Annotated in this window: 53 protein-coding genes and 1 tRNA gene; 37 read left to right on the top strand and 17 right to left on the bottom strand. The window is 37.2% G+C overall.

All coding sequences use genetic code 11. The annotated features are described in order from the left end of the window. Positions 1–89 precede the first annotated feature (89 nt). Positions 90–617, top strand: a complete 528-nt coding sequence (locus RV04_RS11320) for a histidine phosphatase family protein (protein WP_071858580.1) — start codon at positions 90–92, stop codon at positions 615–617. A gap of 54 nt (positions 618–671) precedes the next feature. Here the strand turns inward: RV04_RS11320 and RV04_RS11315 are convergent, their stop codons facing one another. The 3 genes from RV04_RS11315 to RV04_RS11305 all read right to left on the bottom strand — a co-directional run bounded on the left by RV04_RS11315 (position 672) and on the right by RV04_RS11305 (position 3,355). Beyond that, positions 672–1,577 (bottom strand): lactate/malate family dehydrogenase, encoded by a 906-nt coding sequence (locus tag RV04_RS11315; RefSeq protein ID WP_071858579.1) that lies wholly within the window; start codon positions 1,575–1,577, stop codon positions 672–674. Between the two features lie 90 nt (positions 1,578–1,667). Continuing rightward, positions 1,668–2,111 carry a class Ib ribonucleoside-diphosphate reductase assembly flavoprotein NrdI gene (gene nrdI / locus RV04_RS11310; RefSeq protein ID WP_071858578.1) on the bottom strand — a complete coding sequence of 148 codons (444 nt, stop codon included), beginning with the start codon at positions 2,109–2,111 and terminating at the stop codon, positions 1,668–1,670. 92 nt (positions 2,112–2,203) lie between these two features. Further along, positions 2,204–3,355 carry a hydroxymethylglutaryl-CoA synthase gene (locus RV04_RS11305; RefSeq protein WP_071858577.1) on the bottom strand — a complete coding sequence of 384 codons (1,152 nt, stop codon included), beginning with the start codon at positions 3,353–3,355 and terminating at the stop codon, positions 2,204–2,206. A gap of 225 nt (positions 3,356–3,580) precedes the next feature. Between RV04_RS11305 and RV04_RS11300 the strand changes: the two genes are divergently transcribed. The 3 genes from RV04_RS11300 to RV04_RS11290 all read left to right on the top strand — a co-directional run bounded on the left by RV04_RS11300 (position 3,581) and on the right by RV04_RS11290 (position 9,123). Next, positions 3,581–5,998, top strand: coding sequence for a hydroxymethylglutaryl-CoA reductase, degradative (locus RV04_RS11300; RefSeq protein WP_071858576.1), 2,418 nt, complete (start codon positions 3,581–3,583; stop codon positions 5,996–5,998). A gap of 479 nt (positions 5,999–6,477) precedes the next feature. Continuing rightward, the gene (locus tag RV04_RS11295; RefSeq protein ID WP_071858575.1) at positions 6,478–8,637 is read left to right on the top strand and encodes an LPXTG cell wall anchor domain-containing protein; all 2,160 of its coding nucleotides are present in this window, start codon (positions 6,478–6,480) and stop codon (positions 8,635–8,637) included. A 114-nt stretch (positions 8,638–8,751) separates the two neighbouring features. Further along, entirely contained in the window at positions 8,752–9,123 is a 372-nt protein-coding gene (locus RV04_RS11290) for a hypothetical protein (protein ID WP_071858574.1), read from the top strand. Positions 9,124–9,164: 41 nt separating this feature from the next. Here RV04_RS11290 and RV04_RS11285 read toward each other — a convergent pair whose 3' ends face one another. Further along, a complete protein-coding gene (locus RV04_RS11285) occupies positions 9,165–10,235 on the bottom strand; it encodes an endonuclease/exonuclease/phosphatase family protein (RefSeq protein ID WP_071858573.1) in 1,071 nt (356 codons plus the stop codon). Positions 10,236–10,363: 128 nt separating this feature from the next. Here RV04_RS11285 and RV04_RS11280 point away from each other — a divergent pair, with 128 nt between their 5' ends. After that, positions 10,364–10,945: a GNAT family N-acetyltransferase gene (locus RV04_RS11280; RefSeq protein ID WP_071858572.1), complete on the top strand. Its 582-nt coding sequence runs from the start codon at positions 10,364–10,366 to the stop codon at positions 10,943–10,945. 33 nt (positions 10,946–10,978) lie between these two features. Here RV04_RS11280 and RV04_RS11275 read toward each other — a convergent pair whose 3' ends face one another. Together RV04_RS11275 and RV04_RS11270 are read right to left on the bottom strand one after the other, a co-directional pair. Further along, positions 10,979–11,500: an LURP-one-related/scramblase family protein gene (locus RV04_RS11275; protein WP_071858571.1), complete on the bottom strand. Its 522-nt coding sequence runs from the start codon at positions 11,498–11,500 to the stop codon at positions 10,979–10,981. Between the two features lie 20 nt (positions 11,501–11,520). Next, positions 11,521–12,390, bottom strand: a complete 870-nt coding sequence (locus RV04_RS11270) for a Cof-type HAD-IIB family hydrolase (RefSeq protein WP_071858570.1) — start codon at positions 12,388–12,390, stop codon at positions 11,521–11,523. Between the two features lie 178 nt (positions 12,391–12,568). On the opposite strand from RV04_RS11270, the gene RV04_RS11265 reads away from it, so the two are divergent. From RV04_RS11265 to RV04_RS11250, 4 genes are all read left to right on the top strand, one after another. Further along, positions 12,569–13,249, top strand: coding sequence for a uracil-DNA glycosylase (locus RV04_RS11265; RefSeq protein WP_071858569.1), 681 nt, complete (start codon positions 12,569–12,571; stop codon positions 13,247–13,249). Between the two features lie 159 nt (positions 13,250–13,408). Continuing rightward, positions 13,409–14,389, top strand: coding sequence for a phosphate acetyltransferase (gene pta, locus RV04_RS11260; protein WP_071858568.1), 981 nt, complete (start codon positions 13,409–13,411; stop codon positions 14,387–14,389). Between the two features lie 148 nt (positions 14,390–14,537). Then, a complete protein-coding gene (gene tsaE / locus RV04_RS11255; RefSeq protein WP_071858567.1) occupies positions 14,538–15,002 on the top strand; it encodes a tRNA (adenosine(37)-N6)-threonylcarbamoyltransferase complex ATPase subunit type 1 TsaE in 465 nt (154 codons plus the stop codon). Next, the gene (locus RV04_RS11250; RefSeq protein ID WP_071858566.1) at positions 15,002–15,523 is read left to right on the top strand and encodes a GNAT family N-acetyltransferase; all 522 of its coding nucleotides are present in this window, start codon (positions 15,002–15,004) and stop codon (positions 15,521–15,523) included. Before tsaE ends, RV04_RS11250 begins: the two co-directional genes overlap by 1 nt. A gap of 38 nt (positions 15,524–15,561) precedes the next feature. Here RV04_RS11250 and RV04_RS11245 read toward each other — a convergent pair whose 3' ends face one another. Together RV04_RS11245 and RV04_RS11240 are read right to left on the bottom strand one after the other, a co-directional pair. Beyond that, positions 15,562–16,095 (bottom strand): 3'-5' exonuclease, encoded by a 534-nt coding sequence (locus RV04_RS11245; RefSeq protein WP_071858565.1) that lies wholly within the window; start codon positions 16,093–16,095, stop codon positions 15,562–15,564. Positions 16,096–16,171: 76 nt separating this feature from the next. Then, positions 16,172–16,927 carry an exodeoxyribonuclease III gene (locus RV04_RS11240; RefSeq protein WP_071858564.1) on the bottom strand — a complete coding sequence of 252 codons (756 nt, stop codon included), beginning with the start codon at positions 16,925–16,927 and terminating at the stop codon, positions 16,172–16,174. A gap of 151 nt (positions 16,928–17,078) precedes the next feature. On the opposite strand from RV04_RS11240, the gene RV04_RS11235 reads away from it, so the two are divergent. Both RV04_RS11235 and murB read left to right on the top strand, forming a co-directional pair. Then, the gene (locus RV04_RS11235; protein WP_071858563.1) at positions 17,079–17,990 is read left to right on the top strand and encodes a Gfo/Idh/MocA family protein; all 912 of its coding nucleotides are present in this window, start codon (positions 17,079–17,081) and stop codon (positions 17,988–17,990) included. Positions 17,991–18,074: 84 nt separating this feature from the next. Beyond that, complete coding sequence (gene murB, locus RV04_RS11230; RefSeq protein ID WP_071858562.1) at positions 18,075–18,980, top strand: UDP-N-acetylmuramate dehydrogenase; 906 nt, start codon at positions 18,075–18,077, stop codon at positions 18,978–18,980. Positions 18,981–19,023: 43 nt separating this feature from the next. Here murB and RV04_RS11225 read toward each other — a convergent pair whose 3' ends face one another. The 4 genes from RV04_RS11225 to RV04_RS11210 are packed head-to-tail and all read right to left on the bottom strand — an operon-like array spanning position 19,024 to position 21,904. Beyond that, a complete protein-coding gene (locus RV04_RS11225) occupies positions 19,024–19,647 on the bottom strand; it encodes an ECF transporter S component (protein ID WP_071858561.1) in 624 nt (207 codons plus the stop codon). A gap of 3 nt (positions 19,648–19,650) precedes the next feature. Continuing rightward, positions 19,651–20,193, bottom strand: a complete 543-nt coding sequence (coaC, locus tag RV04_RS11220) for a phosphopantothenoylcysteine decarboxylase (protein ID WP_071858560.1) — start codon at positions 20,191–20,193, stop codon at positions 19,651–19,653. After that, a complete protein-coding gene (locus tag RV04_RS11215) occupies positions 20,190–20,915 on the bottom strand; it encodes a phosphopantothenate--cysteine ligase (RefSeq protein ID WP_071858559.1) in 726 nt (241 codons plus the stop codon). The genes coaC and RV04_RS11215 overlap by 4 nt, the downstream gene beginning before the upstream one ends. Further along, a complete protein-coding gene (locus tag RV04_RS11210; RefSeq protein WP_071858558.1) occupies positions 20,915–21,904 on the bottom strand; it encodes a YhdH/YhfP family quinone oxidoreductase in 990 nt (329 codons plus the stop codon). The genes RV04_RS11215 and RV04_RS11210 overlap by 1 nt, the downstream gene beginning before the upstream one ends. A 248-nt stretch (positions 21,905–22,152) precedes the next feature. Between RV04_RS11210 and RV04_RS11205 the strand changes: the two genes are divergently transcribed. The 5 genes from RV04_RS11205 to RV04_RS11185 are packed head-to-tail and all read left to right on the top strand — an operon-like array spanning position 22,153 to position 26,543. Then, a complete protein-coding gene (locus RV04_RS11205) occupies positions 22,153–22,695 on the top strand; it encodes a helix-turn-helix domain-containing protein (protein WP_071858557.1) in 543 nt (180 codons plus the stop codon). A 22-nt stretch (positions 22,696–22,717) separates the two neighbouring features. Next, a complete protein-coding gene (locus tag RV04_RS11200; RefSeq protein WP_071858556.1) occupies positions 22,718–23,806 on the top strand; it encodes an ABC transporter ATP-binding protein in 1,089 nt (362 codons plus the stop codon). 18 nt (positions 23,807–23,824) lie between these two features. Further along, positions 23,825–24,634, top strand: a complete 810-nt coding sequence (locus tag RV04_RS11195) for an ABC transporter permease (protein ID WP_071858555.1) — start codon at positions 23,825–23,827, stop codon at positions 24,632–24,634. Continuing rightward, positions 24,631–25,476: an ABC transporter permease gene (locus RV04_RS11190; RefSeq protein WP_071858554.1), complete on the top strand. Its 846-nt coding sequence runs from the start codon at positions 24,631–24,633 to the stop codon at positions 25,474–25,476. The genes RV04_RS11195 and RV04_RS11190 overlap by 4 nt, the downstream gene beginning before the upstream one ends. Continuing rightward, on the top strand, positions 25,473–26,543 hold the full coding sequence (locus RV04_RS11185) for an ABC transporter substrate-binding protein (protein WP_071858553.1): 1,071 nt from the start codon (positions 25,473–25,475) through the stop codon (positions 26,541–26,543). The genes RV04_RS11190 and RV04_RS11185 overlap by 4 nt, the downstream gene beginning before the upstream one ends. Positions 26,544–26,780: 237 nt before the next feature. Here the strand turns inward: RV04_RS11185 and RV04_RS11180 are convergent, their stop codons facing one another. Both RV04_RS11180 and RV04_RS11175 read right to left on the bottom strand, forming a co-directional pair. After that, positions 26,781–27,437, bottom strand: coding sequence for a C39 family peptidase (locus RV04_RS11180; protein ID WP_071858552.1), 657 nt, complete (start codon positions 27,435–27,437; stop codon positions 26,781–26,783). A 65-nt stretch (positions 27,438–27,502) separates the two neighbouring features. Next, positions 27,503–29,422 carry an ABC-F family ATP-binding cassette domain-containing protein gene (locus RV04_RS11175; RefSeq protein ID WP_071858551.1) on the bottom strand — a complete coding sequence of 640 codons (1,920 nt, stop codon included), beginning with the start codon at positions 29,420–29,422 and terminating at the stop codon, positions 27,503–27,505. Positions 29,423–29,624: 202 nt separating this feature from the next. Here RV04_RS11175 and RV04_RS11170 point away from each other — a divergent pair, with 202 nt between their 5' ends. Continuing rightward, positions 29,625–30,269, top strand: a complete 645-nt coding sequence (locus tag RV04_RS11170) for a redox-sensing transcriptional repressor Rex (protein ID WP_071858550.1) — start codon at positions 29,625–29,627, stop codon at positions 30,267–30,269. 27 nt (positions 30,270–30,296) lie between these two features. Here the strand turns inward: RV04_RS11170 and RV04_RS11165 are convergent, their stop codons facing one another. Further along, entirely contained in the window at positions 30,297–30,635 is a 339-nt protein-coding gene (locus tag RV04_RS11165; RefSeq protein ID WP_071858549.1) for a thioredoxin family protein, read from the bottom strand. Positions 30,636–30,768: 133 nt separating this feature from the next. Between RV04_RS11165 and RV04_RS11160 the strand changes: the two genes are divergently transcribed. The 6 genes from RV04_RS11160 to RV04_RS11135 all read left to right on the top strand — a co-directional run bounded on the left by RV04_RS11160 (position 30,769) and on the right by RV04_RS11135 (position 34,288). Then, positions 30,769–30,839: transfer RNA gene (locus RV04_RS11160), tRNA-Gly, on the top strand. Between the two features lie 278 nt (positions 30,840–31,117). Then, a complete protein-coding gene (locus RV04_RS11155; RefSeq protein ID WP_071858548.1) occupies positions 31,118–31,318 on the top strand; it encodes a cold-shock protein in 201 nt (66 codons plus the stop codon). Positions 31,319–31,592: 274 nt separating this feature from the next. After that, positions 31,593–31,808, top strand: coding sequence for a hypothetical protein (locus tag RV04_RS11150; RefSeq protein ID WP_071858582.1), 216 nt, complete (start codon positions 31,593–31,595; stop codon positions 31,806–31,808). 1 nt (position 31,809) lies between these two features. Further along, the gene (locus RV04_RS11145) at positions 31,810–32,742 is read left to right on the top strand and encodes an SPFH domain-containing protein (RefSeq protein WP_379952934.1); all 933 of its coding nucleotides are present in this window, start codon (positions 31,810–31,812) and stop codon (positions 32,740–32,742) included. Positions 32,743–32,813: 71 nt separating this feature from the next. Next, positions 32,814–33,467, top strand: a complete 654-nt coding sequence (locus RV04_RS11140; protein ID WP_084405628.1) for a DNA/RNA non-specific endonuclease — start codon at positions 32,814–32,816, stop codon at positions 33,465–33,467. 179 nt (positions 33,468–33,646) lie between these two features. After that, positions 33,647–34,288, top strand: coding sequence for a lactate utilization protein (locus RV04_RS11135; protein ID WP_071858545.1), 642 nt, complete (start codon positions 33,647–33,649; stop codon positions 34,286–34,288). Positions 34,289–34,323: 35 nt separating this feature from the next. Here RV04_RS11135 and clpP read toward each other — a convergent pair whose 3' ends face one another. Next, positions 34,324–34,950, bottom strand: a complete 627-nt coding sequence (gene clpP, locus RV04_RS11130; protein WP_281246553.1) for an ATP-dependent Clp endopeptidase proteolytic subunit ClpP — start codon at positions 34,948–34,950, stop codon at positions 34,324–34,326. Positions 34,951–35,314: 364 nt separating this feature from the next. On the opposite strand from clpP, the gene RV04_RS11125 reads away from it, so the two are divergent. From RV04_RS11125 to glnA, 7 genes are all read left to right on the top strand, one after another. Further along, the gene (locus RV04_RS11125; protein ID WP_071858543.1) at positions 35,315–35,830 is read left to right on the top strand and encodes a hypothetical protein; all 516 of its coding nucleotides are present in this window, start codon (positions 35,315–35,317) and stop codon (positions 35,828–35,830) included. Between the two features lie 40 nt (positions 35,831–35,870). After that, positions 35,871–36,605: a glycerophosphodiester phosphodiesterase gene (locus tag RV04_RS11120; RefSeq protein WP_071858542.1), complete on the top strand. Its 735-nt coding sequence runs from the start codon at positions 35,871–35,873 to the stop codon at positions 36,603–36,605. Next, complete coding sequence (gene miaA / locus RV04_RS11115) at positions 36,602–37,525, top strand: tRNA (adenosine(37)-N6)-dimethylallyltransferase MiaA (protein ID WP_071858541.1); 924 nt, start codon at positions 36,602–36,604, stop codon at positions 37,523–37,525. The genes RV04_RS11120 and miaA overlap by 4 nt, the downstream gene beginning before the upstream one ends. Beyond that, positions 37,522–38,766, top strand: a complete 1,245-nt coding sequence (hflX, locus tag RV04_RS11110) for a GTPase HflX (protein ID WP_084405626.1) — start codon at positions 37,522–37,524, stop codon at positions 38,764–38,766. Before miaA ends, hflX begins: the two co-directional genes overlap by 4 nt. Beyond that, complete coding sequence (locus tag RV04_RS11105) at positions 38,750–40,003, top strand: methionine gamma-lyase family protein (protein WP_071858539.1); 1,254 nt, start codon at positions 38,750–38,752, stop codon at positions 40,001–40,003. Before hflX ends, RV04_RS11105 begins: the two co-directional genes overlap by 17 nt. 325 nt (positions 40,004–40,328) lie before the next feature. Further along, entirely contained in the window at positions 40,329–40,709 is a 381-nt protein-coding gene (locus RV04_RS11100) for a MerR family transcriptional regulator (protein ID WP_071858538.1), read from the top strand. Positions 40,710–40,757: 48 nt separating this feature from the next. Further along, positions 40,758–42,098, top strand: a complete 1,341-nt coding sequence (gene glnA, locus RV04_RS11095) for a type I glutamate--ammonia ligase (RefSeq protein WP_071858537.1) — start codon at positions 40,758–40,760, stop codon at positions 42,096–42,098. Positions 42,099–42,180: 82 nt separating this feature from the next. Here glnA and RV04_RS11090 read toward each other — a convergent pair whose 3' ends face one another. Then, positions 42,181–42,648 (bottom strand): TspO/MBR family protein, encoded by a 468-nt coding sequence (locus RV04_RS11090; protein WP_071858536.1) that lies wholly within the window; start codon positions 42,646–42,648, stop codon positions 42,181–42,183. A gap of 211 nt (positions 42,649–42,859) precedes the next feature. Here RV04_RS11090 and RV04_RS11085 point away from each other — a divergent pair, with 211 nt between their 5' ends. The 7 genes from RV04_RS11085 to RV04_RS11055 all read left to right on the top strand — a co-directional run bounded on the left by RV04_RS11085 (position 42,860) and on the right by RV04_RS11055 (position 47,255). Continuing rightward, positions 42,860–43,126, top strand: a complete 267-nt coding sequence (locus RV04_RS11085) for an IreB family regulatory phosphoprotein (RefSeq protein WP_071858535.1) — start codon at positions 42,860–42,862, stop codon at positions 43,124–43,126. After that, the gene (gene ruvX / locus RV04_RS11080) at positions 43,126–43,554 is read left to right on the top strand and encodes a Holliday junction resolvase RuvX (protein ID WP_071858581.1); all 429 of its coding nucleotides are present in this window, start codon (positions 43,126–43,128) and stop codon (positions 43,552–43,554) included. Before RV04_RS11085 ends, ruvX begins: the two co-directional genes overlap by 1 nt. A gap of 17 nt (positions 43,555–43,571) precedes the next feature. Continuing rightward, a complete protein-coding gene (locus RV04_RS11075; RefSeq protein ID WP_071858534.1) occupies positions 43,572–43,883 on the top strand; it encodes a DUF1292 domain-containing protein in 312 nt (103 codons plus the stop codon). Positions 43,884–44,065: 182 nt separating this feature from the next. After that, the gene (locus RV04_RS11070) at positions 44,066–45,169 is read left to right on the top strand and encodes an alpha-hydroxy-acid oxidizing protein (protein ID WP_071858533.1); all 1,104 of its coding nucleotides are present in this window, start codon (positions 44,066–44,068) and stop codon (positions 45,167–45,169) included. A 194-nt stretch (positions 45,170–45,363) separates the two neighbouring features. Then, positions 45,364–46,200, top strand: coding sequence for a transporter substrate-binding domain-containing protein (locus RV04_RS11065; RefSeq protein WP_071858532.1), 837 nt, complete (start codon positions 45,364–45,366; stop codon positions 46,198–46,200). Next, entirely contained in the window at positions 46,200–46,859 is a 660-nt protein-coding gene (locus RV04_RS11060; protein ID WP_071858531.1) for an amino acid ABC transporter permease, read from the top strand. Before RV04_RS11065 ends, RV04_RS11060 begins: the two co-directional genes overlap by 1 nt. A 189-nt stretch (positions 46,860–47,048) precedes the next feature. Continuing rightward, complete coding sequence (locus tag RV04_RS11055) at positions 47,049–47,255, top strand: hypothetical protein (protein ID WP_071858530.1); 207 nt, start codon at positions 47,049–47,051, stop codon at positions 47,253–47,255. Positions 47,256–47,306: the final 51 nt, after the last annotated feature.

Genomic DNA, 47,306 nt, shown 5'->3' with positions numbered 1-47,306 from the left:
GTGAGATTAGGACGTCGCCACGCAATTGTAACTATTCACTCTGTGGATAGTTTTTTTTTATTATATGATAAGAAATGGAGAGAGCCGATTTGCTTTATGTAGCTAGACACGGAGAAACTGAATGGAATGAAAAAGGAATTATTTCTGGTCGCAGCGATATTGATTTGTCCGCTATTGGATACCTACAAGCGAAATCATTAGCTGAGGAAGTAAAAAAAGTAGAAGTTCCAATTACTAAAATTATTCATTCTCCTTTGAAGCGTGCTAAAGAAACGGCTCGCTTAGTTGCTCAAAAAAATAGTTTGTCCATGGTAGTTGATGAACGTCTAATTGAATTAGATTATGGTAAATATGATGGTACTAGTGATAAACAAGAGGAATATCTTCAAAATAGAACACAGTTTGCTTTACGTTATCCTGAAGGAGAATCTTTGATGGATGTTTATGCTCGGGTTGTTCCTTTACTAAAGGAAATTGAAGAGGATCCGGAAAACATATATTTACTGGTATGTCATAATTCAGTTATTCGAGCTATTAAAAATTATTTTGAACCTCTGAAAAATGAAGAAGTTTTTGAATACCGTACTCCAAATGCTACACTGATAGAATTCAAATAAAAAGCCATCTGCAAAAATCAAATTTTTGCAGATGGCTTTTTATTTTTTTTGGGGTCAGATAGCAGAATACATTGAATGAATAGTTTTTATTGTATGGATCCATTTCTCTTTCTCTGATTTGGAAAGTTTAAGGGGATAGCTTTCATCAAGACCATATTTAGTTACTTTAGCTGGATCGCCAACATAGCACTTCTCATCTGGATGATAGTGAGTAATAGGGACGATCAAATGGTTATCATTCAAGATAGCTTGAGTAATTTTTGCGGCTTGGATCGCTATACCATAAGAGGTATAACCCTTGCCTTGGAAAGTGACCCAGCCACCGTTACGTGCAGCTATATCTAATTGGTTTAATGCCTGAGCAGTTAATAGATCAGTAATTGGACATCCAGCTACTCGAACAGTAGACCAAGCGACGAATTGACTTTCTCCATGTTCTCCGATGACGTAACCAGAAATTGCAGAAGGATGAACACCTAAATGTACGCTAACTGCATGTTTCATTCGGCTAGTATCTAAAGAGGTCCCCGTACCGATCACTCGCTCTTTGGGGAGTCCAGTTAATTCCTGTAAATACTGAGTGACAACATCACAAGGATTAGTAATATTTAAAATAATCCCCGAGAAATTGGTAGCTATGATTTTAGGTGCCCATTCTTCAACAATTTTTTTCGTTAAATTTAATTCTGCAAAACGATCAGGATTGCCTTTAACAAGAGAAATATCACCAGCAGAAAAGATAATAATGTCAGTATCAGCTAGTTCGGATAAATTAGAATCAATAATTTTGACTTGATGATTTTGTTCCATCTGCCCATCAAGCAAATCATTTATTTCAGCGTGAATTAAATCGACATTTGGGTCGAAAAGCACTAATTCATCAATAATATTTTTTGAAATCAAGGTATAAGCAGTTGTACTGCCAACATGACCTACACCAATAATTGCCACTTTCTTCATCTCAACACACCTTTCATTAGATGGAATAGTTTTTTAAAGGATGCACCTTAAATGATAGAAAGTCAATAAAATAATGAGAATAAATCTAATTTAACTTAATTTTTTCAGTTCTTGATATACTCTTTGACAATCAGCTTTGGTTCCTCGGAGTTCGTAATCGGCAATAAAAGGAAAGCCAAACGCCTCACTGTATTGTTTTGCTGTCAAGCAGTATTGATAATTAAAATTTTTATTACCGCTACCGACGACACCCAAACAATTTTTATAATTATCTTCATACTCCAAGTATTCTCGCATAACTTCAGTCAAAATTTCAGTGTCTCCGTTATCAATCCCGTTGCCGCCTTCAAGATAGGTAGGGACGAAAGTAAAGAAAAAATCCTTTTCAATTTCCAACGGACTATTATCAGAGATTTCTTTTAATGTTATCAAAGGATTGGTTGAATCCATGTTGTGCTGTTCTACAGCATAGCTAGCTAAATTTTTTGCAAAAGCGCGAGTATTACCTGAAATTGATATATATAAAATATTCATGAATAAATTGCCTCCTTTAATAAATGAATTATAGCATGAAAAATATTTGTGAAAACGTAAATAAAAAAAGACAGCCTTGAAGCTGTCTTTTTTTACTTATTATAGTAGCGAATAAAGCCTTTTGTTTTGTTGATAGCAAAAGGAGTAGCGTCGTCAAATTGATACTCTTTTTCTTCAAGTGGCAATTTTTCACTAAACATTTTTTCATATGCCTCAATCGTCAAAGCTGTACGAGTAGCTAGTAAGGCTTTATTTTTCTCAACAGTCAAATAGTCTAGGTAATTTTCCATCAAAGTCATTGAAAAGAATTCACTGACCGCGCCAGAACCATAGCTGAATAAACCAATCCGATCACCACTCGCTAATTTACTATTATCTAGTAATGAAATTAGACCTAAGTACAGCGAGCCGGTATAGAGATTTCCTACTTGGCGACTATACAAAATCGCTTCATCATAGCGTGCTTCAAGTCGCTGTTGTTCCACTTCATCCATTTCAGGAAAAATAGCGCGTAAAGCTTTTCGTCCCATTTTTGTATAAGGTAAGTGGAATGTTAACGCAGCATAGTCAGAACTTGTAGTATGATTGATGGCCTTATTCTGCTCCCAAATCCGAGTGAAAGAATCAATATAGATTTGATTTGATAAATGTCCATCGACTTCAGGATAATCATGACCGGCTGGACGCCAAAAATCATAGACATCTTCTGAATAGAAGACACTATCGTTATTAAAGGCTAAAATATGCGGTTCTTTTGTTACTAACATAGCGACTGCTCCACAACCTTGTGTGGGTTCGCCACCAGAATTTAACCCATATTTAGCAATATCTGCAGCAATAACTAAAACTTTTCTTTCAGGATGAAGGGCTACATAATCATGTGCTTGTTGTAATGCAGCGGTGCCTCCATAACACGCATGCTTGATTTCGAAAGAGCGAGCGTAAGGTTGAATATTTAATAAATCATGGATGATAGAGGCAGCTGATTTTGAAAAATCTGTACTCGACTCTGTGCCAACAATCACCATATCGATGCTTTGTTTGTCTTCATCAGTTAGTATTTTTGCAGCAGCACTTGCTCCTAGTGTGACGATATCTTGTGTGGCAGGAATGATCGCCATTTGATCTTGTCCTAAGCCTATGTGAAATTTGTTAGGATCTGTTTCACGTGCATTGGCCAAATCGGTCATATCTAAAAAATATTCTGGTACGTGAAAACCAATTTTATCAATCCCTATTTTCATATTGCTCCCCCTAAATTCTATTTTAAAATCCATTTTTAATGAACCTTCATTTTTATTCTATATAGTTCTTTCATTTGTACATTATGTAACCGAAAGATATTTTTATCCCAAAAGTAAATATATCATAGAAAGGGTATAATTAGGTAAGTTTGAATCTTAAGAAATTATAAAACTATCTATGCTATACTTATGCGTGATTTTTAATGAAAAATTGGAGGTGCCCCGTTGGAAGAAGTAGTCATTTTAAGTGCAGTGCGAACACCAATCGGTAGATATAAAGGTAAATTGGCAGACGTTTCAGCTGTAGAACTCGGTGCTATTGTAATAGAAGAAGCTCTTAAACGTTCAGAGTTAAAAGCTGAACAAGTAGAACAGGTATTTATGGGAAATGTTTTGCAAGCTGGTAATGGACAAAACGTTGCTCGTCAGTCGGCCATAAAAGCTGGTTTGTCATATGAGGTACCTGCAACTACAATCAATGAAGTCTGTGGATCAGGAATGAAATCAATTATTTTTGCGATGCAGCAAATTTTATTAGGTGATGCTAAGGTTGTAATTGCTGGTGGAACAGAGAGCATGTCACAAGCGCCAAAATTTACTCGTTTTGACTATACGACTCAAGAATGGCAGGAGCCTAAATCAAGTATGATTTATGATGGTTTGACAGATGCCTTTAGTGGCAAACACATGGGTTTAACCGCTGAAAAAGTAGCAGTCGAATATAAAGTTACGCGTGAAATGCAAGATCAGTATGCATTTGATTCTCAAATGAAAGCGGCAGCTGCCCGGAAAAATGGAAAATTTGATTCTGAAATCGTTGCAGTTCCACTTTCGGATGGTAGTTTATTTATAGAAGATGAGGGGATTCGAGCAGATACGACACTAGAAAAAATCAGTTCCTTGAAGCCAGTTTTCAAAGAAGATGGTGTCGTAACAGCGGCTAATGCGTCCACACTTAATGATGGAGCATCTGCGGTAATACTAGCTTCTAAGTCTTATGCAATTGAACAGGGATTAGATTATTTAGCAATTATTGAAGGCTATAGTGAAGTCGGGATTGATCCTAGTATCATGGGTGTAGCACCGATTTTTGCTATCAATAAATTGATGGCAAAAACGGCTCGTTCTATTGAGGATATTGATCTATTCCAAATCAATGAAGCTTTTGCATCAGCATCAGTCGCTGTTTTGAAGGAGCTACAGCTCCCAGCTGAAAAGGTAAATATTTATGGTGGTGCGATTGCTTTAGGTCATCCAATCGGCGCTAGCGGTACACGTATTGTAACGACTTTACTTTCTGAGCTATATCAAGAAGATAAACAACGTGGGATTGCTAGCTTATGTATCGGCGGAGGCCTAGGCCTAGCATTGCTGCTAAAAAAGTCTGAGTCTCAAGAAATAATAAAAAAAAAATTTTATCAAATGACGCAATCTGAACGTTTAGCAAAATTAGTTAAAGAAAAGCATCTTTCTGTTAAAGAAGCAGCACAACTAATTAATGAAACGACTTTGCCTGCAGGAGTAGCCACTAATCTGATTGAAAATCAGATTAGTGAGTACTCCATCCCGCTTGGCTTAGCGCAAAATTTTATCATTAATGGTAAAGAGAAACTTATCCCGATGGCTACAGAAGAGCCTTCGGTAATCGCAGCGGCAAGCAATGCTGGTAAAATTGTTGCAAATTCAGGTGGTTTCAAGACAACTGTCATCAATCAAGAAATGATTGGTCAAATCGTCTTACGTAATGTCGAAGATGCTGAAAATGATCGTAAAGTGATCTTAGCTAATGAAAAAGTATTATTTAAAGTGGCCGAGGAAAGCTATCCATCGATTTATCGTCGTGGCGGGGGATTGAGATCGATAACGATCCGAATTTTTGAAAAAGGTTATTTATCGATCGATTTAGCAGTTGAGACACTAGACGCAATGGGCGCAAATATTTTAAATACAATTTTGGAGGCTGTTGCAGGAGAAATCGAGAATATTTTACCTAATTCAGACGTATTATTTAGTATTTTAAGCAATTATGCCACGAAATCTCTAGTCGAAGCTCGGTGTGAGATCACACTAAAGAGTATCGGAGAAAAAGTAGCCGAGAAGATCGTTGCGGCTAGTGAATTCAGTAAATTAGATCCTTATCGAGCAACAACGCATAATAAAGGAATCATGAATGGTATTGATGCAGTAGTATTAGCAACCGGAAATGACACACGGGCAGTTGGGGCAGCAGTCCATGCTTATGCAGCGCGTAACGGTCGCTATGAAGGCTTAACTGATTGGTGGATAGATGGAGAAACACTTCATGGTAAGTTAGTTGTTCCCATGAAAGTCGGTATCGTAGGTGGGGCGACAAAAGTCTTACCTAAAGCCCAAACTAGTTTAAAGTTATTAGCTATAAATAGTGCGGCCGAGTTAAGTGAGGTCATTGTTGCAACTGGATTAGCGCAAAATTTAGCGGCAGTCCGAGCGTTAGTAACGGATGGGATTCAAAAAGGTCATATGGCGATGCAAAGTCGGTCATTAGCGATTACTGCAGGTGCAAGAGATGAAGAAATTATTAGAGTGTCAAAAGAATTACGTAATGCGAAACAAATGAATCTTGCTGAAGCTGAAGCGATCATAAAAAAAATTCGACAAGCTTAATAGATAACATCAAAGTAGAAGTGCTTGCTATTTTAGCAAGCACTTCTACTTTTTTTGTGCATAGTCAAATAAGCTATAAAAAATAAAAGAAATCTGTTTATAGTTTTCAGAACAATTAATATTAAAAGAAGGGGGATTTTTTATTTTAATATTATTATTGTTTATCTCTACTATTTGTTATCTTATTTATTTTTTATTTTCAATCAACAAATAATTTTTTGAAGTAAAAAAGCTTTATATCAATGTATTTCAATCTTTTACGAAAAATTAAAAAGATGAATTTATTAGGCTTTATAAAGATGGTATAATCCAAAGTGTTATTAAAAAGAAATTTATAAAATCGTTTTAGTTTTATTTTGTAGTGAAAATGATAGTTTTCAATTTTTGATGTGAACTTTTTGAAAAGAGTGAACATAAGTATTTTAGGAAGGTCATTTGACAATTGTTGGTTGGAGTCTAAAAAAAAGGAGAGATAAATTTTGAAAAAAAAGTTTTTTTTGCAATCGCTAGTAGTTTCAGCAACATTAAGTTCTATTGCAGCGGCACCATTGTCAAGTCAAGCAAAAGAGGTCACACCTATTAAAGTAACAGAAAAAGCGAAAACGCTTATTTACGTGTATGATGAAAAGAAATATATAGAACTAGAAAATGTGGCTATTGCAGCAATTCAACACGCAAAAGAAGAGTTAGCAGTAGCGAAAGAAAAATTAGTTGAATTAAAAAATAAAGAAAAACAAGCAATTATGGATGCAAAAGAAACTATTAGTAGTCTAAAAAGTGCATTAGCGGTGGCTAAAGAGCAAATAACTGAGCTTGAAGCCGAATTAGTAGGGGAAGAAAAAGCGTTAGTAGCAGCACAAAAGTCTCATGATGATGCGGTACTTACGGCAGAAAATGAACTGAAAACTATTGAAGAAAAAATTGCAGAAAAGCAAGTAGCTGTTGATGAAGCAAACGCAGCCTTAAAAGACGCACAAGTAGGATATGATAAGCAAAAAGGGTTGCATGACGAATTAGTCTCAGAAAAGCAAGTCGAGATTCAGAAAGCGGAGGCTAAAGTCCAAGCTGCAGAAGGAGCATATCAACAAGCGGTCACTGACTTTTATGATTCAGAAAGATTGATTCAAGAAGTAGAAATTAATTTGCAACAAGTTGTCCAAAATATCAACGCGCAAGATGGAATAATCGCTGAGGCGAATGCAGAAAAAGTAGCAGCTACAGAAGCAGTAGAAGCGGCCTTATCAGTTTTTGAAAATAAACAAGTAGCTCAAAGTAGTGCACAAGCAGCTGCTGAGCAAGTACAAAAAGTTTATGAAGCTGTATTAGCATATGCTGTACCACAAATCAATATGCTAGAAAATACTCGAGGGCAGGTATTGCAAGAAATCACAATTTTGACTGCTGAATTAGCAGAGCTGGATGCAAGCAATCCCGAATATACTTCCAAACAAGCGGAATTAAGGACGGTAGAAGCGGAATTAGTGCAGCTCAACAACCGATTGCTGACATTCAATACAGCAGTAGCCACTGAAAATGATCGAAACGAGGCGGCCAAAGCTGCTGTTGCTAATGCAATAGCTGAAAAAAATGATGCGGCAGCAGCGTACCAGCAGACATTGATTGATCAACAAACGACTGAACAAGTAATGAATGGAAAAATTACTGAGGCGCAAGCGATCAAAGATCAAGCGGCGCAGCTGATTACCGAGGCTGAAGAAGCTTGTCAATCAGCTTACCAAAATCAAGAAGTAAAGATCAGTGAAATGTACGATGCACAGGCTGAAAAGGATCAAGCAATCAAAGATCGAACAATTGTGGTAGCTGCTGCTGATGAGGCAATTAAAGAAAGTGCTACTGCTCTAGCTGACTCGCAAGATACGATTGATGCTATAAAATCTGAAGTAGCAGAAAAAAACATAGAATTAGAGGAAGCTAAAGACTATTGGCAGCCAGCTATTGATTTTGCGAATCAAACGATTGCTGATGCTAAAAAAGAATTAACAGCACAACAAGAAAAGTATGACCAAGCAAAACAAGCACTTGCGACAGCTAAGGCTGAAATGGAACGCCTTCAAAGTGAAATCACTGAAATTAAAGAAAATATAGCTGCATTAAAAGAAGAAATTAGTATTGCTAAAGCTGAAATAAAAGCAAAATCAGAGACTTTAGAGAAAGCTGTTGATTACTTAGCAGGCTTAAAAATTGGATTTAACGATCTTAAATTGAATAAACAAAAAGATCCAAATATTGGCAAAACTGAAAGTTATCAGCAAGGGTATGATGCGGGCTTTGCTCTAGTATTAACTGAGGAAAAACCAAAAGAAGAACCAAAAGAAGAACCAAAAGAAGAACCAAAAGAAGAACCCGTAACAGGTGATAAAGATCTGAACAATGGATCAACTACTGTGACACAGAATAATAATCAAAGCAATGATAAAGCTACTAGTAATGCTGGAGTAGGAAATGTAACAACTGCGGCGAAAAGTAGTTATATTAAAGAGTATAAAAAAGTAAACGCTGATTCAACGAAAGAATTGCCGCAAACTGGTGAAGCTGAAAGTTTAGCGCTAGCCTTGCTGGGCATGGGATTGATTGGTTTTTCAGGTGCTGCTTTATTAAAGAGAAAATATTCTATTTAGGATAAAAGCAATCACTGAGGCAAATTGCTTCAGTGATTGCTTTTTTACGAAAAAGGAAATAGGGCTAAGACGATATGAGCTCTTGAATAACTTAGAAGTGAAGGGCAGTCATTCATGAAGGAAATCAAAGAAAAAATTTATGTAAAAATAGCAGACTTGATCTATAGCACAGAAGAGACGAAAGAAATTTATCGTCAAAAAGTAGCTGAAAGTAAATCTTATTCAGAATTGGATGAATTGGTCAAAATCATTGATGATGGCGAGCATCATTTGAAGCTGATTCAACAAAAATTATTTAAACATTTGCGTTCTTATATCTGGAAAATTCAAAGATTAGATTATTTACCGTTAAAAGACAAAGTATTTTGGACGGAACAATTGATTAAAGCAGAATTAGAAGAAGAGATGGATGATCTTTTTCGCAGAGTTCTTAAAGCAGAAGAGAACGCTAAAAATAATCGCGATAATGGTTGGACGATCATTTGAAATAAAAAAGGACATTCAAAATGATTTGAATGTCCTTTTTATTATTGATTGAGACGAAAATCCAAATAAATTGGATTATGATCAGAATAGCGAAATGCCATATTTTTTACGTGGACGTCATCGACGGTGATATTGTCAGAAAGAATGAAGCCATCGATCAAGGTCGTCATCGTTTTATTTTTTTGATACGGTTCGTTCAAAGCTCGAGCTGAAGGGATCTTTTCTTCCGCTAAGTTTCCAACCGGAATTTGAAAGCCTTCCGGTAATTCATCTTTAGGGAAAGGATGCGTCCAAGTTTCTCTTTTTTTACTCGTGTGAAAGACATCTGGGCTATTGCCTAAAACATCATGATTATAGTCACCAGCAACCATCACATAATTGCCTTTTTTATATTCTGATTCCATCACAGTAAAAATTTTTTTCAACTGGGCTGTTTGGATAGACCGATCTTTTGTAAAGGCAGATAAGTGTGTGTTGATAGCAATAAATTCGCGATTGTTAGCAACAGGGATTCGACTTACTGTGAAAGCTCGGTCTAAATCAAAGAATTTATTGAAATTCGTTTCGATGGGCAAAGAATACCGTTTACTGCTAGTGATCTCAGCTTTACTGAGAGTAACAAGCCCGGAAGACGCTTTGCCGATTGGTTGATCAAAGGGATAGAATAAATAGGCAGAATCGTAGTTTTGTCCATATAAACTATTGTAACTATTTAAGTGTGTTTTTAACCATGCAACTTCATCAACGTGCTGTGAACGATCACCGTCTTGATCAACTTCTTGATAAAAAGCGAGTGTTGGTTCAAGTTCTTTGGTTGTTTTGACGATCCCTTGCATGTTTTCTTTCACCGTTTCTTGATTGTACGCGCGGGAATAGTCGCCGCCATCCATAAAGAAACTGTAACTTGGCGGATAGGAACCATAACCGATATTATGACTCATAGCCCGATATTTTTTTTGTGTTTTTAAGGTTGTTTGATTTTGATTGTCAGGTTTGAGGGTCAAATCGTCGGGTAAACGATCATAACTTATAAATAGATAAAATAAATAGCCACCCACGATTAAAACGAGTACCAATAAACAAGCAAGAATAATTTTTAGTCCTTTTTTCATTGTTTTTCCTCCCAAAGCCATCATAGCAAATCTTATATAAATTATATAGTCAGGTGACTTTCACAAAAATAATTCTCGTGTTACACTATAATAATAGAAATTAACGTTATTAAAAGAGAGGCTTTAAAATGATTCGATTTGCAAAAAAAGAAGACGGCACAGCTGTCGCTAAATTAGTTTTGGTTATTTTAAAAGATATGGAATTAGATTTTTTGGATGAGTTTGGAGAAGAAAAAGCATTAGAAATGATTGCTGCTTGTGTGGCTGATCCAACATATCGATATGGATATGCTCGTGGATTAGTGGCAGAAATAGATGGAGAAATAGCTGGCGCGGTATTTGGCTATCCCGCAACACAAGAACCAATCATTGATTTACCATTAGAAAAATATCTAGCTGCTCAAGGTCTAGATGAAAATATTAAAATGTTTATTGATCCGGAAGCTTTTCCGAATGAATGGTATTTGGATTCTATTGCGGTAGATGAAAAATTCCGTGGTCAAGGAATCGGTTCAAAATTATTGACCGCAGTTGATCGTTTAGCTACCCATGAAGGACAAGAAACGATTGGGTTAAACGTCGATCGTGGAAATCCCAATGCTAAACGTTTGTACCTGCGTGATGGATTTAAAGATGTGGGTGAGATTACGATTAGTGGACATTTGTACGACCACATGCAGCGTAAGGTAAAGCCTAGAGATAGAAGCTAAAAAAAACAGCAAAGCCAAATTGGCTTTGCTGTTTTAATTTTGAGAAAAAGTCACTTCGAAAATAGGATCAGGTTCTGCTTGCTTATTACGATTGTAAAGCCAGTAATCCATGACGGCTGCTACACAAATGGCAACTGGTGCATCGGATTGCTTTGCGATGTCTAAAACATAATAGTCACCAGTTAGAAGGGTCGCTTTATCCATTGTCATGACATTTTGATTGAAATGGTTGATTTTGTATTTATGATTATAAATGTCCCCATAAACAGCCCAATGAAGCTGCTTGATATAATAAAAATCTCCAGGCCAATGAAAAATTTTATGCAAAACACCTACTTTTGTTTGGTCATAATAGATTTCAAATTTCCGACCTAAAATGACACTTGCTTGCTTAATGTACGCAACTATCTGTCCATCCATTGCATAAAGCGATAAAACATTTCCTTTGCGTCCCCAGTGGCCGACCATCAGATATAAAGGTTTTCCTTTATTGTCTTTAACGATAGTTCGAGTTACTGAGCTTAGTTGTTTCTCTTGAATAAAAAATTCGGTCATTCTTGCTTCACACCTTCTAATTATAACTCTTCAGAAAGGACCCGTTCAATTGCCGTGGCTACACCATTTTCTTCGTTTGTATCAGTGACATGTTTTGCGACTTGTTTGATTTCATCAACTGCGTTGCCCATAGCGAAGCTTTCACCGGCATAACGCAGCATGGTTACATCATTAAAATTATCTCCAACTGCCATTACTTGATCTGCACTAAAACCACGTTGTTCAGCAAATTGTTTCAAAGCAATCCCTTTTTGGGCATCTTCATGATTGATTTCGATATTTGTTAATTCAGAAGCAGCAATCGCTAAGTTACCAATTTTTTCTAACTCTAAAGTGGCAGCTTTAAGTGTTTCAGGACCATGCTTATCGAAAGCAATGATTTTTAAAACTTCTTCATCCGTTTCTTGTAAGACTTGCCTGATATTGTCAACATAAGTTAATGGAGTTAATGCTAAATGTTCCGAAGAAACAGCAATCGCCATTTTTTTGGATAATCCGGGAACTTTTTTTAATAAGTGTCCGGAGATAAAATCAATTCGTTCAGGTTGGTTCTCAGAATATACATGGTCAGCAGTGAAAACTTCATAATAAAGATCCGCACGGTCTAAAGCATCTAAAACAGCACGGGTGCGTTCTTTACCGATGGGAATCGTGAAAATCGTTTCGCGTTTTGCGTTAACTACTTGAGCACCGTTCAAGAGAATCATCGGCACATGGATATTAGCACGATCCAAGGAAATGATCGCATGGCTGACACCGCGTCCTGTAGCGGTAATAAATTCGATTCCGTGTGTTTGAGCTTTTTGAATGGCTTCGATATTTTTATTCGAAACTTGTAATTGATCGTTTAACAGTGTACCGTCCATATCAGAGGCAATGAGTTTTATCAAAATTATTCACCTAGCTTTCTTATCAGTCATAGTTAGTGTACCATATTCTCAAAGCGGAAACCGACTTCGTTTTGATTCTTTATAAAGAATTAGTTGCCGGCTATTTTACATTTAAAATAACTGTGCTAATAATATTAAAAAGTAACATTATCTATCAAAAAGAATAGGAGTGTGCACGATGAAGGAAATCATCCACAATGATTGGCAAGACGTTTTGGCTGATCAATTTCAAGCACCATATTATTTGCAATTACGAGAATTTTTAAAACAAGAATATCAAACTCAAAAGATTCATCCAGATATGTATCACATTTTTGAAGCCCTGGAATTAACACCTTATAGTGAAGTGAAAGTAGTTATTTTGGGACAAGATCCTTATCATGGCATAAACCAAGCACACGGATTATCATTTTCAGTTCAACCAGGAGTGAAAATACCGCCATCATTAAGAAATATCTATAAAGAGTTAGAGAGTGATTTAGGAATAACACCGGTTCAACATGGGAATTTAATCAGCTGGGCAAAGCAAGGTGTATTGTTATTGAATACGGTTTTGACTGTGCGAGAAGGACAAGCATATTCCCATCGAGGAAAAGGCTGGGAGCAGCTGACGGATGTGATCATCCAACGCTTGAATGAACGAGATAAACCAATTGTTTTTATTTTGTGGGGGAAACCTGCACAAGAAAAAGTAAAAATGATCGATACGACTAAACATGCGATTATCAAGTCTGTCCATCCATCCCCATTGTCAGCGCATCGAGGTTTTTTTGGGACGAAACCTTTTTCACAAACAAACAAGCTTTTAACTGAATGGGATGAAAAGCCAATTGATTGGCAGTTACCTGAAACAGTTTAAAGTGACACCGGTTTCTGTTATATAGACATTTTATAAAAACATCTTTTATCTTTAGTTATTAGATTTTAATTAGTAGTACAGAGTTTTTATTCTGTCCTTTTCTTTTAGCTTGAATTGTTGTATGATTAATAAGAAATAAATATCTGGAGGGTTTTAATCGTGGAATTATTTGATAGTTTGAAATTTAAGATTATTCGTCGCAACATCAAAGTGGCATTTCCTGAAGCAACAGATGCTCGTATTTTAGGTGCCGCATCTCGCTTAAAAGCAGAAGAATTAGTTGAACCAGTTCTAATCGGCAATTTAGCTGAAATTGAAAAAGCTGCGGGTGCTCGTGGAATCGCTTTAGATAACTTCACGATCATTGACCCAGATCATTTTGATCGTTGGGATGAAATGGTAGAGGTATTTGTTGAACGCCGTAAAGGGAAAGTAAGCAAAGAGGATGCTGAAAAGATTCTTAAAGACGAAAATTATTTTGGCACGATGCTTACTTACATGGGAATCACAGAAGGCATGGTCTCTGGTGCGATTCATTCAACAGGAGATACCGTTCGTCCAGCATTACAAATCATTAAAACAAAACCAGGTGTTAGCCGTACAAGCGGAGCTTTCTTGATGGTGCGTGGCCGTGATCAAGAAAAATATTTATTCTCAGATTGTGCAATCAACGTGAATCCAAACGCACAAGAGTTAGCTGAAATTGCAGTAGAATCAGCAAAAACAGCTGAATTATTTGATATTGAACCAAAAGTGGCGATGATGAGTTTTTCAACGAAAGGTTCTGCGAAAGCGCCTGAAGTAGAAAAAGTCGCTGAAGCAACTAAAATTGCTCAAGACTTAGCACCTGAATACTTGATTGATGGTGAATTACAATTTGATGCTGCGTATATTCCAGGTGTTGCTCAATTAAAAGCACCGGAATCAAAAGTAGCCGGACAAGCAACTGTCTTTGTTTTTCCAGAATTACAATCAGGAAACATTGGCTACAAAATTGCGCAACGCTTTGGTGGATTCGAAGCTATCGGTCCAGTTTTGCAAGGATTGAATAAACCAGTTTCTGATCTTTCTCGTGGCTGTAACGAAGAAGATGTTTACAAATTATCAATTATTACTGCAGCTCAAACATTAATGAACTAATCATTGAAAAAAAGAGCTATCCTCTGGGTAGTTCTTTTTTTGTTTTAAACTCAAACCTAAAGTTACGCAAGGATTAAGATAGTTTTTTCTTTTCTCTGTTAAAACAAATCGTTATACTTAGTGGGTAATAGAAAAGAGGGGAAGACACGTGATAACGTTAGTCGATACGACAGCAACTGAAAAATTAGGAAAAATCATTGGCGTTGTCGCTAAGCCGAGTGATAATTTAGTTTTAACCGGCGATTTAGGTGCCGGAAAAACTACATTGACTAAAGGAATTGCCTTAGGAATGGGTATCGATCAAATGATCAAAAGTCCGACGTATACTATCATTCGTGAATATCAGCAAGGACGTTTACCGCTTTATCATATGGATGTTTATCGCATTGAGTCAGGTGCAGATGATTTAGGTTTAGATGATTATTTTGAAGGTGATGGTCTTTCGGTGATTGAATGGGGACAACAACTGGGAGAATTTTTACCGGAGGATTATCTTGAATTGGTTTTATCAAAAGATGAGCAAAATGAAACTCTACGAAGAGTGGAATTCTCAGCTCAAGGAAAGCAAGCCGAACGTTTTAAAGCGCGAATTTTGGCAGCGTGGGAAAACTAATGAGCGAAGTAGAGATCACTTTAAGAGAAGCAATTCCTGATGATGCAGTAGAAATACAAAAAGTCAGTCGTAAAATTGCAAAAGAAACTGATTTTTTGATCATGGATGAAAATGGATTAGGGTTGACAGAAGAATTATTACAGCTCCAATTAGCTGATTTATATGAGAGTGAAAATAATATTTTGCTTTTAGCGCTGATTGATGAGCAGATTGTCGGCATGGCCTCTGTCAAAGCTGGAACAGAAAAAATTATCGCTCATATTGGAGAAATTGGGATCAGCATATTAAAAGAATTTTGGGGAATCGGCTTGGGTTCTGCTTTATTAGATGAATTGATCTATTGGAGTGCGGAACAATCACCGTTGCGTCGGTTGGAATTAACGGTCCAAAAAAGAAATGAACGAGCCGTTCACTTGTATCAAAAATTTGGTTTTGAAACAGAAGCCGTGATGAAGCGCGGAGCTTGCGATCAGCAGGGAGCTTTTATCGACGTACTGTTAATGAGTAAATTGATCGATTAAAAAAGCGAAGCAATCTGCTTCGCTCAAGGGTAAAAGGGTTAGATGGGCAAGACTAATTTTTTTAATGGATCTACGCCGAAATGGTCTTCTTGATAAAGTAGAATTTTGGCACAAGCTCGACTATCTTCCAAAGCATCATGGTGGTTTTCTAAAGGAATCGCAAGCTCTTCACAGACTGTATTCAGCCGATGATTGACCATTTTAGGGAATAATCGTCTACTAGTTCGAACAGTACAAAGTGAAAGGTAAGAAGGCTGTTCCAACTGATAATAATCAAGACAGCCTGCTAATACTTTTGTATCAAAACTTGCGTTGTGAGCAACAATCAAGCGATTTTCTTGATAATATTGGTTGATTTCCTGCCAAACTTCAGGAAATTTTGGTGCGTCTGCCACGTCTTCTGGATGAATACCATGAATCTGAATGTTCTTCCAGAAAAAATCTGTTTCTGGTTTGATCAAAGAATAGTATTCACCAACGATTTGGCTATTTTTAACCATCACTAATGCTAAGGAACAAGCGCTGTGAGATTGATAGTTAGCTGTTTCAAAATCCATCGCAATAAAGTTCAATCGCTTCACCTCTTTGCCATTATTTTGGCACAATTTTTTTACTGGCAAAAGACTAGTCGGGAAAACTTGAGAAATTTTAAAGATTGATTGTTAGTTCTACCGGGCAATGGTCACTGCCAATGATCTCCGTATGAATTTTGGCATCTTGCAATCGAGCCTTCAGATTATCTGAAACAACGAAATAATCGATTCGCCAACCGGCATTGTTTTTCCGTGCGTTGAATCGATAGCTCCACCATGAGTAAATGCCTTCTTGCTCAGGGTAAAAGTAACGGAACGTATCAAGAAAGCCATTCTCTAATAAGATACTGAATTTTTCACGCTCCTGAGGTGTAAACCCCGCATTTTTTTGATTGGTTTTCCAATTTTTTAAATCGATCTTTTCATGGGCAACGTTCAAATCGCCACAGAAAATGACAGGTTTCTTTTCTTTTAGTTGATTGAGATAGCTCAGAAAAGCTTCTTCCCAAGTCATCCGATAATCCAAACGTTTCAATTCATTTTGAGAATTTGGTGTATAACAAGTAATGACATAATACTCGGGATATTCTAAAGTAATGATACGGCCTTCTTGATCGTGTTCTTCAATTCCTAGTCCATAATTTACGCTAATCGGTTCATACTTGGTAAAAATTGCCGTTCCAGAATAGCCTTTTTTTACAGCATAATTCCAATATTGGTAATAACCAGGCAAATCCATTTCGATTTGACCTGCTTGTAATTTCGTTTCTTGCAAGCAAAAGAAATCAGCATCTAATTCATTAAAAACTTCCATAAAATTTTTTTTCATGACGGCGCGTAAGCCGTTGACGTTCCAAGAAATTAATTTCAATCTTTTTTCCTCCATTTTTTAAATGAATATGTTTGATTGCTTCAATTGTAACGAAAAATAGTTAGAAAGCAAAGAAACATCGCTTCAGCCATTTAGAGATAAAATGAGTTTATGAAATAACTAAATAAAATGAGTAGAAGGAGTTTTAGAGATGAAAGTTGGAATTATTGGAATTGGTGGTATTGCTCAAAAAGCCTACTTACCGACCTATGCAAAATCAAGAGATAAAGCTAATTTTATTTTTGCGACCCGTAATGAAGCAGTGAGAAAAGACATTGCCCAAAAGTATCATTTTGAAGAAACCGTTTCAACGATCGATGAATTGCTCGCACAAAATATCGCTGCTTGTTTTATTCATGTGGCGACTAAAGTTCATTTTGAAGTTGCAAAAAAATGTTTAACAGCAGGAGTGGCAGTCTATATGGATAAGCCTGTCAGCGAAGATTTTGCAGAAGTTCGCCAATTATATGAATTAGCGAAGGAAAAAAAAGTATTATTTATGGTTGGGTTCAATCGTCGCTTTGCTCCAATGGTTGATCAATTAAAACAACTACCGCAAAAGCGAGTGATTCAGCTAGAAAAAAATGAACCCAATCATGCGATGGCTACGCAATACGGCATCTATGATTTGTTTATTCATTTAGTTGATACCGCCGTTTATTTGTTAGACGATGAAATCTTATCTGTCCAATCAAAGATTCGCGAAGAAGCGGGACAGATGACGTATGCTCAGATGCAGTTAGCAACTGCTACTAGTGAATGTCTGCTGTCGATGGATCTGATGAGTGGCGGAAAAATGGAGCGTTATCAAGTTAGTTCCGCTGAACAAACCATGATTTTAGACCAATTGACAGATCTAACAATCAAAAAAGATCAAGTAGTAGAAATCCAACGCTTCGGCGATTGGACGCCGACTTTAGAAAAACGTGGTTTTGAGCAATTAGTTACACAATTTTTAGCAGCGCTTAATGGAGCTGACAATGATTTACGACAAAAAAATATTTTATTGAGCCATGAATTGTGTGAAAAAATGTTAGAGCAGCATTTACGCCATGTATTATAAAGGGTGGTAAGTTTTTTTTGCGCATGCTAAAATAGCAAAGACGTTTGAAAATTTACCCGTATTGAACGAGAGAGGCTTATCAAAGTGAAAATAACTAAATTAACAGAAACATTACCTAATTTGAAAATCCTTTTGGATGAACCCTTAATGAATTATACTTTTACTAAAACTGGCGGACCAGTGGATGCTTTAGCTTTTCCAACAGATAACCAAGAAGTTAAAGAATTAGTTGATTTTTGCCGCGAAAATGATCTTCCTTGGATCGTACTAGGAAATTCAAGTAACTTGATCGTAAAAGATGGCGGTATCCGTGGTGTGGTCATCATGTTGACCGAAATGACAACGATCCGCGTTGATGAAACTAAAATCACGGCACAAGCGGGAGCGAAATTGATTGATACGACGTATGTTGCTTTGGATCATTCATTGACCGGCTTTGAATTTGCTTGTGGTATCCCAGGAAGCATTGGTGGAGCAGTCTTTATGAATGCTGGAGCTTATGACGGACAATTAGCAGATGTTTTTGAATCTGTGGATGTCTTATTAGCAAATGGAAATTTTGAAACTTGGACAAAAGAAAAAATGAATTTTGCTTACCGCCATTCAGCAATTCAAGAACAACCAGCGATCGTATTGAGTGCTACATTCAATTTAGCTCACGGCGAGCATTTGCAAATTGAAAAACGTATGACGGAGTTGACAGAATTAAGGGAATTGAAGCAACCACTAGAATACCCATCATGCGGTAGTGTCTTCAAACGCCCAGTCGGTCATTTTACTGGCAAATTGATTCAAGACGCTGGATTGCAAGGATTGGTTTGGGGCGGTGCTCAAATATCAGAAAAACATGCTGGCTTTATTGTGAATATCGATCATGCAACGGCTACTGATTATTTAGAATTGATTGCTCATATCCAAAAAACAATCAAAGAAAAATTTGATGTAACATTAGAAACGGAAGTCCGTATCTTAGGTGAAGAACCAAAATAAAAAAATGCTTGCTAGAAATCATTTGATTTCTAGCAAGCATTTTTTATTTTTTCATCAAACGAAGTAACACGGCACAAACGGCCATCGTTGCTATTCCAGCTACCGCAGCTTCTACTAAACCACTACCAAAAATAATTCCCAGAATAACTCCATAGACAGCATTGGCTGCTACTTGTAAGACATCTGCATAGCTATCTTTAAAGAAAAGAAAAATCAAATTCATGACTAAAATCGTATTGGTCAATGAGCCGGCAACACCAGCGATAAAAAGACTAACCGGAACAGCTTTGTTTTTTAATAATTTACGCAGTCCTTTATAAACGTAATAAGGAACGATGCCAATCAAGATCCTAGGAATGACCGCGATGATTACCGCCCGCCAATCCCCATGATTAGTCAATGGATTGGCGATAAAAGGTGAAAAAACAAAGGACATTGGTGTAATAATGATCGTAGAACGAATCAGACTGATCACACCAAAAATCGTTCCTAAACCGGCGCCGATACGAGGCCCCAAAATAATCGAGGCAATGATCACAGGAATATGCATCGTCGTCGCGTTGATCGGTCCAATCGGTATAAAACCAAGCGGTGTCGCAGCTAATAAAATCATAATTGCTAAAAACATCGCTGTTAAAGTAAAACTTCTAACGTTTGTCTGTTTCATAGTTTACTCCTTCAAGGCCGTGTGGATCAGATGAACGATCTCTGAAACATTGGCTAATGCGCCGCGACCATAATCACCACATGCTAATAAGGCTTCACGTGGTTCGATTTCTTGGTAGCCGACTTCTTTTAATGTTGTTAAGTTTTTTTGGACGATTGGATTTTGATACATATATGTATTCATTGCTGGAGCAATAAATTTTGGTGTTTCTGGTAATAACGCTAATGCAACCGTCGATAATAAATCATCAGCAATCCCGTTAGCCAATTTACCGATTGTATTTGCCGAAGCTGGAGCGACTAAAAATAAATCGGCTTCTTTCGCTAACGCAATATGATTGATCAATGCTGCATCGGGTTCAGCCATCACGTCTAAGTGGACGCGACGATGCGAAAGAGATTGAATCGTCAACGGGGTAATAAATTCCGTGCTACTCTTCGTCATAATGACATCTAATTGGTAACCCATTTTGGTCAATTCGTTTGTAATATCGGCTGCTTTATAGGCAGAGATACTTCCACTGACTCCTAATAGGATAGTTTTCATTTTGTTTCCTCCAATTTCATGACTTCATCTTTGATCAATTCAGCAATCTCTGTTTTAGTATGTGCTTCTTTGACTTTGTGCTGTTTATTGATCAAGTAGCCATGGTGTTTTTCACCGCTGATTTCTGATAAATCATTGGCTAAAATAAAATCGGCTTGATTTTTTTCCAAGCTTTTTTGGGCGACTGTTAATAATTCTACCAGTGGAACATCCACTAATAATTTAAAACCAACTAAAATCGTTTCGGGTTGTAACTGCTTGATCAACGCAATGATTTTTGGATTTTTCTTTAATATAATAACTAAACGGTCGGTGTCTGAAGAAATTTTTTTCTCAGTCCGATCGGCTTCGATCATTGCTAAAGCTTCAGGAAGATCACTGGGCTTAGAAGCAATTACTGTTTCTAAATCTTCCATCGTAACCGAACTTTCAGGTGTAAAATCACTGACGGCCATACTATGGATCACAACATCGTAAGAGTGTTCAGTCATCAATTTTTTTAAAGTTTGTTCAAGTTCTGCGGTTGTTTCAATATAATGCTGCTGAATCGTAGGGCCCACGGGTTGAATGGCTTGTTTTGTAGTAATCAAATCAATGATTACATCCTCTTTCGCAAAACTTTCTGCGATTGCTTTGCCTAGTTTTCCACTAGAATGGTTGGTAATGGCACGAACATCATCAATTTTTTCGGATGTACCACCTGAAGTAATCAGGATTCTCACTATTTTTTTCCTCCTAAGGCGACGATTGTACGTCCGACATGTTTACCTGCCAGTAAAGCATCGGCCGTTTCAAGAACTTGGTCAAGCTCAATAGTGTTTACTTGGAAATCTGTTGGTAAGAGCCATTCATTCGTCAGTTTTGTCCATAGTTTTTGGCGTTCTTCCATTGAAGCTTCGACAGAATCAATCCCTAATAGATTGACGCCGCGTAAAATAAAAGGGAGAACAGTTGTATTTAATTTGATACCGCCCGCATTTCCGCATAGGGCAACACTACCAGCATAATTAATAAAGGGTAAGATTTTAGCCAATGTATCTGCTCCTACAGTATCGATAGCAAAATCGAACAATTGTTTATTTAAAGGACGACTTTTTTCAGGGAATAGCTCATTGGGAGAGACAACTTTTGTGGCTCCTAATGTTTTTAAATAGTCCGTTTGATCTTCTTTTCGACTAAGAGCGATTACTTCTTGACAGCATAATTGTTTTAAAAAATGCAACGCGAAACCACCGACACCACCTGTAGCTCCGGTCACTAACACGCGACTCGTTTTATCTAATCCATGGGCTAAAAGTGCTTGGATGGCCAAAGCTGCTGTAAAACCAGCAGTGCCAAACATCATCGCTTGTGCAGCAGATAAATTTGTTGGACGCTTAACTACCCAGTCTCCTGGCACGGTCTGGACCTCACTGAGTCCGCCATCTTGTTTAACGCCTAAGCCATAACCAGTTACTAAAACCGTATCACCGCTTACAAAACGATCATCTTTTGATTCGAGGATTGTTCCGGCTAAATCAATTCCTGGTGTCATTGGATATTCTTGTAAGACCCCAGTGTTTGGACGTGTTGCTAAAGCATCTTTATAGTTGATACCAGAATAATCCACGGCAATCAATACTTCGTTATCAGCAATCTCAGGTTTAGGAAACTTTTCGATTGCAGCTTTAAAAGTATCTTTATTACTAATGCGTAAACGGCGGTAAGTCATGTAGGCGTTCCTCCTTAAATATAAAAAAATTCGTTACTATTATCTTAGCGGAAATGGAGGAAAAAGCAAATTTCTTTTCCTACATTAAAGTAAAATTTGAATAATAAAAATCTTTCAGAATGCTTGATTTTTAAATCAAAGTTCGTATACTTGAATGGTGCTATTAAACAAGAAGTTTACTATTAGCAAACTTACTGGAACCGATTAAATGAAACGCTCAACAGATAAAAGGATTGCGGGGTGAAAAGATGGAAATAGGTGACAAGTTACGAAATTTAAGAATTCAAAAAAATTTAACCCAAGAAGAGCTAGGCGAACGAACGGATCTTTCAAAAGGGTATATTTCACAACTAGAAAGAGACCTCAGTTCACCTTCAATGGAAACGTTTTTTGATATCTTAGAAGTTCTGGGCGTTACTCCGGAAGAATTTTTTAAACAAAAAAAGAGCGACCAGAAATTAGTTTATAAAGAAGAAGACACAACTTTTTACACAGATGAAGAACACGGTTATCATATTAAGTGGCTCATTCCTGAATCGAATGAAAAAGAAATGGAACCGATTTTGCTGACATTAGAAAAAAAGGGACAATACAAACAATTCACTCCCTCATTATCGGAAACCTTCATTTATGTCCTAGAAGGTAAGATCGCTTTACAATTTGGAGAACAACTTTATGAAGCAGAAAAAGGCGAGAGTATCTACTATGAAGCTAGTAAACCCCATCGCTTACAGAATCAAGCGAAAGGAATCAGTAAAGTACTGATCGTTGCAACTGAATCTTATTTATAAAACCATTTATTAGGAGGAAACCATGGCAAAAACAATTATTTCATTTAAAGATGTTGTTAAACAATACGACGATGACGATCCTGTGTTGAAAAAAATAAATTTTGATATTGAAGAAGGCCGCTTCTATACCTTATTAGGACCTTCAGGTTGTGGGAAAACAACCATTTTGCGCATTATCGCGGGATTTACAGATGCCAGTGAAGGCGATATTTATTTAGAAGGAAAGCGAATGAATGACGTTCCAGCGAACAAACGACAAGTAAATACCGTATTTCAAGATTACGCATTGTTTCCCCATATGAACGTGTTTGAGAACGTCGCTTTTGGATTGAAAATCAAAAAACTATCAAAAAAAGAAATTGAAAAGAAAGTATTAGAAGCTTTGAAATTGGTGCAATTACCTGGGTATGAAAATAGAGAAATCACTGAGATGTCAGGTGGTCAACGTCAACGGGTAGCAATTGCTCGAGCAATCGTGAACGAACCAAAGATTTTATTACTAGATGAACCTCTTTCAGCCTTAGATTTAAAGCTGCGAACAGATATGCAGTATGAATTACGTGCACTGCAAAAACGTTTAGGGATCACTTTTATTTTTGTAACACATGATCAAGAAGAAGCTTTGGCGATGAGTGATGAAATTTTTGTGATGAATAAAGGCAAGATCGTCCAAAGTGGCTCGCCAGTTGATATTTATGATGAACCAATCAATCATTTTGTGGCGGATTTTGTTGGTGAAAGCAATATCGTTTCAGGTGAAATGGTGGCCGATAATTTGGTCCGTTTTGTCGGGAAAGATTTTGAATGTGTGGATGGTGGGATGCGCCCGAATGAGCCTGTAGAGATCGTCTTGCGTCCAGAGGATTTAAGTTTAACGACGCCTGAAAAAGGCAAATTAGTTGTAACCGTTGATAGTCAATTATTTCGTGGTGTTCATTACGAAATGAATGGCATTGATGCAGATGGCAATGAGTGGATGGTCCATTCGACGAAAAAAGCAACGATCGGCAGTAAAGTCGGATTGTATTTCGAACCGGAAGATATCCATGTTATGCGCTTCAACGAAAGTGAAGAAGACTTTGAAGCACGTTTAGAAAGTTACGAGGACTGATAGAAAGGGGAAATACAAATGAAAAACATGCGTCGTCTGTATTCGATCCCGTATTATTTCTGGTTATTGTTCTTTGTGATCGCGCCAGTGATTTTGATCGTCTATCAATCCTTCTTTGATATGAACGGGCAGTTTACTTTAAGCAATTATCATACGTACCTAACATCAAAAACTTACTTAATGATGACTGTCAACTCGGTATTATTTGCCTCTTTGATCACCTTGATGACACTGTTGATCAGTTATCCAACTGCGTATTTTTTATCAAAATTAAAGCATCGGCAATTATTATTATTGTTGGTAGTCTTACCTACATGGATTAATTTATTACTGAAAGCATATGCTTTTATCGGAATCTTTAGTGCGAATGGTTCGGTCAATGATTTTCTCAGCTTTATTGGCATCGGGCAGAAGCAATTGCTGTTTACGGATTTCAGTTTTATGTTTGTTGCGGCTTACATCGAATTGCCTTTCATGATCATGCCGATTTTCAATGCCTTGGAAGAAATCAATCCCTCATTGATCAGTGCCAGTCGTGATTTAGGTGCAAATAATTTTGATACGTTCCGTCGGGTGATTTTTCCACTATCAATGAATGGTGTGAAAAGCGGAGTGCAAGCTGTCTTTATCCCATCGTTATCACTGTTTATGTTGACACGTTTGATCGGGGGGAATCGTGTGATTACTTTAGGGACTGCAATTGAAGAGCACTTCTTAGTGACACAAAACTGGGGTATGGGTTCTACGATCGGTGTGATTTTGATCGTGGCGATGTTTATCGTGATGATGTTGACAGGTGAACGACGTAAAGGGGGACGAGTGAAATGAAAAAAAGAACCTTCTCATGGGCCAATGTTTATCTAGTTTTTATCTTTGTCTTATTATACGTTCCAATTTTTTATTTGATTTTCTATTCTTTTAATGCTGGTGGAAACATGAGTACCTTTACCGGGTTTACTTGGGAACATTATCAAAATCTATTTTCAGATAGTCGTTTGATTAGTATCGTTGTTCAAACATTTATTCTGGCATTTCTATCGGCGTTGCTTGCAACTATGATCGGAACCTTTGGTGCGATGGCCATTTATTACACTAAAAAGAGAGGCTCAAGAAATGCATTATTAGGATTAAATAATATCTTGATGGTTTCACCAGATGTTATTATTGGTGCCAGTTTTTTGATTTTATTTACTTTACTTGGTGGCTATTTGAAAAGTTTCCAATTAGGTTTTGTCAGTGTGTTACTTTCCCATATTGCGTTTAGTATCCCGATCGTCGTATTGATGGTTTTACCTAAGTTAAAAGAAATGAATGACTCAATGATCGATGCGGCACGGGATCTAGGCGCAAATAATTTCCAAGTTTTAGCCAATATTATTTTACCGTTTCTAACACCGGGGATCATTGCTGGCTACTTTATGGCCTTCACGTATTCGTTGGATGACTTTGCAGTCACCTTCTTCGTGACCGGTAACGGCTTTACGACATTATCTGTAGAAATCTATTCACGCGCACGCCAAGGAATTAGCTTGGAAATCAATGCCTTATCAACTTTGGTCTTTATCTTCTCCTTGCTATTAGTAGGTGGGTATTACTTTATAAGTCGCGATACGTCGAAAAAAGCTCGCAAACGCAAACGTGAATTTGAGGAGGTGGCAGTACTGAAATGAGAAAACTTCGCTCACTTTTTATCGGGGTCATCGCGATCATTATTTTGCTGACCTTAGCGGTGCTCCATCTGAATCGCACCTCTAATGCGAGTTCGAATGTTTTGAATATTTACAATTGGGGCGATTATATTGATCCGGAATTGATCAAACAATTTGAAAAAGAATATGGGTACAAAGTCAATTATGAAACGTTTGATTCGAACGAAGCGATGGAAGCCAAAATCAAGCAAGGTGGAACGGCGTATGATATCGCTATTCCCAGTGAATATATGATCCAAAAAATGAAAAAAGAAAATTTGTTGTTGCCATTAGATCATTCAAAAATCAAAGGGTTAGAAAATATCGATTCGCGTTTTTTAGATTTGGATTTTGACCGCAACAATCAATATTCGATTCCATATTTTTGGGGGACGTTAGGAATTGTTTATAATGATAAATTTATTTCTAGTGATAAGATCAAACATTGGAATGATTTGTGGCGACCAGAATTAAAAAATAATATCATGTTGATCGATGGGGCACGTGAAGTGATGGGCCTGTCCTTGACTACTTTAGGCTATTCACTTAATAGTAAAAATGTAGATCAATTGAACCAAGCAGTCAATAAATTAAGCAGTTTGACACCAAATGTCAAAGCTATCGTTGCCGATGAAATCAAGATGTATATGGCGAATGAAGAAAGTGCTGTCGCTGTGACTTTCTCTGGTGAAGCTGCCGATATGATGGCTGAAAACAGCCATTTGCATTATGTCATCCCGCCTGAAGGCTCTAATCTTTGGTTTGATAATATTGTAATGCCCAAAACAGCTAAAAATCAAAAAGGGGCATATGATTTTATCAATTTTATGCTAAAACCAGAATCGGCGAAACAAAATGCGGAATACATTGGCTATTCGACCCCGAATAAAAAAGCGTTAGCTATGTTGCCTAAAAGCCTTTCTGAAGATAAACAGTTTTATCCAGACGATGAAACGATCAGCCACCTAGAAGTCTATCAAGACTTAGGCTCAAAATATTTAGGGATCTATAATGATCTGTATTTAGAATTTAAAATGTATCGGAAATAGATTATGAAAAACAAAGAGCGAGCAACTTTCATTAGTTGTCCGCTTTTTTTATTTCAGCCACTTTAGTGAATAAATAATGATGCTTTCACAATTTGAGCATACTTTTTTCTAACTTTAGTTGTAAAAGGTCATAGCTTTTTCATTTATTGATAGTAAGATGAATGCAACCCTAAAAATAATCTTTTTTCCCTGTAAAACAGGAACCCCATAAAAATAAAGCTGACGCTTGCGTCAGCTTTATTTTGTGTAGACCCAGGCATTGGCGATTTGAGGGACTAGTTGATCAAGAGAATAAAGTGTTGCGTAATGTTTTTTCTCAGCCGTATCGTTGGGATCATAAACGACGATTTGATTACTATGGACATCTTTTTTTATTACCATAATGTGACCAACTTCAGTAAATTCTCCTGGACGCACGGAAATCACTAATGGTTGATTTTGGGATAAATGTTGTTGGATGTTTGTTTGATTGGTGCCTAAATCTTCGACAGTTAAGCTATAATTTTGAGCAAAAGCTGAGAAAATTGACCAGGCAGTCCCTTGACCTGATTGGTAATAACGATTGCCGCTCCATTGGAGAATTTCCGTAGGTAAGACAGCACGATCGTCATAATAAGAAAGGATCATTGCCAGCGATGTAATCGCACAACCATTCGTTGCTAAATCATTTTTATCTGAGCCGCTCCCGTAAGCTGTATCTGCCCAACGAGAATCAGTTTGTAGTAATAAAGAGAAATCTTGTCCTTGCTCTTTTAAATAGTGATTGGCTTGAGTTGAGAAATCATCTTGACTACTTGCATGAAAATCAAAGGAACGCAATGCCAAGAGGCCCAAACTACCCAAAACTAAAAAGAATCCAAGTAAGATTGGAAACGTACGTGTTCGTTTGCGCATAAAAACACCTCCACATCTTAATTAAAACGAAAAAAGAGGGAGGTGTCATCGGGCAAAAGTTGTAGTTATTCAAATTCTTCTAATTCAAGGCTTAGTTCTTCCCAACTGGTCAGTTGTTCTTCTTGTTCAGCCTTTTTAGTCTCTAAGTCATTGGTTAAAGCCATTAATTCGACGTGGTCATTTAGCACTTTAGGTTGGCTCATCTGATTTTCTAAAGAGGCGATACTTTCATCTAAAGCAGTTAAATTTTCTTCGATTGTTTCGATTTTGCGACGTAAACTGCGGATCAATTTTTGTTGTTCTTTGTCTTGATAAAATTTCTTTTTAGGTGCTTCGATAGGCGTTTCTTCTTTAGCTTGAAGTTCAGCGATTTCTTCTTCTTCTTTTTTCTTTTCTAAATAATAATCATAATCACCTAAATATAATTTACTGCCTTCAGGAGATAGTTCAATCACTTTATTAGCGATACGATTGATAAAGTATCGGTCATGTGAGACGAATAGCAATGTTCCTTGATAATCAATCAAGGCATTTTCTAGCACTTCTTTATTATCGATATCCAAATGGTTGGTCGGTTCATCAAGAATTAAAAAGTTCTCTTTGTTCATAGACAGTTTGGCTAATGCGACCCGTGCCTTTTCACCACCACTCAATAGAGGAATGGTTTTTTCGACGTCGTTACCGCTGAATAAAAAGCCACCAAGAACATTACGGATATCTTTTTCTGGGGTAGTAGGATGTTCATCCCACAGTTCCGCTAAAATGGTTTTGTTTCCATGTAGATCTGCTTGGCCTTGGTCATAATAACCAATAGAGACATTCGTTCCAAAGTGGGCATCACCTTTGATAAACGGCAGTTTGCCAATCAACGATTTCAACAAGGTGGATTTACCAATCCCGTTTGGCCCAACTAAAGCAATCGCATCTTCCCGACGAACATCCATATTGATGGGATCGGATAATGCTTCTTCATAACCAATTGCCGCATCTTCGACTTGTAAGACGACATTTCCAGAAAGCTTATCGATATCGAACATAAAGTTAGCTGATTTTTCTTTGCCATCGGGTCGATCTAAGCGATCCATTTTTTCCAATGTTTTTCGACGACTTTGTGCCCGTTTAGTTGTCGAAGCACGGACGAGATTACGCGCAACAAAATCTTCTAGTTTGTCGATTTCCGCTTGTTGTTTCTCATACGCTTTCCAATCACTAGCAAGCTGAGCGGCTTTTAAATCAAGATACCGTGAATAGTTGCCGGTATAATGACGAATCTTATGTCGGGAAAGCTCGTAGATTTCATTGACAACACGATCTAAAAAGTATCGGTCATGTGAGACAATTAAAAGTGCACCTGAATAACCTTGCAGATAATCCTCTAGCCAAGCTAAAGTTTCAATATCTAAATGATTGGTTGGTTCATCTAAAATCAAGATATCGGGTCGTACAAGTAACATTCTAGCAAGGGCTAAACGCGTTCGTTGTCCTCCGGATAATGTGCTGATTTCTTTGGCATAAAAACTTTCATCAAATTTAAAGCCGTGTAAGACACTACGAATCTCATTTTCATAACCATAACCATTTTGTTCGTTGAAATCATGTTGCAGTTGATCGTACTCTTTTAATAAAGAAGCATAGCGTTTATCACTTTCCGGTGTTTCGCCGATGGCTACTTCCACTTCACGCATTCGACGTTCCATTTTACGAACCGTATCGAATGCCTTGAGCATTTCATTCCAAATAGTTTCGTTGGAATCTAAACCGGTATCTTGAGCTAAATAGCCCAATGTCGCTTGTTTATTTTTAACGACTTGTCCACCGTCTGGGGCTTCAATATTAGCGATTATTTTTAGTAAAGTTGATTTTCCAGCACCATTTCGTCCAACTAAGCCAATCCGGGCTTTGCTGGCGATTTCTAAGTGGATATTTTCAAATAAAATATCTGCACCAAAGTGGCGGGCAACTTGATTTGCTTGTAATAAAATCATTGAATATCTTCCTTAAATTTATTTTTTCGAATGGCTTCAGTCTATCATATTTTTAGCCTTGAAGCGATTAGAAGGAGATAAATTAGGAAATCGTGATTTTTTCACAAATTTTCGAGCAATAGCGTTGCATTTTTAGTATTATTCTTGCTATTATAGTTCAGTAGTCAACATTTACGAAAATTTTTAATAAAGGAGAGTTATTGTGAAAGAACAATCAATACCAAAAGCGACTGTTAAACGATTGCCGTTATACTATCGGTATTTACGTATATTAAATAATGCTGGAAAAACAAAAGTATCATCTACAGAACTAAGTGAGGCGATCCAAGTCGACAGCGCAACGATTCGCCGTGATTTTTCTTATTTTGGTGAGTTAGGGAAACGTGGATATGGTTATGATGTAGAAGACTTGATACATTTCTTTGGAAAGATTTTGAACGATGACCAATTAACGAACGTCGCACTAGTCGGTGTCGGTAATTTAGGAAGTGCATTGCTGAAATTTAAATTCCATCAAAGTAATAGTATCCGGGTCAGCTGTGCCTTTGATGTCAAAGAAGATATCGTAGGTCGAATCGTCGATGGTATCCCGGTCTATCCGTTAGACAATATGGTCGAACAAATCAAATTACAACAAATTGAAATTGCGATTTTGACTTTACCTGCGCCACAAGCACAAACAGTTGTTGATCAATTAGTAGATGCAGGAATCAAAGGGATTTTGAACTTTACGGCGGCACGATTGACTGCACCGAGTGATGTCATTATCCAAAGTGTTGACTTAACCAATGAATTACAAACATTGATTTATTTCTTACACCACAACCCAGATAAAGAAGCCAAATAAAAAAGTTGAGCAGTTGCTCAACTTTTTTTATTTGAATAATGCTTCATAGTCAGTTGGAAGATTATTTTTAGGTAATTCAATCAATAGTTTTTCCAAATTATTAAAATCAATAAAACGCGCTTGACGAGCGACTTCTTTTCCTTCGTGATAAATCAAGACAGCCGGTACAGTCAATACTTCAAAGAAACCAGCCAATTCAGGATCTTCGATAATACTTAAATGATAGAAGGGGATATGGTAGTCAGCAGCTAGTTGACGTACTTTGGGTTCATCGACGTGACAGATACTGCATGTCGGTGAAGAAATAAAAACAATCGTATTTATTTGATTGGTTAGATCACTTTGGACATTTGCTAAACGATCCATAGAACAATTCCTCCTACTTATAATAGTTCATTATTTATTGAACAATAATCAGTAAAGGTCAAATTGTCAACTGAATTGCTTCTATAAAATAGTTGCTGAATAAAATAAAAAGCGTTATACTTCAAAATGTATTGCGGGTGTAGTTTAGTGGTAAAACAGAAGCTTCCCAAGCTTCCGTCGCGAGTTCGATTCTCGTCACCCGCTTAAAAGGTACCAAATAGCTATGTTAATATAGTTATTTAGTATTTTTTTGTGGTTCAAAATGCTGTATTAATCCCTTTAAATGCTTCTTTAGAAAAATATAACTATATTAATTCAGCAAATAGGTAGCATTATGGAACTGACCATGCTATACTAATTAAGTAATCGATTTTGAAATGTGATTTGAGCTATATATTTAACAGTATTAAACTCCTTTTACTCTCAACAATTAATTGCAAAAATAAAGAACGTACTTTGATGCGTATCAGGAGGAAATATTTATGAATAACGGTACTGTAAAATGGTTTAACTCAGATAAAGGCTTTGGTTTCATCACTGGCGAAGACGGCAACGACGTATTTGCACACTTCTCAGCAATCCAAGGCGACGGATTCAAAACTTTAGAAGAAGGTCAAGCAGTGACTTTCGACGTTGAAGATGGCCAACGTGGTCCTCAAGCAACTAACATCGTTAAAGCTTAATTAAAACAACCATGTTACCGTCTCTTTATAGAGACGGTTTTTTTGTGTCTAATTATCATAAGTGGCCATCTTATTATTGCTAATCGTGTAATACAAGAGTTTATCTTTAGATTGTAGGCATGCCATCATGCTGATGAAACCGACGTTTGTGACTGAGCGTTGGTTTTTTTGTATAAAAAGATAAAGAGGATAAAAATATAATAGCTAAAATTCTGATATACTATCACAAAGGGCGAGAACCCCTTTGAAAGGAGTGGATTCAGTGGATTATCAGATGCAGAAAACAATGGGAAAATGTTTTCGCAGTAAAAGCGCCATTGAACTGGGGATTATTCGCATTTTTGGTAGTTGGTATGATTACAAAGTATTGAATGGTCCGCCGGAAGAGGGGGACATGTTGGAAGTCATCGACTTTACTAGTCGAGAATTGTTAGTGGTTGTCAATAATAGCCTAAAAGAAAGTGATGTGAATTATATTGTTAATTTTTAATATCGTTATCTTTATCTTATTAGTGATTGTTGTTTTGTTTGTGCTTAGTCAGTTGATCGTGATCGTTCAACAAGGGGAAGTCAAGGTAGTTGAAAGTTTTGGTAAATACGTGAAAACATTAGAACCAGGTCTACACTTTTTGATTCCAATTCTTTACGTGGTTCGTCGACGTGTTTCGTTAAAACAAACCCCTATTCAAATTGAACCTCAAAATGTTATTACAAGAGACAATGTCATCGTCGAAATTGATGAAGCAATCAAATATCATGTGACTGATGCTCGTGCGTTTGTTTATGATAATGAAGATTCGGTTACTTCGATGATTCAAGATTGCCAATCTAATTTGCGTGGCATCATTGGTAAAATGGAATTGAATGAAGTGTTAAATGGCACTGAAGAAATCAATGTTAATCTTTATGAAAGTGTCAAAGACATTACCGCGGGCTACGGATTATCGATCGACCGTATCAATATCGGTGAAATTTCGGTTTCAAATGAGATCGTTAATTCTATGAATAAATTGATCACTGCCAGTCGTGATAAAGAATCCTTGATCACGATTTCTGAAGGGAAGAAACAATCGGTTATTTTAGAATCAGAAGCAAAATCATCTGAAATGCAAATTGATGCTGAAGCACGAGCGCGCCAAACAAAAATTGATGCGGATGCACGTGCGGAACGTACGCGGATCGATGCTGCTGCTGAGGCAGATCGCATCGAAAAAATCACACAAGCAGAGACTGCACGAATTAAAGAAATCAACAAAGCGATCGCCGAAAGTCATCTAACGGACGAAATGATTGCTTATCTGGGTATTGAAGCATTCAAACATGTGGTTGAAAATAATGGCAATACGGTTATCATGCCAAGCAATTTGACAGAGCTAGGAAATGTCCCGGCCATTAAAGAGATTTGGCAACAAACCAATAAGTAGAAATTAGGAGTGGAACGACCATCGCAACAAAGAAAAAAAACTCTACGCTAATCTCGATCGTTGCTGTGATTATCGCAGCAGTCTATGGCGTCTATACACAAGTGAAACCAACGGAATCAGTAAATGAAACAAAACAAGTCACTGTGAGTAATGTTTCAGATATCCCTGATTACGATGGGAAAAATCAGACGATTGAATTAAACAAGAATCAGCCAGATTTTTCAAAAACAGATCGTTCATTAGCAAAAGGTTCATGGACAGAATTTTCAGATTTGGATTCATTGAACCGAGTCGGTCAAGCCAATGCTATGTTAGGTAAAGATTTGATGCCAAATAAAGAACGAGAAAGATTGTATGTGAAACCAACAGGGTGGCATCAGAAATTTTATCAAGATGAGCCGTTGTACAATCGGGCGCATTTGATTGCATTTCAATTTTCCGGAGAAAACAATAACCTAAAGAATTTGATGACCGGAACTGCGTCGCTAAATGACCCGGGAATGAATCAACATGAGATTGAAATCGGGAATTATATTCGTAAAACGAACCATCACGTACGTTATCGAGTGACGCCTTACTTCAAAGGTGATGAACTAGTCGCGCGAGGAGTACAGATGGAAGCACAAAGTATCGAGGATGATCAGGTTTCATTTAATATTTTTGTTTATAACATCCAAGATGGAATCACGATCGATTACAAAACTGGTTATTCGCAAAAAGGCTAAAACTTTTCTAAATCAGCAATTAAAAAATGGAACTACTTCATTTTTTTTATTGCTGATTTAGAAATTTTTTTTATTTTCCGGCCTAAAAAAATTGGTAAATAAAAAATCAGCTATTTTGGGTTGTTATTTTTTTATAAATACTTGAGAATGGAAATAGGAGAGCAAAGGAGCGTAGTATGATGAAGAATTATGTAAAAGATCGGTATGAACTAGCGGCACAAACGCTGAGTAAAAAGTTAGAACGAAGAAATTTTGAAGTGATCATTTGCCAAGATTTGGAAGCGGCAAAGAAAAGTGCCTTGAGGATGATTGCATCGGATAAAACAGTCGGATTTGGCGGTTCGATCACGGTTGAAAAATCTGGACTCATCGAAGCACTGTATCAGCGCGGTCAACAAATGATCGATCGTGAAAAGACAGAAACACCAGAGGAACGACATCGTGTAATGAAGCAAGCGCTGACTGCTGATTATTTTTTAACAAGTATCAATGGTATTTCAGAAGATGGGCAGTTGGTCAATGTAGATAGTGTGGGCAATCGAGTAGCTGCTTTGACCTATGGTCCGGATAAAGTTTTAGCTTTTGTCAGCATGCGTAAAGTATATGGGGACGTGGAGACGACATTAGAAATGGTTCGCAAAAATACAGCGCCTTTAAATGCGCATCGATTAGGACTTGAAAAAACACCGTGTATCAAAAAAGGCAATTGTGGAGATTGTCTTCAGCCAGAATGCATTTGTAATACGATCGTAATTACACGTCGTTCAATGGTAAAAAATCGCCTTGCTATTTTTTTGCTTTTAGAAGATGTTGGATTATAAATAAAAAAACCGAGGATTATCCTCGGTTTTTCTTGTTAGCTTAAAGAACTGCTATTTTCCATTACTTCATCAATCAGACCATAAGCTTTTGCTTCTTCAGCAGACATGAAGTTATCACGATCGGTATCACGTTCGATGACATCGATTGGTTGACCAGTACGTTCAGCTAAAATATTGTTTAAGCGTTCGCGTGTTTTTAAAATGTGGCGAGCGGCGATTTCGATTTCAGTCGCTTGACCTTGAGCACCACCAAGTGGTTGGTGGATCATGATTTCAGCATTTGGTAAGGCAAAGCGTTTGCCTTTAGCGCCAGCTGTTAATAGGAAGCTTCCCATTGAAGCGGCCATACCAAGTACGATTGTTTGCACATCTGCTTTAACGAAATTCATTGTATCAAAAATCGCTAAGCCAGCAGATACGCTACCACCAGGAGAGTTGATATAAAGATAAATATCTTTTTCTGAATCTTGTGCGTCCAAGAAAAGTAATTGGGCGATGATTGTATTTGCCATATCATCGTTTACTTCACCGCTTAACATAATGATACGGTCTTTTAATAAACGAGAGTAAATGTCGTAAGCACGTTCGCCACGAGATGATTGTTCGATAACTGTAGGAACTAAATTCATAGTTGAATCCTCCTTAAAATATTGTTCATAAATTATTTTAGCACAATCAAGGATAGAATGCTAAAACCTAAGACAAAGTATACAACTTTGGTCAGTGTTGGTCAAATGGATTGTTCGGCGGAATTAGATAAGCTAAACTATCCTATAAATAAGAAAATATGGTACTATTGATAACGATGAGAAGTGTTTATTCTAGCTATTTTGAAGGATTTTCAAATAACTTAGTCCGACTATAAATGAGATAAAATCATTTTCATTAATCAATTAAGAAGTACAAGGATAATAAAATTATATTAATTTAGCGAATAAACAATCAACTGTTTACTCAAAAAATGAGTATGATTGAATCAATATCAGGCTAAATTTTAAAAGTTAAACTATATTGGGGGAAAGTTGTGTGGAAGTTGCAATTATTGGATTGATAGGTGTGTTGTTGGGTGCGTTAATTACGGGACTCGCTGGGTTCTTGGTATATAGACAAATTGAATTACGCCAACGACGAGAAAGAGAATTGATGCATCAAGTCAAAGAGATTGAAACCATTAACCTATTGAACAAAAAAATCAACGAGATTCTTTCAAAACGTAATGTTTTGATGCAAGACTATGTGTCTTTTAATGCCTTTGATGACTGTTACATCACCATTGATGACTTTATTTACTTAAATTCTTTTGCAGCGCAAAACAGTTTTTATTTGCCAACGTATTTAATTGAAGAATTTTTCAAAAATATTTCTCATCGAAAAGTGATTTTATCACCAGAAGAAACGGTGAAAATTGGCGGCTATACATATAAAGGTGGTCGGATCGTTATGGAAACCTTCTCGGAACAGCTAATAGAGATTTTAAACGAGAAGAAACAAACGCTTTCGCGTGCGACTAAACAGCCGTTAAGTTATTTTAGCATCCAATAGGAATGCTAAAACGAAGAAAAATGGATGGGAGTGATAGATGATGACAGTAATTATTGCTCATCGTGGTAGTGCGGGCACGCATCCCGAAAATACACTGCCAGCATTTATGGAAGCTGTACGAACAGGAGCGGATGGTATTGAATTAGATGTCCATTTGACTGCTGACCAACAAATGATTGTGATACATGATGAAAGTGTTGATCGAACAACAGACGGTAAAGGTCTTGTGCGTGAATTAACGCTAGAACAAATCAAAAAATTAGACGCAGGTAGTTGGTTTGATAAAAAATATCAAGCAACAAAAATTTCAACCTTGAATGAGGTATTGAATTTGTTATTACAAATGCGTTTCCGAGGATTTCTATGTATCGAAATCAAAACCAATAAATTCCATTATCCAGGAATCGAAGAAAAACTTTCAGAAATCATGACTAGCCGAGAGTGGCCTTTTACTTATGGTTATTGTAGTTTTAATGCAGATTCATTAAAAATCATGCATGAGTATGAACCGGATGCTCAATATGATTTGATTCAAAAAAATGACCCTGATAAGTATCGATGGGTATTAGAAACTGATTATCTTGAAGGATTACATCCTAGTTATGATTGGGTCAAGAAAAATCCTGAAATCGTTGAGTCTTATTCTAAGTCACTTCGTCCGTGGACACCCAATCTATACGAAACGATGATGACTTGTTTTGAAAATAATCTAGCAGGGATCATCACCGATTTTCCTGAAAAAGCCATTCGTGCAAGAAGTAGGAATAAGCAATGAAAGTAATAGCAATCGTAGGACCAACTGCTGTAGGAAAAACAAGTCTCAGTATTGAATTAGCAAAAAAATTTAATGGCGAAATCATTAGCGGTGATTCAATGCAAGTCTATCGTGGACTTGATATCGGTACAGCGAAAGTAACACAAGTGGAAATGGAAGGTGTTCCACACTATCTGATTGATGTACGAGATATCGACCAACAGTATTCGGCTGCTGATTTTCAGCAAGCCGCACGAAAAGCGATTGAAGACATAACACAACGTGGAAAAGTACCAATCGTAGTTGGTGGAACAGGGCTATATATCCAATCGCTGTTGTGGGACTATAAATTAGGAAATGAAGGCGGCCCGGAAGATGGGGCCTTACGCGAGAAATACAATCTTTATGCTGAAGAAAAGGGCAATCAAGCATTATGGCAACAATTACAATCAGTCGATCCGTTAGCAGCAGAAAAAATTCATTACAATAATCGAAAAAAAATGATTCGAGCGTTAGAAGTATTTGAATTGACTGGTCATTCGATTTTAGCGCCAAAAGAACAACCCAAAGAACTGTATGATAGTTTTTTGATTGGATTGAATACGGACCGAACACTTTTGTATCAGCGAATCAATCAGCGAGTAGACATGATGGTCGAACAAGGATTAATCTCAGAGGCTAAGATATTAGCTGAGATTCCTGAGGCTCAGGCTGCCCAAGGAATTGGCTATAAAGAATTATTTCCTTATTTATCAGGGGAAATTTCTTTGACAGCAGCGATGGAAGAAATTAAGTTACGCTCACGACGCTATGCAAAACGCCAATTGACTTGGTTTAGAAACCGGATGACTGTTCAATGGTATGATTTAGTACAACATCCAGATGAAATGCAAGAGATCGAAACAACCATTGAAAAATGGTTACAGGAGGGATCGAATTGACAGAAAAAGTCATTTTAGTAGGGGTCGAAACCGACGAAAACAAAAATAACTATTTAGAATCAATGCATGAGTTAGCTGGACTTACGAAAACTGCTCATGGAGAAATCGTTCAGTCGTTGACTCAAAAAAGACCGCGCGTCGATCGTCAAACGATCATTGGAAAAGGAAAAGTAGAAGAACTGGCGCAATTAGTGGATGCACATGAAGCCGAGCTAGTTATTTTTAACCACGCATTAACGCCTCGTCAGAGTCAAACGATTGAAACAAAAGTTGGTGTACCAGTCATTGATCGTATCCAATTAATTTTAGATATCTTTGCGCAACGAGCACGTTCTAAAGAAGGAAAATTACAGGTCGAATTGGCTCAATTGGACTATTTATTGCCGCGTTTAGTCGGTCAAGGACAAAGCCTCTCTCGCTTAGGTGGGGGTATCGGGACTCGCGGACCAGGTGAAACAAAACTGGAAACGGATCGCCGACATATTCGTCAAAAAATTTCAGTAATAAAAAAAGAGTTAAAAGAAGTCGAGGCACACCGGGAAAGAAGTCGTCAAAAGCGTCAGCAAGCAAGTATCTTTCAAATGGGATTGATTGGGTATACGAATGCGGGGAAATCAACCATTTTAAATTTATTGACCAAGGCAGATACGTATTCGAAAGATCAATTATTTGCGACGCTGGATCCACTAACAAAGCGTTGGCATCTCCCACAAGGAATGGAAACAACAATCACGGATACAGTTGGATTTATTCAAGATCTGCCGACGCAATTAGTAAATGCCTTTCAATCAACACTAGAAGAAAGTAAAGGCATGGACCTGTTGCTACACGTTGTTGATGCGAGTGCAGAAGATCGTCAGCAACAAGAAAAAACGGTGTTGGCTTTATTAAAAGATTTAGAGATGGATGATATCCCGGTCTTAACAATTTACAACAAAGCTGATCGGATTGATGAGTTTTCTTTTACTCCAACTCTATTTCCCAATGTGCTGATTTCAGCCAAATCGACAAAAGGCAAAGAGGCACTTGCAGAAGCAATCAAATTAGAGATCATGGATCTATTAGAGCCTTATCTATTAACATTGAATGCGGATGAAGGACAGGCTTTAAATGAAATGAAGCGAGAAACGTTGGTTTTAAGTGAGACCTTTGATGAAGAAAAAGAAGCGTATATTGTACGAGGTTTTGCTAAGAAGCAATCGCTTTGGATTAGGAGAATGGAAGATGAATTGGACAACTAAATTGGCACCCGAATTAGTTGGAAAAATTGATAAAGTTGATCACAAAATTGCGGATCGATTACAAGAGATTCGAGAAGTTGCTTTGTCGAATCAAGCGAAAGTTTTGTCGGCTTTTCGAGAAAACCATGTTTCAGAAAGCCATTTTTTACCCTCGACAGGGTATGGAAATGACGATCAAGGAAGAGATGTGTTAGAGGCAGTTTATGCCCAAACATTAGGGGCCGAAGCGGCTCTTGTGAGGCCACAAATCGTTTCTGGAACGCATGCGATTGCTACATCATTATTTGGTATATTACGTCCAGGAGATGATTTGCTTTATATTACTGGTACGCCATATGATACGTTATTAGAAGTGATCGGTGTTCAAGGAAATGGCATAGGTTCATTCAAAGAATACAATATTGGCTACGACAAAGTTGAGCTACTTGAAAATGGCGATGTTGATTTTTCGGGTATCAAGAATAAATTGACTGAAAAGACCAAAGTTGTTGCGATCCAACGTTCACGGGGATATGCTGCGCGTCCATCATTTACGATTGAAAAAATCAAAGAAATGTGTGATTTCGTCAAAAGCATTGCTCCGAATGTAGTGATCTTTGTTGATAATTGTTATGGTGAATTTGCTGAATTACTTGAACCAGTTCAAGTGGGCGCTGATTTGATGGCTGGTTCATTAATCAAAAATCCTGGTGGGGGTATTGCAAAAACGGGCGGCTATATTGCAGGGAAAAGTGAATTAATCGAACGTTGTGCCTACCGTTTAACAACGCCAGGAGTTGGAGCTGAAGGGGGCGCAATGTTAGGGAGTGTCTTTGACATGTTACAAGGATTTTTCTTAGCACCCCATGTAGTAAGCCAAGCGATTCAAGGCGCTGTTTTTTCCGCAGCTCTGTTGGAAGAATATAATTTAGAATCAACACCTAAATGGAATCAACCACGAACTGATTTGATCCAATTGATCGATTTTCGTGATCGTGAAAAAATGATTCAATTTTGTCAGGCAATTCAAAAATATTCTCCAATCGACGCCTACGTAGCTCCGATACCGTCATACATGGCTGGTTATGAAGATGATATTATCATGGCTGCTGGAACATTTGTTCAAGGCGCAAGTATCGAATTGAGTGCAGATGGTCCATTAAGAGAACCATATTCTTTATATTTACAAGGCGGGTTAACTTTTGAACATGTAAAAGTAGCCGTAGCAAACGCCGTGAATGAAGTATATTATCATTAATAAAAGACCAAAGTCATCGTGACTTTGGTCTTTTATTTTTTTGTCAAAAAAATTTTTTAAAGTAAAAACGAACTTTTTTGAATTTGATGTAAGAAAATATAACATTAGCTCTTGACGATTGGTCTATCGGGTGGTATTCTTTTTTCAACATAAAAATAAATGTTGTGAAAGACAGTGTTTCTCTTTATAAAAAATCAAATGAATATTGATTTCTGAGACTGATGATTAGCTAATGACTGTTAATCAAAGGTATCGAGCAAGAGCATCAGATGTAGTTTTTTTATATCAAATTAACTACATCATCAACAGTGAGGAGGAAAATGTTATGCGGGAAAAAGAATTGCGTCGTTCACTTGCTGTTTTTCCAATTGGTACAGTTATGAAGTTGACTGATTTGACTGCACGGCAGATTCGGTACTATGAGGAGCAAGAATTGATCCATCCCGAACGAAGCGAGGGAAACCGTAGGATGTATTCTCTAAATGATATTGATGTTTTGCTGGAAATTAAGGACTATCTATCTGATGGGCTTAATATGGCAGGAATCAAACATGTCTATCAGATGCGTCAAGAAGAAGTAAAAGCTGCCAAAGAAAAACCCCCATTGACCGACAAAGATGTTCGTCGTATTTTTTATGATGAAATGTTGACACAAGGTGGGTTACAACAACAACATCCATATCAGTCACAAGGTCCAAAGCTGTAAGTGATTGTGGAATATAAAAAATGAAGTGCGAGGAAGGATTAGATAGTTATGCCGAAAAGAGATCTAAGCAAAGAAGATATTAAACGAATAGTCGAAGAAGAGAACGTCCGCTTTTTACGTTTGATGTTTACCGATATTATGGGAACAATCAAAAATGTTGAAGTACCAGTTAGTCAAATGCAAAAAGTATTAGACAACAAAATGATGTTTGACGGTTCTTCAATTGAAGGTTTTGTACGTATTGAAGAAAGCGATATGTACTTATATCCAGATTTAACAACTTGGATGGTTTTCCCTTGGGAAAGTGAACATGGAAAAGTTGGTCGTTTAATTTGTGATATTTATGGACCAGATGGAAAACCTTTTGCTGGCGATCCTCGCGGAAACTTAAAACGTGTCTTAAAAGGAATGGAAGAATTTGGTTTCAAATCATTCAACTTAGGACCAGAGCCAGAGTTCTTCTTATTCAAAATGGACGAAAATGGCAGTCCAACATTAGACTTGAACGACAAAGGCGGATATTTCGATTTTGCACCAACTGATTTAGGTGAAAATTGTCGTCGTGATATCGTTCTAGAATTAGAAAGTCTAGGCTTTGAAGTGGAAGCTTCTCACCATGAAGTAGCACCTGGACAACATGAAATCGACTTTAAATATGCAGATGCTATCGAAGCTTGTGATAATATCCAAACATTCAAATTAGTCGTTAAAACAATTGCTCGCAAACACGGTTTGCATGCGACATTTATGCCTAAACCACTTTATGGAATCAATGGTTCAGGGATGCACTGCAATATGTCTTTATTCAATGATGAAGGCAATGTATTCTACGATGAAGATGGCCCAATGAAATTAAGTAAAACTGCATATCAATTCTTAGCAGGTTTATTGAAACACGCACGCGCATACACGGCAGTATGTAATCCAATCGTTAACTCTTACAAACGTCTAGTTCCTGGTTTTGAAGCACCTGTTTATGTTGCTTGGAGTGGACGTAATCGTTCACCATTGATTCGTGTCCCTGAATCTCGTGGATTATCTACGCGTTTAGAATTACGCTCTGTTGACCCAGCTGCAAATCCATATTTAGTAATGGCTGTATTGATTGAAGCTGGTCTAGATGGTATCCGTAATGACTTAACACCTCCAGCAGCAGTTGACCGCAATATCTATGTGATGACAGAAGAAGAACGTAAAGAAGCAGAAATCTATGATTTACCTTCAACGATCCACAATGCGATCAAAGCATTACGTGAAGATCAAATCATGGTTGATGCTTTAGGCACACATATCTATACAAACTTCAACGAAGCAAAACGTATGGAATGGGCAGCCTTCCGTCAAACAGTTTCTGAGTGGGAACGAGATCAATATTTAGAATTATACTAATCTAATCGCAAAAACTCTTGAGGAAATCCTCAAGAGTTTTTTTATTAAAAAAGCCCTCAGAAAAATTCTGATGGCTTAAAGTTTAATTTAGAATGGCTAATCCAAAAGATAGGTACGTTGCAAAAGCAACCCATACAAGGTAAGGAATGAAACAAACCGCAGCCACTTTTGAGATCATGCGAAACTCACGGATACTGAACAAAATGGAAATAAGTAAAAAGAGACTGATGAATGAAGCAATCCAAAAGTGAGAAGCACCAAAGAAAATAATACTCCAAATAAAATTTAAAACTAGTTGAATCGCAAAAAGAAAATAAGCGAATGTTTTACTGCGTCTTTCCTTGCTATCGATCACTAAAAATAAGGCTAGCCCAATCAAAGCATACAGAATGATCCAAACAGTTCCAACCAAACTTCCTGGTGGCGAAAACAATGGTTTGTTTAGTTGTGCGTAGACTGCGGGAATATCACCGGCAAAAAAGCCAGAAATCGATCCAACTAACTCAACTCCGATTACACAGGCAAGCAGTGTAAAAAATCTTTTTAACATAATGCTGTCCTCCTTTTAGTTAAAGTATATCGAGCTTTTTGACTAAAAGAAAAAAAGATGCTTAATAAAAATACGAATTTAAGTGAAATCATGTTATAATAATTCGGAAGATTTTGTTAAGTCAACGATTTAAGAGCTTGCCAGATTTGTAAGTTTTGTTTTCTTTTAGTAAAATATAATTGTTGATACTTTCAAAGAGAGGTGTGAGAAAATGGGATACACAGATGAAACAGTCCGTTTTGATTTTGATGATAACCATAAAAGAGAGATCAGTGAGACATTGACGATCGTTTACAATGCATTAGCTGAAAAAGGCTACAACCCGATCAACCAAATCGTCGGCTATTTATTATCAGGCGATCCTGCCTATATTCCTCGTTATCAAGATGCCAGAAACTTGATCCGTCGTCACGAACGGGATGAAGTAATGGAAGTTTTAGTGAAATACTATCTTAAAGATCATGGTATTAACGTTTGATACGAGTGATGGGATTAGATGTGGGTTCAAAAACAGTAGGTATCGCAGTCAGTGATCCTTTTGGCTGGACCGCACAAGGAGTAGAAATCATTCGAATCGATGAGGCTAATGAAGAGTTTGGCTTTGATCGCTTAGGTGAATTGGTCAAAGAATACAAAGTTACTAAATTTGTAGTAGGCCTTCCTAAAAATATGAATAATACGATTGGCCCGCGTGCAGAAGCCTCAATGGCCTATGCGGAACAAATCAAAGAACTTTTTGGTTTGCCTGTTGAATTCCAAGACGAGCGTTTGACTACCGTTCAGGCAGAACGAATGTTAGTCGAACAGGCAGATGTTTCACGGTCAAAACGTAAAAAAGTAATAGACAAGCTTGCCGCAGTCATGATTTTGCAAAATTACCTTGACCGTACAAGCAGCAAATTTTAGAAAAGAGGAATGACAATATGGCACACGAACACACACATGATCATGACCATGATCACGAACATGAATTAATTACTTTAGTAGATGATGAAGGAAATGAAACCCTTTATGAAATTCTTTTGACGATCGATGGTCAAGAAGAATTCAACCGTAATTATGTTTTACTTTATCCAGCAGGAGCACCTGAAGATGAAGATGTAGAATTACAAGCTTATGCTTACGTTGAAAATGAAGACGGCAGTGAAGGCGAATTACAACAAATCGAAACAGATGCTGAATGGGATATGATTGAAGAAGTATTCAATACATTCATGACTGAAGAAGAAGAGTAATAATTTTGGAAGAAGCAGATAGAAAAGTAGCGATACTTTTTTATCTGCTTTTTTAGTCAAAATAATTAATTATTTAGATTGTTATTGCACAAATAGTATCCATAAACAAATCGTTTGTCTCAAAAGAACTGGTAGCGTAACATAATGTTGTAAACGTTATCAATTTGAAGGTAGGGATTTTAATGGAAAAAATATATCAAGCAAGTACAGCTGAAGGTATGATCGATTTTATCAATACGTATGATTTAGAAGAAGCAGCAAAAGAAGTCATACCTAGAGGTGGGTACGGATATATTAGTAGTGGGGCAGGAGATATTTTTACCTACAAAGAAAATGAAAGGGCTTTTAATCACAAGCTGATTATTCCACATGTATTACGAGAGGTTGAACTACCGGATACAACAACGGAGTTTTTTGGTGATTCTTTATCGGCACCGATCATTATGGCACCAGTTGCGGCTCATGGTTTAGCTAATATCGCAGCAGAGCGAGCATCAGCAAAAGGCGTGTCTCGCTTTGGAACAATTTATACAGCAAGTTCCTATGCTTCATGTACTCTAGAAGAAATTCGTGAAGCTGGCGGAGCGGAAGCACCTCAATGGTTTCAATTTTATATGAGTAAAGACAACGGGATCAATCGAGATATTTTAGCTTTGGCCAAACGAAACGGAGCGAAAGCCATCGTTTTGACAGCAGACGCAACTGTCGGTGGCAATCGTGAAACAGATCGACGCAATGGCTTCACGTTTCCATTAGCGATGCCGATTGTTCAAGCATATCAATCGGGTATTGGACAAACAATGGATGCTGTTTACGGTTCCTCAAAACAAAAATTAAGTCCCAAAGATGTTGAATTTATAGCTAAATATTCTGAACTTCCTGTATATGTTAAAGGCGTTCAATCAGAAGAAGACGTGGAACGTTCTCTTGGCTCTGGTGCTTCAGGAATTTGGGTCTCAAATCATGGTGGTCGTCAGTTGGATGGTGGACCGGCTGCCTTTGATTCTTTGCAATATGTAGCGCAAGCAGTTGCCGGGCGTGCACCGATTGTTTTCGATAGTGGTGTACGACGGGGACAACACGTATTCAAAGCTTTGGCTTCTGGTGCAGATTTAGTTGCGATTGGTCGCCCAGTTATTTATGGCTTGGCTTTAGGTGGAGCAACGGGGGTACAACAAGTCTTTGAGTTCTTCAAAAAAGAATTAGAAATGGTCATGCAATTAGCAGGAACTCAGACAATAGAAGATATTAAAAAAATCACTTTAAAAAATAATCAATATCTATAGCAAGAACGAAAAAACATGTCGAAAAATATTCGACGTGTTTTTTTATTTATAGTTTGTTCTATTACACTTGTTTAGGATTATCCTCTGTATTATTGACTGTTTTTCATAAGCAACTTTCTATCAGTAACCGTTTTTAATATGCTATAAAGAGCTAGTAACAAAGAAATTTTAGTCAATGAAAAGAGGAAGAACGATTGAAAAAATGGTGGGTATGCTTGGCATTGGTAACAGTGGGTCTGGTATTAACTGCTTGTGGGAACGCACAATCAACGAGTGATCACAGTTGGAACAAAGTAGAAGATAAAAAGGAATTGACAGTAGCAACGTCGGGAACATTGTTTCCATCTTCTTACTATAATGATAATAATAAATTAGTGGGTTATGATGTCGATGTAGCAAAAGCAGTTGCCAAAAAATTGGATTTAAACATCAAATTTAAAGAATACAATGTCGATGGTCAAGTGACCGCGGTAAATCGTGGAGAAGCCGATTTTGCAGCGAATGATTTTGGCATGTCAAAAGAACGGAGTAAGAAGTTTTCATTATCCTCACCGATCAAATATTCTTTTGATAGTATGATTGTTAGAAAAAGCGATGATTCTGGCATACGGTCATTAGAGGATTTAAAAGGTAAAAAAGCCGCGGGTGAACCGAATACGAGTTATATGAAGATTGCCGAAAAATATGGTGCTAAAGCAGTCACTTATGATAACGCAACCAATGATCAGTACCTAACAGACGTAGCAAATGGCCGGACAGATGTGATTTTGAATGATTACTATTTACAAAAAATGTCCATTGGTGCATTGCCAGATATTCCAGTCAAAATTTTGGAGGATGTTTATTTTAATGCGAATTCTACCGGTTTTTTATTCGATAAAAAGAATCAGGCATTAAAAGAAAAAATAGATGGTGCATTAGCTGAACTTAAAAAAGAGGGAACATTAAAAGAAATTTCAGAAAAATATTTTGGTACGAACGTCTCTGTCAAGCCGAAACAAGAAATCAGTGAGAAAGTTTCAGCAGACTAATGTATATACCAACGCTTGATTTTTCATTGATGATCGATTCTATTCCGTTTTTATTGAGTGGTTTAGGATATACGATCGGAATCAGTTTGCTAGCGTTCCTTTTGGGGAATTTCTTAGGAATAGTGATGACTATTTTAAATTATCTCCCAATACCGCCAGTTCAGTGGTTCGTCCGTTTTTACCTATCCTTTCTACGAGGCACACCAGCGCTGGTATTATTGTTTTTACTCTATTTTGGTCTACCTTATCAGTTGAATGCCGTTGTAGCAGCAGTCATTTGTTTTAGTTTGACTAGTAGTGCGTTTATTGGGGAAATTTACCGAGGATCAATCGCGGGTGTCAGTGTTGGTCAATGGGATGCTGCCTACGCATTAGGCAATCATTTTTTTCCAACGATGCGTTATATTATTTTACCGCAGGCCTTACGGATTTCAGTTCCTGCGTTAAGTAATGTAGCGATGGATTTAGTAAAAGGGACGTCGCTGGCGGCGATGATCACGGTGCCTGATATTTTTCAAAAGGCTAAAATTATTGGCGGCCGAACGTTTGACTATCTATCAATGTATATTTTAGTAGCATTGATTTATTGGCTGCTCTGTATTGGAATCGGGCATTTTCAAAGACGTTTAGAACACTATTTCCAGCAGAAGTATCGTTAATAAAAGGAAGGATTTATCTTAAAGCGATGAATCCTTTTTTCATATAACAAAAAAACATAAAAGTGATTCCTGATTGAATAACTAATAACTGTTCTTTTTACTTGATTTATTAACGCTTTAGAGTAGAATATAGAATTAATTCAACTTTCTACTGATTAAAAAAATAAGTTTAGATAGGATGTGTTTGCTATGGGATATATGCCACCTGCGAAATTTTCGTTAAATGATAATGTGCAATTTAAAGTTGCGAATGATATCTTAACGGGTGTGATCGAACTTGCTAATTTTGCTCATGCTTCCAATAATGGATATCATTCATATAATATTTTTGTGGAAGAACGCGAGTGTTCCTATACACACGTCCCAGAGCAAGACGTTTTAAAAAAGTTTAGTTAAAAGAAGATGGATAAGCAGATACAGGAACGGAAGTGCAACTACTTTTTGATA

The organism is Enterococcus hermanniensis (assembly GCF_001885945.1).
Taxonomy (GTDB): domain Bacteria; phylum Bacillota; class Bacilli; order Lactobacillales; family Enterococcaceae; genus Enterococcus_A; species Enterococcus_A hermanniensis.
The sequence above is the reverse complement of the archived record's forward strand: the minus strand, read 5'-3'. Positions and strand labels throughout refer to the sequence as shown.

What these genes read in the sequence shown, in the direction of transcription:
- RV04_RS11190 (WP_071858554.1), top strand. Translation starts at nt 24,631, where the DNA reads ATGAAAAAAAGAACCTTCTCATGGGCCAATGTTTATCTAGTTTTTATC.
- RV04_RS11175 (WP_071858551.1), bottom strand. Translation starts at nt 29,422, where the DNA reads ATGATTTTATTACAAGCAAATCAAGTTGCCCGCCACTTTGGTGCAGAT.
- RV04_RS11090 (WP_071858536.1), bottom strand. Translation starts at nt 42,648, where the DNA reads ATGTTAAAAAGATTTTTTACACTGCTTGCCTGTGTAATCGGAGTTGAG.
- RV04_RS11105 (WP_071858539.1), top strand. Translation starts at nt 38,750, where the DNA reads ATGAATTGGACAACTAAATTGGCACCCGAATTAGTTGGAAAAATTGAT.
- nrdI (WP_071858578.1), bottom strand. Translation starts at nt 2,111, where the DNA reads ATGAATATTTTATATATATCAATTTCAGGTAATACTCGCGCTTTTGCA.
- RV04_RS11225 (WP_071858561.1), bottom strand. Translation starts at nt 19,647, where the DNA reads ATGAAACAGACAAACGTTAGAAGTTTTACTTTAACAGCGATGTTTTTA.
- RV04_RS11280 (WP_071858572.1), top strand. Translation starts at nt 10,364, where the DNA reads ATGATTCGATTTGCAAAAAAAGAAGACGGCACAGCTGTCGCTAAATTA.
- RV04_RS11165 (WP_071858549.1), bottom strand. Translation starts at nt 30,635, where the DNA reads ATGGATCGTTTAGCAAATGTCCAAAGTGATCTAACCAATCAAATAAAT.
- coaC (WP_071858560.1), bottom strand. Translation starts at nt 20,193, where the DNA reads ATGAAAACTATCCTATTAGGAGTCAGTGGAAGTATCTCTGCCTATAAA.
- RV04_RS11100 (WP_071858538.1), top strand. Translation starts at nt 40,329, where the DNA reads ATGCGGGAAAAAGAATTGCGTCGTTCACTTGCTGTTTTTCCAATTGGT.
- miaA (WP_071858541.1), top strand. Translation starts at nt 36,602, where the DNA reads ATGAAAGTAATAGCAATCGTAGGACCAACTGCTGTAGGAAAAACAAGT.
- RV04_RS11180 (WP_071858552.1), bottom strand. Translation starts at nt 27,437, where the DNA reads ATGCGCAAACGAACACGTACGTTTCCAATCTTACTTGGATTCTTTTTA.
- RV04_RS11205 (WP_071858557.1), top strand. Translation starts at nt 22,153, where the DNA reads ATGGAAATAGGTGACAAGTTACGAAATTTAAGAATTCAAAAAAATTTA.
- RV04_RS11155 (WP_071858548.1), top strand. Translation starts at nt 31,118, where the DNA reads ATGAATAACGGTACTGTAAAATGGTTTAACTCAGATAAAGGCTTTGGT.
- RV04_RS11285 (WP_071858573.1), bottom strand. Translation starts at nt 10,235, where the DNA reads ATGAAAAAAGGACTAAAAATTATTCTTGCTTGTTTATTGGTACTCGTT.
- RV04_RS11210 (WP_071858558.1), bottom strand. Translation starts at nt 21,904, where the DNA reads ATGACTTACCGCCGTTTACGCATTAGTAATAAAGATACTTTTAAAGCT.
- RV04_RS11315 (WP_071858579.1), bottom strand. Translation starts at nt 1,577, where the DNA reads ATGAAGAAAGTGGCAATTATTGGTGTAGGTCATGTTGGCAGTACAACT.
- RV04_RS11055 (WP_071858530.1), top strand. Translation starts at nt 47,049, where the DNA reads ATGGGATATATGCCACCTGCGAAATTTTCGTTAAATGATAATGTGCAA.
- glnA (WP_071858537.1), top strand. Translation starts at nt 40,758, where the DNA reads ATGCCGAAAAGAGATCTAAGCAAAGAAGATATTAAACGAATAGTCGAA.
- RV04_RS11250 (WP_071858566.1), top strand. Translation starts at nt 15,002, where the DNA reads ATGAGCGAAGTAGAGATCACTTTAAGAGAAGCAATTCCTGATGATGCA.
- RV04_RS11195 (WP_071858555.1), top strand. Translation starts at nt 23,825, where the DNA reads ATGAAAAACATGCGTCGTCTGTATTCGATCCCGTATTATTTCTGGTTA.
- RV04_RS11060 (WP_071858531.1), top strand. Translation starts at nt 46,200, where the DNA reads ATGTATATACCAACGCTTGATTTTTCATTGATGATCGATTCTATTCCG.
- RV04_RS11265 (WP_071858569.1), top strand. Translation starts at nt 12,569, where the DNA reads ATGAAGGAAATCATCCACAATGATTGGCAAGACGTTTTGGCTGATCAA.
- RV04_RS11305 (WP_071858577.1), bottom strand. Translation starts at nt 3,355, where the DNA reads ATGAAAATAGGGATTGATAAAATTGGTTTTCACGTACCAGAATATTTT.
- RV04_RS11235 (WP_071858563.1), top strand. Translation starts at nt 17,079, where the DNA reads ATGAAAGTTGGAATTATTGGAATTGGTGGTATTGCTCAAAAAGCCTAC.
- RV04_RS11070 (WP_071858533.1), top strand. Translation starts at nt 44,066, where the DNA reads ATGGAAAAAATATATCAAGCAAGTACAGCTGAAGGTATGATCGATTTT.
- RV04_RS11135 (WP_071858545.1), top strand. Translation starts at nt 33,647, where the DNA reads ATGAAGAATTATGTAAAAGATCGGTATGAACTAGCGGCACAAACGCTG.
- RV04_RS11085 (WP_071858535.1), top strand. Translation starts at nt 42,860, where the DNA reads ATGGGATACACAGATGAAACAGTCCGTTTTGATTTTGATGATAACCAT.
- RV04_RS11185 (WP_071858553.1), top strand. Translation starts at nt 25,473, where the DNA reads ATGAGAAAACTTCGCTCACTTTTTATCGGGGTCATCGCGATCATTATT.
- RV04_RS11150 (WP_071858582.1), top strand. Translation starts at nt 31,593, where the DNA reads ATGCAGAAAACAATGGGAAAATGTTTTCGCAGTAAAAGCGCCATTGAA.
- RV04_RS11275 (WP_071858571.1), bottom strand. Translation starts at nt 11,500, where the DNA reads ATGACCGAATTTTTTATTCAAGAGAAACAACTAAGCTCAGTAACTCGA.
- RV04_RS11075 (WP_071858534.1), top strand. Translation starts at nt 43,572, where the DNA reads ATGGCACACGAACACACACATGATCATGACCATGATCACGAACATGAA.
- RV04_RS11120 (WP_071858542.1), top strand. Translation starts at nt 35,871, where the DNA reads ATGACAGTAATTATTGCTCATCGTGGTAGTGCGGGCACGCATCCCGAA.
- RV04_RS11290 (WP_071858574.1), top strand. Translation starts at nt 8,752, where the DNA reads ATGAAGGAAATCAAAGAAAAAATTTATGTAAAAATAGCAGACTTGATC.
- RV04_RS11200 (WP_071858556.1), top strand. Translation starts at nt 22,718, where the DNA reads ATGGCAAAAACAATTATTTCATTTAAAGATGTTGTTAAACAATACGAC.